Source organism: Flavobacterium facile (genome assembly GCF_036321945.1).
Classification (GTDB): domain Bacteria; phylum Bacteroidota; class Bacteroidia; order Flavobacteriales; family Flavobacteriaceae; genus Flavobacterium; species Flavobacterium facile.
On sequence record NZ_JAZAYT010000031.1, the window covers coordinates 57,672 to 115,342 of the forward strand.

At 32.3% G+C, this 57,671-nt stretch carries 40 protein-coding genes (1 of these 40 only partly in view); 20 read left to right on the forward strand and 20 right to left on the reverse strand.

What is annotated here, in order from left to right; genetic code table 11:
• From UEQ13_RS06890 to UEQ13_RS06910, 5 genes are all read left to right on the forward strand, one after another.
• A protein-coding gene (locus UEQ13_RS06890) for an ABC-F family ATP-binding cassette domain-containing protein (protein WP_329805603.1) crosses the window boundary here: on the forward strand, positions 1–981 show its 3' portion. It extends 882 nt beyond the left edge of the window; only the last 981 of its 1,863 coding nucleotides appear in the window; its start codon lies beyond the left edge, outside the window; the stop codon is at positions 979–981.
• A gap of 48 nt (positions 982–1,029) precedes the next feature.
• Positions 1,030–1,710 carry a hypothetical protein gene (locus UEQ13_RS06895; RefSeq protein ID WP_329805604.1) on the forward strand — a complete coding sequence of 227 codons (681 nt, stop codon included), beginning with the start codon at positions 1,030–1,032 and terminating at the stop codon, positions 1,708–1,710.
• 30 nt (positions 1,711–1,740) lie between these two features.
• Positions 1,741–2,562 carry an O-methyltransferase gene (locus UEQ13_RS06900; RefSeq protein ID WP_329805605.1) on the forward strand — a complete coding sequence of 274 codons (822 nt, stop codon included), beginning with the start codon at positions 1,741–1,743 and terminating at the stop codon, positions 2,560–2,562.
• Between the two features lie 75 nt (positions 2,563–2,637).
• Positions 2,638–3,342, forward strand: a complete 705-nt coding sequence (locus UEQ13_RS06905; RefSeq protein WP_329805606.1) for an ABC transporter ATP-binding protein — start codon at positions 2,638–2,640, stop codon at positions 3,340–3,342.
• A 223-nt stretch (positions 3,343–3,565) separates the two neighbouring features.
• On the forward strand, positions 3,566–4,336 hold the full coding sequence (locus tag UEQ13_RS06910; protein WP_329805607.1) for an alpha/beta fold hydrolase: 771 nt from the start codon (positions 3,566–3,568) through the stop codon (positions 4,334–4,336).
• On the opposite strand, the gene dapF is transcribed toward UEQ13_RS06910, so the two are convergent.
• A complete protein-coding gene (dapF, locus tag UEQ13_RS06915; protein ID WP_329805608.1) occupies positions 4,333–5,112 on the reverse strand; it encodes a diaminopimelate epimerase in 780 nt (259 codons plus the stop codon). The two genes, UEQ13_RS06910 and dapF, sit on opposite strands and share 4 nt — an antisense overlap.
• A 204-nt stretch (positions 5,113–5,316) precedes the next feature.
• Here dapF and UEQ13_RS06920 point away from each other — a divergent pair, with 204 nt between their 5' ends.
• Complete coding sequence (locus UEQ13_RS06920) at positions 5,317–6,705, forward strand: S1C family serine protease (protein WP_329805792.1); 1,389 nt, start codon at positions 5,317–5,319, stop codon at positions 6,703–6,705.
• A 61-nt stretch (positions 6,706–6,766) separates the two neighbouring features.
• On the opposite strand, the gene UEQ13_RS06925 is transcribed toward UEQ13_RS06920, so the two are convergent.
• Complete coding sequence (locus UEQ13_RS06925) at positions 6,767–7,141, reverse strand: acyloxyacyl hydrolase (protein WP_329805609.1); 375 nt, start codon at positions 7,139–7,141, stop codon at positions 6,767–6,769.
• A gap of 571 nt (positions 7,142–7,712) precedes the next feature.
• On the opposite strand from UEQ13_RS06925, the gene UEQ13_RS06930 reads away from it, so the two are divergent.
• From UEQ13_RS06930 to UEQ13_RS06940, 3 genes are all read left to right on the forward strand, one after another.
• Complete coding sequence (locus tag UEQ13_RS06930; protein ID WP_329805610.1) at positions 7,713–12,674, forward strand: reprolysin-like metallopeptidase; 4,962 nt, start codon at positions 7,713–7,715, stop codon at positions 12,672–12,674.
• Between the two features lie 23 nt (positions 12,675–12,697).
• Positions 12,698–18,391, forward strand: a complete 5,694-nt coding sequence (locus UEQ13_RS06935) for a choice-of-anchor D domain-containing protein (protein ID WP_329805611.1) — start codon at positions 12,698–12,700, stop codon at positions 18,389–18,391.
• 183 nt (positions 18,392–18,574) lie between these two features.
• Entirely contained in the window at positions 18,575–20,023 is a 1,449-nt protein-coding gene (locus UEQ13_RS06940; RefSeq protein ID WP_329805612.1) for a glyceraldehyde-3-phosphate dehydrogenase, read from the forward strand.
• Between the two features lie 65 nt (positions 20,024–20,088).
• Here UEQ13_RS06940 and UEQ13_RS06945 read toward each other — a convergent pair whose 3' ends face one another.
• The 5 genes from UEQ13_RS06945 to UEQ13_RS06965 all read right to left on the reverse strand — a co-directional run bounded on the left by UEQ13_RS06945 (position 20,089) and on the right by UEQ13_RS06965 (position 26,284).
• Positions 20,089–21,537: an APC family permease gene (locus UEQ13_RS06945; RefSeq protein ID WP_329805613.1), complete on the reverse strand. Its 1,449-nt coding sequence runs from the start codon at positions 21,535–21,537 to the stop codon at positions 20,089–20,091.
• A gap of 119 nt (positions 21,538–21,656) precedes the next feature.
• Entirely contained in the window at positions 21,657–22,721 is a 1,065-nt protein-coding gene (locus UEQ13_RS06950; RefSeq protein WP_329805614.1) for a LysM peptidoglycan-binding domain-containing protein, read from the reverse strand.
• Positions 22,722–22,816: 95 nt separating this feature from the next.
• On the reverse strand, positions 22,817–23,857 hold the full coding sequence (gene mltG, locus UEQ13_RS06955; RefSeq protein WP_329805615.1) for an endolytic transglycosylase MltG: 1,041 nt from the start codon (positions 23,855–23,857) through the stop codon (positions 22,817–22,819).
• Positions 23,858–24,010: 153 nt separating this feature from the next.
• Complete coding sequence (locus tag UEQ13_RS06960; protein WP_329805793.1) at positions 24,011–24,535, reverse strand: GNAT family N-acetyltransferase; 525 nt, start codon at positions 24,533–24,535, stop codon at positions 24,011–24,013.
• A 174-nt stretch (positions 24,536–24,709) separates the two neighbouring features.
• Positions 24,710–26,284 (reverse strand): NAD(P)/FAD-dependent oxidoreductase, encoded by a 1,575-nt coding sequence (locus tag UEQ13_RS06965; RefSeq protein WP_329805616.1) that lies wholly within the window; start codon positions 26,282–26,284, stop codon positions 24,710–24,712.
• 85 nt (positions 26,285–26,369) lie between these two features.
• On the opposite strand from UEQ13_RS06965, the gene UEQ13_RS06970 reads away from it, so the two are divergent.
• Positions 26,370–26,606, forward strand: coding sequence for a hypothetical protein (locus UEQ13_RS06970; protein WP_329805617.1), 237 nt, complete (start codon positions 26,370–26,372; stop codon positions 26,604–26,606).
• Here UEQ13_RS06970 and UEQ13_RS06975 read toward each other — a convergent pair.
• Complete coding sequence (locus UEQ13_RS06975) at positions 26,598–28,445, reverse strand: tetratricopeptide repeat protein (RefSeq protein WP_329805618.1); 1,848 nt, start codon at positions 28,443–28,445, stop codon at positions 26,598–26,600. The two genes, UEQ13_RS06970 and UEQ13_RS06975, sit on opposite strands and share 9 nt — an antisense overlap.
• 457 nt (positions 28,446–28,902) lie before the next feature.
• On the opposite strand from UEQ13_RS06975, the gene UEQ13_RS06980 reads away from it, so the two are divergent.
• Genes UEQ13_RS06980 through UEQ13_RS06990 form a run of 3 tightly spaced genes read left to right on the forward strand, consistent with a single transcriptional unit; the run spans position 28,903 to position 32,881 of the window.
• Complete coding sequence (locus UEQ13_RS06980) at positions 28,903–30,009, forward strand: tail fiber domain-containing protein (RefSeq protein ID WP_329805619.1); 1,107 nt, start codon at positions 28,903–28,905, stop codon at positions 30,007–30,009.
• A 2-nt stretch (positions 30,010–30,011) separates the two neighbouring features.
• Positions 30,012–31,205, forward strand: coding sequence for a tail fiber domain-containing protein (locus UEQ13_RS06985; RefSeq protein WP_329805620.1), 1,194 nt, complete (start codon positions 30,012–30,014; stop codon positions 31,203–31,205).
• A 50-nt stretch (positions 31,206–31,255) separates the two neighbouring features.
• The gene (locus tag UEQ13_RS06990) at positions 31,256–32,881 is read left to right on the forward strand and encodes a tail fiber domain-containing protein (protein WP_329805621.1); all 1,626 of its coding nucleotides are present in this window, start codon (positions 31,256–31,258) and stop codon (positions 32,879–32,881) included.
• Between the two features lie 1,197 nt (positions 32,882–34,078).
• Here UEQ13_RS06990 and UEQ13_RS06995 read toward each other — a convergent pair.
• On the reverse strand, positions 34,079–34,372 hold the full coding sequence (locus UEQ13_RS06995; protein WP_329805622.1) for a hypothetical protein: 294 nt from the start codon (positions 34,370–34,372) through the stop codon (positions 34,079–34,081).
• 28 nt (positions 34,373–34,400) lie between these two features.
• Complete coding sequence (gene recQ / locus UEQ13_RS07000) at positions 34,401–36,596, reverse strand: DNA helicase RecQ (protein WP_329805623.1); 2,196 nt, start codon at positions 36,594–36,596, stop codon at positions 34,401–34,403.
• A 119-nt stretch (positions 36,597–36,715) separates the two neighbouring features.
• Here recQ and UEQ13_RS07005 point away from each other — a divergent pair, with 119 nt between their 5' ends.
• The 4 genes from UEQ13_RS07005 to lptB all read left to right on the forward strand — a co-directional run bounded on the left by UEQ13_RS07005 (position 36,716) and on the right by lptB (position 39,729).
• On the forward strand, positions 36,716–37,681 hold the full coding sequence (locus tag UEQ13_RS07005) for a KpsF/GutQ family sugar-phosphate isomerase (protein WP_329805624.1): 966 nt from the start codon (positions 36,716–36,718) through the stop codon (positions 37,679–37,681).
• A complete protein-coding gene (tatC, locus tag UEQ13_RS07010; protein ID WP_329805625.1) occupies positions 37,681–38,511 on the forward strand; it encodes a twin-arginine translocase subunit TatC in 831 nt (276 codons plus the stop codon). Before UEQ13_RS07005 ends, tatC begins: the two co-directional genes overlap by 1 nt.
• Entirely contained in the window at positions 38,511–38,864 is a 354-nt protein-coding gene (locus UEQ13_RS07015; RefSeq protein ID WP_329805626.1) for a carboxymuconolactone decarboxylase family protein, read from the forward strand. Before tatC ends, UEQ13_RS07015 begins: the two co-directional genes overlap by 1 nt.
• A gap of 94 nt (positions 38,865–38,958) precedes the next feature.
• A complete protein-coding gene (gene lptB / locus UEQ13_RS07020) occupies positions 38,959–39,729 on the forward strand; it encodes an LPS export ABC transporter ATP-binding protein (RefSeq protein WP_329805627.1) in 771 nt (256 codons plus the stop codon).
• 203 nt (positions 39,730–39,932) lie between these two features.
• Here lptB and UEQ13_RS07025 read toward each other — a convergent pair whose 3' ends face one another.
• Both UEQ13_RS07025 and UEQ13_RS07030 read right to left on the reverse strand, forming a co-directional pair.
• Entirely contained in the window at positions 39,933–40,775 is an 843-nt protein-coding gene (locus tag UEQ13_RS07025; protein WP_329805628.1) for a GH25 family lysozyme, read from the reverse strand.
• 114 nt (positions 40,776–40,889) lie between these two features.
• The gene (locus UEQ13_RS07030) at positions 40,890–41,633 is read right to left on the reverse strand and encodes a CDP-alcohol phosphatidyltransferase family protein (RefSeq protein ID WP_329805629.1); all 744 of its coding nucleotides are present in this window, start codon (positions 41,631–41,633) and stop codon (positions 40,890–40,892) included.
• 117 nt (positions 41,634–41,750) lie between these two features.
• On the opposite strand from UEQ13_RS07030, the gene UEQ13_RS07035 reads away from it, so the two are divergent.
• Together UEQ13_RS07035 and UEQ13_RS07040 are read left to right on the forward strand one after the other, a co-directional pair.
• Complete coding sequence (locus UEQ13_RS07035) at positions 41,751–42,824, forward strand: putative type IX sorting system protein PorV2 (protein ID WP_329805630.1); 1,074 nt, start codon at positions 41,751–41,753, stop codon at positions 42,822–42,824.
• Between the two features lie 87 nt (positions 42,825–42,911).
• A complete protein-coding gene (locus UEQ13_RS07040) occupies positions 42,912–44,009 on the forward strand; it encodes a lipoprotein N-acyltransferase Lnb domain-containing protein (protein WP_329805631.1) in 1,098 nt (365 codons plus the stop codon).
• Between the two features lie 49 nt (positions 44,010–44,058).
• On the opposite strand, the gene UEQ13_RS07045 is transcribed toward UEQ13_RS07040, so the two are convergent.
• From UEQ13_RS07045 to UEQ13_RS07080, 8 genes are all read right to left on the reverse strand, one after another.
• Positions 44,059–46,323, reverse strand: a complete 2,265-nt coding sequence (locus tag UEQ13_RS07045) for an aconitate hydratase (protein WP_329805632.1) — start codon at positions 46,321–46,323, stop codon at positions 44,059–44,061.
• 126 nt (positions 46,324–46,449) lie between these two features.
• Positions 46,450–49,221, reverse strand: a complete 2,772-nt coding sequence (locus UEQ13_RS07050) for a bifunctional aconitate hydratase 2/2-methylisocitrate dehydratase (RefSeq protein ID WP_329805794.1) — start codon at positions 49,219–49,221, stop codon at positions 46,450–46,452.
• Between the two features lie 452 nt (positions 49,222–49,673).
• Complete coding sequence (locus UEQ13_RS07055; protein WP_329805633.1) at positions 49,674–50,357, reverse strand: carboxylesterase family protein; 684 nt, start codon at positions 50,355–50,357, stop codon at positions 49,674–49,676.
• 62 nt (positions 50,358–50,419) lie between these two features.
• A complete protein-coding gene (locus UEQ13_RS07060) occupies positions 50,420–51,628 on the reverse strand; it encodes a PKD domain-containing protein (protein WP_329805634.1) in 1,209 nt (402 codons plus the stop codon).
• A gap of 251 nt (positions 51,629–51,879) precedes the next feature.
• Positions 51,880–52,833, reverse strand: coding sequence for an AAA family ATPase (locus tag UEQ13_RS07065; protein WP_166127540.1), 954 nt, complete (start codon positions 52,831–52,833; stop codon positions 51,880–51,882).
• 42 nt (positions 52,834–52,875) lie between these two features.
• A complete protein-coding gene (locus tag UEQ13_RS07070; RefSeq protein ID WP_329805635.1) occupies positions 52,876–54,258 on the reverse strand; it encodes a peptidylprolyl isomerase in 1,383 nt (460 codons plus the stop codon).
• Complete coding sequence (locus tag UEQ13_RS07075) at positions 54,218–55,066, reverse strand: hypothetical protein (RefSeq protein WP_329805636.1); 849 nt, start codon at positions 55,064–55,066, stop codon at positions 54,218–54,220. Before UEQ13_RS07075 ends, UEQ13_RS07070 begins: the two co-directional genes overlap by 41 nt.
• A 7-nt stretch (positions 55,067–55,073) precedes the next feature.
• On the reverse strand, positions 55,074–57,041 hold the full coding sequence (locus UEQ13_RS07080; protein WP_329805637.1) for a peptidylprolyl isomerase: 1,968 nt from the start codon (positions 57,039–57,041) through the stop codon (positions 55,074–55,076).
• Positions 57,042–57,258: 217 nt separating this feature from the next.
• Between UEQ13_RS07080 and UEQ13_RS07085 the strand changes: the two genes are divergently transcribed.
• The gene (locus tag UEQ13_RS07085; protein ID WP_329805638.1) at positions 57,259–57,462 is read left to right on the forward strand and encodes a hypothetical protein; all 204 of its coding nucleotides are present in this window, start codon (positions 57,259–57,261) and stop codon (positions 57,460–57,462) included.
• The last annotated feature ends 209 nt before the right edge of the window (positions 57,463–57,671 follow it).

The following is a 57,671-nucleotide window of genomic DNA, read 5'->3' on the forward strand; positions in this document are numbered from 1 at the left end:
AAGGAAAATGTGGTGGAGCTTGAGATTAACATGGAACGAATGGGAAGCAAAATTATCGAAATGGTAAAATTAAACAAAAATTTCCCTGACAGAACCATTTTAAAAGACTTTACTTATGCGTTTCAACGAGGTGAACGTATCGGAATTATTGGTAAAAATGGAACAGGAAAATCGACTTTCCTAAACATATTAACCAAAACTATGGAACCAGATTCTGGGAAAGTAATTATTGGTGATACAATTAAAATTGGGTATTACACGCAAAGTGGAATTAATCCAAAACCGGGTCAGAAAGTTATTGATATTATTAAAGAATACGGAGAATATATTCCACTTACGAAAGGAAAAATCATTTCCGCTTCGCAATTGTTAGAACGTTTCTTATTTGATGCGAAAAAACAATACGATTTCGTGGAAAAACTAAGTGGTGGTGAATTAAAACGTTTGTATTTATGTACGGTTTTAATTCAGAATCCGAATTTCTTAATTCTGGATGAGCCAACTAACGATTTAGATATCGTTACGCTAAATGTATTAGAAAGTTTCTTATTAGATTTCCCTGGTTGTTTACTTGTTGTGAGTCACGACAGATATTTCATGGATAAAATTGTAGATCACTTATTTGTATTTAGAGGTCAGGGTGAAATAGAAGATTTCCCAGGAAATTATTCTGATTTTAGAAGTTATGAAGATTCTACAGAACCGAAAGTTTTAAACAGTGTTAGTACAGATAAAGGAAGTTGGAAACAAAACAATGCAACGAAAGCAGGTTTAAACTTCAACGAACAAAAGGAATTTAATAAAATTGAAAAAGAAATTAAAGATTTAGAATACAATAAAAAACAAATCGAACAAGAATTTGCCGATGGAAAAGTGGCAGATGATAAAATTGAAGCGAAAGCGAATGAATTACAAAAAATCATTCAAACTTTAGAAGAAAAAGAAGAGCGTTGGTTTGAGTTGTCAAGCAAAATTGAGTAAATTTGAAACACAGATTAGTAAAAATACAATCAATCTAAATTTTGATTAATGAAAAAATATCTGTTATTGTTTTTTGTTACTTTACCAATATTTGTTTTTGCTACAGAGCAAATGCCAGATTATTTAATTATTGGTAAAGACACAATTTCATTAATTTCCAATCCATTAAAAAAATATTTTGAAAGTAATCCTCTTCGAGATAAGGAAACTCAAATAGTTTCTACAAATTTATGGAGAGGCTATGTTGCTTATTTTAAGTTTGAAGATAATAAATTAGTTGTCGAAAATATCTATGAAGAGCAAGAAATCATAAACTCTGATAAAACTCATTTTGTTTCAATATATAAAGAAATTTTTGGCGAGAAAATTAATTTTGAATGTAATTTTTATTCTGGCATACTTGTAGGTTATAGTGGGGAAATTACTGAAAGAATGAAACCTGGTTTTTGGGATATCTATGAAAAATACAAGTTATTTGAAATAACAAATGGCAGAATAAATAACAATTTAGAATTTAACGACAAAGAATTTATTAAGTATAAAACCAAGTACTTTAAACAATTTAAAAAAACTGAAGCTTATAAATTACAATTCGATAAGAATTATGCCTCTTTTATGACATTTGAAGATTCTCATTTTTCTAAAAAGAAAAATTTAACAACTAAAGAAATAGAAAAACTAGTTAAGAAAAGTGTTGAAGATTATATTTTCTATTTTCTGTTTCATTAGTTTTTTTTTTCAGAAACTACACCAAGCATAATGCTACAACAAATTAAGTCATACATAAAATTCCTATATCACTCCAAAAACGAACACGGCGTGCATTCGCCATTTGTGTTTGATTTGGTTACGAAATGTTTTTACGATAAAACGAAATTTCCTGAATATGACGTTTTAAAACAGTACAGAAATTCGCTTTTAGAAAACAAAAACACGATTGAAGTAACCGATTTTGGTGCAGGTTCACGCGTTTTTAAATCGAATACTAGACAAATAGCTAAAATCGCTCAAACTGCTGGAATTTCTCCAAAAAGAGCCGAATTATTATTTAGAATTGTCAATTATTTTCAACCAGAAACTATTTTAGAAATTGGCACTTCATTAGGATTAGCAACTTCAGCCCTATCGTTAGGAAATACATCTTCGAAATTAATTACTTTAGAAGGTTGTCCAAAAACTCAAAATCAATGTCAATTGCAATTGCAAAAATTCAATATCAAAAATGTTGAATGTATAAATACTGAATTTTCTAGCTATTTTAAAAACTTCCAGCTTCAGTCTTCCAACTTCCAGCTTATCTACTTCGATGGGAACCATTCTCAAAAGGCGACCTTAGACTATTTCGAACTATTATTACCAACTATCACAAATGATTCCGTTTGGATTTTTGACGATATTCATTGGTCAGCAGAAATGGAAAACGCTTGGGAAATCATAAAAAAGCATCCAAAAGTAAAAGTGACGATTGATACTTTTCAATGGGGAATTGTGTTTTTTAGAGCCGAACAAGAAAAAGAACATTTTGTGATTAACCCATTTAAAAATTGGAGTTCACATTTATTTGAAAGAATAAGAATTTAATTGTAACAAAATCTTCTATTTGGCTACTTATTAGTCGTAGTAATTACTGTAAACTAAAAACTGCGACTGAAAACTATGAAAACTCCAATAATTGACATTAAAGGCATTACACGTGATTTCCAATTAGGAAACGAAACGGTAAACGTATTAAAAGGAATCGATTTACTAATAAACAAAGGTGAATATGTGGCGCTAATGGGGCCATCTGGTTCTGGGAAGTCGACTTTAATGAATATTTTAGGTTGTTTAGATACACCAACTTCTGGAAGTTATATTCTAAATGGAAAGCAAGTTAGCGAAATGCATGATGACGAATTAGCTGAAATCAGAAACAAAGAAATCGGTTTCGTTTTTCAAACCTTTAACTTGATGCCTCGTACTACAGCTTTAGACAATGTGGCTTTACCAATGGTTTACGCAGGTTTTTCTAAAGATGAAAGAAACAAACGCGCAACAGAAGTACTAACACAAGTTGGTTTAGCCGACAGAATGGACCACAAACCGAATCAACTTTCTGGTGGACAACGTCAACGTGTAGCGGTTGGTAGAGCTTTAGTGAACAAGCCTTCTATCATTTTAGCCGATGAGCCAACTGGAAACTTAGATAGTAAAACTTCCGTGGAAATTATGAAACTTTTCGGCGAAATTCACGCCAACGGAAACACCGTAATTTTAGTTACTCACGAAGAAGACATTGCCGCACACGCACACAGAATCATACGTTTACGTGACGGAATTATTGAAAACGATTTCCAAAATAAAGAGATTGTTTCGTATTAGTTTTTAGAAGCAAACACCTACATTTCAGGTCAACAAATGTCCCGCTTTACGCTATATTCCCGAAAAAAAATCGGGAGATACCGCTTCAATCGGGGCTAGAATAGACTTTTAATATTTTAATACACGAGTACATCTTATGAAAATAAAAATTTCCAAAAAAATGTTTGTCTTCATACTATTTTGTGCCTACTTAGTTTTTTGTCAGTCGTGTATGAAAATGCGTATGTCGCCAAAAAAAACAATTGAATATTTCTCGAAATCAAATACTGCTTTTAAAGATAGTAATTATAAAATTTCTGAAACCCACCAAATCCATTATATTGAAACGGGAGACCCTACAAAACCTACACTTTTCTTTTTACATGGTTCACCAGGAAGTTGGGATGCTTATAAAACCTATTTATCGGATATCGATTTACAAAAAAAATTCCGCTTAATTGCCATTGACCGACCAGGTTTTGGCTATAGTAATTTTGGCGAAGCAGAAGATTTAAATGCACAAGCCAATTTAATTTTACCTTTTATTCAATCGAAAAACAACAACCAACTGATTACCTTAATTGGCCATTCTATGGGTGGACCAGTGGCAGTGAAACTCGCAACAAAAAAACCTGAGTTATTCAAAAATCTAGTCATTTTAGCAGGTGCGATCGATCCAAAAGCAGAAAACCCTGAAAATTGGCGACCAGTTTTAATGTCGAAACCCATCAAGTATTTAATTCCAGGTGCTTTCCGACCATCTAATGAAGAACTTTGGTGGTTAAAAGAAGATTTAGTTGCGATGAAATCTGAATTACGTAAAATCACTTCCAACGTAGTTATTATTCACGGAACCGAAGATTCGTTAGTACCTTATTCTAATGTAGCTTTTATGGAAAAAGAGTTTATAAATGCAGAAAAAGTTGAAACCATTTCTATAGAAAAAGCAGATCATTTTATTCCATGGTCGCATTATGAAATTATTAAAAAGAGTTTGATGAATTTGGAGGATTAAACCTCTAAACTTCCACCAAAAACCATCTCAGCTGGACCCGTTAAAAATACGTTTTTATAGATATTGTTTTCCACATCAAAACTAATGGTAAGTTTTCCACCTAACACATTAATATTGATTCGTTTGGCATCTGTTTTACATGTCGAATGCATCGCAATTGCAACTCCAGTTGCGCCTGTTCCGCAAGACAAAGTTTCATCTTCTACTCCACGTTCATAGGTACGAACTGAAAAAGTGTCAGCATCAATTTGTTCAACAAAATTAATATTACAACCACTCGCATCGTACAAATCAGAATATCTTAATTCCGAACCATTATTTTTGACATCAAAATACTGTAAATCTTTCACCAATTGTACATGATGTGGTGAACCTGTATAAACAAATTCATGCGTGTCAAAATGTTTCACATCTGTAACATCAATCATTTGTAAGGCAATTAAATTATTTTCAAATTTCGCATAATGATAGCCGTCTGACGCTTCAAAATGTGCTTCATTTTCAATGACACCTAATTGTTTCGCGAAAGCAACCAAACAACGTCCACCATTGCCACACATCGTACTTGTGCTACCATCAGAATTATAATACACCATAGTAAAATCATACTTTTCGTGATTTTCTAACAAGATTAAACCATCGCCACCAATGCCAAAACGTCGGTCGCATAGAAATTCAATTAGTTTGGTATTATTTTTGGGAAATGAATTATCACGATTATCAATCATAACAAAATCGTTTCCGGTTCCTTGGTATTTGTAAAAATTTATTTGCATAGTACAAAGATATTTATTTTTTTGCATAAAAAATTATTGCTGTATTTTTTATCTTGAATTTTGAAATTCTATAAATTCATACAAGAAAATAAATTAAACCAAATGCTAAAAAGGTGTTAAACAGTGTTAATCGTGCGTTAAACAGAATTTTAAATTTAAAAAACCTATATATATTTACATTATAAAATTAAAAAAATGAACAAGATGAAAAATTTAGGAAGTCTATTTATTGTATCATTAATGAGTGGTGCCGTTACTTTGGGTGCCTATAAATTCATTGAAAACCAAAAAAGTGATTCGGATTCATTTATAACTACTTCGCCAAATTATGCGAAATCAGTGAGTTATAATGGCGCAGAAAGTGTTGATTTCACAACAGGTGCCGACAAAGCTATTCACAGCGTAGTACACGTTAAAAATGTTTCTGTCCGAACCGTTTATGATCCGTTTGCCAGTTTTTTCTACGGACAAAGTGGTTCGCAACAACAAGAGCAAATTGGAACAGGTTCTGGAGTTATTGTTTCGGAAGATGGCTATATCGTTACTAACAATCACGTAATTCAGGATGCGACAGAATTAGAAGTTACCTTAAATAACAATAAAGCCTACAAAGCCAAATTAATTGGAACCGACAGTAAAATGGATATCGCTTTACTAAAAATTGATGCCGATGAAAAATTGCCGTTTATTGTTTTTGGAAATTCTGATGAAATTAAAGTTGGTGAATGGGTTTTAGCCGTTGGTAATCCGTATCAATTGAATTCTACCGTTACAGCGGGAATTATTTCGGCGAAAGCTAGAAATTTAGACAAAGCTAGTATTCAATCGTTTATACAAACTGATGCAGCGGTAAACCCTGGAAATAGCGGTGGTGCGTTAGTAAATACGAATGGAGAATTAATTGGAATTAACACGATGATATCCTCACCAACAGGAAGTTATGCAGGTTATTCTTTCGCAGTTCCTTCAAATATTACTAAAAAAATCATTGAAGATTTAATGAAATTCGGAAACGTACAACGCGGTATTTTAGGTGTTGAAGGTGGCGAATTAAATGCCGAAGCCGCTAAAAAATATGGCATCAAGCAAACAGAAGGATTTTATGTGAATAAAGTCAACAAGAATTCTGGTGCTGAAAAAGTTGGAATTGAAAAAGGAGACGTAATTGTAAAATTAGATGATACTAAAATTGCTTCATCAGCAGAAATGGCAACGGTAATCAATACGAAAAGACCAAATGATATTGTAAAAGTTTCACTTATTAGAGATGGGAAAAACATAGCATTAAATGTTCCGTTAACAAAAAAAGAATTAATTGCGTACGAATTTAATGGCATTGAATTTGAAGATTTAGATGCCAATGACAAGAAACGATTCAATTTGAAAAATGGTATAAAAATCAAAGAAGTTACTAATGCTGATTATGCAGAATATGCAGAAGATTTAAAGGGTTCTATTGTAACTCAAGTAGATAATATGCGAGCAACAGATATGGAAAGTGTTTCGGCGTATTTAGCTAAAAAAGAAGCAACAGAAAAAACGCGTTATCAAATTATCGCTAAAAACGGACAAATGTATCGTATCTTTTTATAGATTTTACAAAAAAGAAAACTAAGAAATTCGCAAAGCAGCTTATGTTTTGCGAATTTTTTTATTAATTGAATTCGTAATACGAACCAATTTCAAATCCTGAGGAGTTTAATCCGAAATTTGGCATTTGTAAATTCGCATTTGAGGCGTGTCTGAACATAAATTTCGCATCAAAAGAAACATTTTTTACTTTGTAATTGTATCCAACAGAAAGAATATCACTAAATGAGAATCCTTTTTTCAATCGTTCTGTATCTGTGTCGATATACATTGGTCCAGAATTTAAAGTGGCATATACTGAAGAATTTAAATTTAAATATCTTCGGTAAACCAGTCCAACATTTAAAACATATTCATTAATTGATTTTGGCTTCATGAATTTAGCTCTAAGTTCGTCTCCATTAACAACAGTATGACTAATAAACCAATAATTTATCATTTGATGTTTCGAACGATAATAACTTGGTTCCACTAAAATTTCCCAACTGTGTTTTCTTTTTCTCGACCAATTAAAATGATTGGAAAACTTAACTATTTTATTTTCATAAAGATAATCTGACTCTTGTTTTATAAATGTATTTTGTGATGCAAAACCTACAACAACTCCAGAACGTAACCAACGAAATTTCGGAATGGAATCTTGAGAATAAGCTACAGCAGTATAATAAAATAAAAATGATGAAATTTTTTATTCTCATTTATCCAAACTTTTAAAGATATTTTTTGCTTTTTGTAAAATTTCAGACAAAAGTATATTAAAAAAAACAATAATAGAATTTTTAAACAATTGAAAACCAATTTAGATTGAATTTCTCGACTAAATCTTAAACAAAATAAAGTTATCATCATCATAAAATTAATAAAACAACATAAAAAATAAAATATATTATTTTTATATTAAATCATGTTATTTTAAGAAAAAACACACGAGTAATCTAAATAAAATACTATACTTTTGCCTCGTATTCCTCATGAAATACTGACAAATACAGCCCCCTAAACCTAAAACCATGAAAAACAATTACTTGCTTAAGCTGTCTCTGCTTTTGCTAATATCAAATTTATCAAATGCACAAACAAATTGGAAAAAAGTAAATTACCACGATGTAAAAACAAAAATTGGTAATGGAACAAAAGAACAACTTCCTACTTCTTACAACTTATACAATTTTAACTTCTCTGATTTAAAAAACCGCTTAAAAATTGCTCCTGAGGAAAATTTTGATAATGCAGACAATTCAAATGTTTCTGTTTCTTTCCCATTAGAAGATGGACATTTTGAAGAGTTCAAAATAAGAAAAGTTTATTACATGCACAAAGAGTTAAGTGCACTTTATCCTGAAATTCAATCTTACGTTGGTATTAGTAAACAAAATCCATTACACAAAATATACATCAGTTTATCAAAAGATAATTTTTATGGTGTAATTAATGGTGAAAAAACTATTTATTTAGATCCTTATAAAAGAGGTGAATCTGATTATATACTTGTTTACAACAGAAAAAACTTTAATAAAGCTACAGATGATGACTTTAATTGTAGTTATGTGAATGAGGAAAAAGATGAAAATGTAGTACAATTTGGAACACAGCAACTTCAAAAAAATAGTATTGATGGTAAATATAGAACCTATGAAATTGCCATCGCTTGTACGTCAGACTATTCGGCTTATCATGGTAATACGGTAGCAGGTGTTTTAGCTGCAATGAACACTACAATTACAAGGGTAAATAGTGTATACGAAAGAGATATGGGATTAAGATTTCAAATCGTTCCAAATAACAATCGATTAATTTATATTAACGGATTTAATACGGATGCTTCACCAGACGCTGACCCATATGACAATTATAGTGGTTCACAAATGTTATCCGCAAATACAGGAAATATTTCTGGATTAATTACAGATTCTGCTTATGATATTGGTCATGTTTTTAGTACTGGTGGTGGTGGAATTGCAGGAACTGGACCTTGTGGGACTAACAAAGGTTCTGGAGTAACAGGAATTGTAACACCAGAGTTTGACCCTTTTGATATAGATTATGTAGCGCACGAAATTGGCCATCAGTTTAGTGCTGGTCATACGTATTATAATCCTTGTTTTGGTTCTAAAGTAACTGACGATTATGAACCAGGAAGTGCTTCTACCATTTTAGGTTATGCTGGTATTTGTGCGCCAAATGTTCAGGCGAATAGTGATGGATATTTTCACGCCAGAAGTATTGCACAAATGACAACCGCTGTAAATTCGCATACTTGCGAAACGGAAACAAGTTATACAAATGTAGAACCAACTGCAAATGCAGGTGCAGATTATACAATTCCAAAAAGCACACCTTTTATATTAAATGGGAACTTATCTTCTGACCCAACCGTTGGAGATATTTTAACTTATTGCTGGGAACAATATGACATTACTGACGGCGGAGTTCAACCACCAGTATCAACAAATACAGCAGGACCAGTTTTCCGTTCTTTTTTTCCAAATACAAATTCAGCGAGAGTATTTCCAAATTTAGACGCAATTATTGCTAATCAAACTCCAATATGGGAAGTTTTACCTTCGGTTGGAAGAACTTTAAATTTTAGATTAACAGTTAGAGATAATAATACTCAAGTTGGCCAAACCAATAGCGATAACGTTATAATTACAGTTAATACTACAGGACCATTTGTAGTTAATTCTCCAAATTTAGGTTCAGAAGTTTGGTATGCTGGAGAAACCAAAACGGTTACTTGGGCTGTAAATTCAACCAATACCTTATCTGCTAATGTAAATATCAAATTATCTCTTGACGGAGGTTATACGTATCCAATTACATTACTTTCAAATACAGCAAATGATGGAACTCAAACTATAACGGTTCCAAATAACATAACTAAAAAAGCTAGAGTTAAAATTGAAGCGGCAACCAACATCTTTTTTGATATTTCAAATCAGAATTTTGAAATAAAACCCGGAACATTTGAATTTATTACAGCTGGTACAAATATCCCTATTTGTAAACCAAATGTTGGTTCTTTTACTTTCAATTATGCAAAAGCACCAAATTTTGCGGAAGCTGTTACCTTCTCTATGGATAATTTACCAGTTGGATTAACGGCAAGTTTTTCACCAGCATCACTTTCGGTAAACGGACAAGTTACCGTTACTCTTTCTGGAGCCGCATCTGTATCTGCTGGAAATTATCCTGTTACTTTAAAAGGAAATTCTACAAATGCTACAGGAACAAGTCCAGTTTCATTAAATGTTTATGAAGACTTTATTGGACAACTTACTTTAAATTCTCCAACAAATGGAGCAACTAATCTTGCTACATCTGTTTTATTGAAATGGAACACTTTAACTAGTGCAGAAGATTATATCGTAGAAATTTCAGAATCTCCACTTTTTTCTTCAATAGCTGAAACAATTACAACTTCAAAATTAGAATATCAAACTACTTCTTTGGTTGAAGGCAAAATTTACTTTTGGAGAGTTCGACCAAAAAATACTTGTATATATGGCTCTTACTCGGAAATTTATTCGTTTCAAATTTCTAGAGACTTTTGTAATACTTATACAAATGAATATTTTGAAGGTGGTGATAACATTTGGAATATCAACTCAAATAATGCGGTAAGTGCTAGAATTGATGTTACCGATAATTTAATTATCAATAAAGTTAGCTTTTATATGAGAGCTACGCATCCGCTACTTACGGATATAAAAATGCAATTTAGAGCTCCAACTGGCGTTTTCGCAGAAATATATAATAGAGATTGTTCTGGTGCCAATTTTAATGTAACTTTTGATGATGCAGGAATGCCTTTAACATGCGGAAATGTTGATCCTGGAGTTGTTGCTGGTTTAGAAGGAATTCAACAACCGGGCCAGGCGTTTTCAAGATTTATTGGTTCAAATGCTCAAGGAACTTGGGTTTTATTAGCAACAGACCGAGTTTCAAACTCTTCAGGTGGTACTTTCCATGAATTTAGTATCACCATTTGTGGAAAATTACAAGTAGTAAATAATATTGCTTTGGTTAATAATGCATTAACAATTAATCAAGGAGCAACTCAAAACATAACTTCTGCATTATTAAGCGCTACACAATCTGGTGCAACAACAGCACAATTACAATATATAGTAACTAAATTACCAACAAACGGTTATTTATTATTGAACGGTCAACGTTTGTATGTTGGAGATTCGTTTACACAAGCAAATATTAATAGTGCGCAACTTTCTTACAAACACAATGCACTAAGCACTGTTACTGATAATTTTATTGCAACAATTAAAGGAAACAATTTAGCCTTACTTGGTGGACAAACTTTTACAATAAATGTAACACCACAAACTTGTGCGACTTCTACAACTTGGAATGGAACAGCCTGGAGTAATGGAAGTCCAGATAAAAACAAGAATGTTATTTTTAATGGCAACTTTACTACTTCAGTAAATTTAGAAGCGTGTTCGATTCAAGTAAACGGAACTGCTGTTTTAACTATTGCTTCAGGAACTAATGTAACAGTAAACAAAACCGTTTCAATTAACACAACAGCGAATATTATTGTTCAAAATAATGCGAATTTAATTCAAGTTGAACATTTAAATAATACAGGAAATGCAACAGTAAATAGAAATAGTAGTCCGATAGTTCGATTAGATTATACCCTTTGGTCATCGCCAGTTTCAAATCAAAATTTATTAGCTTTTTCACCACAAACGGTTACAAATAGATTTTATGTTTACAATCCATTAACCGGGACAAATGGTTCTTATGATCCGATAATTCCAAGTTCAAATAATTTCATACCTACAAAAGGATATTTAGTAAGAGCTCCAAATAACTGGTCGAGTACCGTATATTCTCCATATACTGGGAACTTTACAGGAACTTTTAATAATTCGTATTTCAAACCTGTTATCAAAAAAGGAATTTCTGGTTATAATGCCATTGGAAATCCTTATCCTTCTACTATTAGTGCTAATGATTTTATCTTAAAAAACACATTTAATAGAGGAACCGAAAATCAAACCATTGATGGAACCTTATACTTTTGGACACATACACAACAAGCGGTAGCTGGAACATATCCATTAAACAATTACGCAACTTACACTTTATTAGGAGGAACAGCTTCTGCAGCTGGTGGAGCATCACCAAACGGAACAATTCAAGTAGGACAAGGATTTATTGTAAATGCAGTTGTTCCAAGTTATATTTCTTTTTCTAACGAAATGCGATTGATAAACAATGGAAATCAATTTTTCAAAGCATTTAGTCCTTGTGAAGTTTCATTTAATTCAGAAGAAAAACACAGAATTTGGTTAAATCTTAAAAACGAGACTGGCCAATTTAGTCAAGCTTTAATAGGCTATATGAACGAAGCAACCAATAATTACGACTTCGGAATTGACGGACTTTCGTTTGGAAACCAAGGAAGTAATTTGTATTCTGTAGTTGATTCAAATAAATATGCAGTTCAAGGTAAAATGCTTCCTTTTACAGATGAAGATGTTATTCCATTAGGATTATCAATTGTTGAACCAAGTACTTATAAAATTGAAATGAATAACATTGACGGATTATTTGCTGGAAATCAAAACATCTATTTAAAAGATAAAGTATTAAATGTTATTCACGATTTAAAAAACGGAGCATATTCTTTTGACTCTAACATTGAAATTATTGATAATCGATTTGAAATTGTCTTCAAAGATGTAACGCTATCAAATAGTTTAGAAGAAATTTCAAATTTCACCATCTATCAATCGGAAAATCTTGTACATATAAAATCATTTAATGATGAAATTCAACAAATTGAAGTTTATGATTTATTAGGAAGACGAGTATTTTACAAAAAAAATATAAATGAAACTGAAGATAGTTTTTCATTACTTAACATCAATAATCAAGTTTTAGCTGTAAAAATTACAACAAAAAACAAAGGCATTATAACAACAAAAATAATTACTAATTAATCTTACCCCTTATTCTTATCCTTATGGTAGCATCCCCCCTACTAAAAACAAAAAAAACAAAAGCATTACTTACTTTTATGTTAGTATTCTTTTTAAATTTCACAAATGCACAAACTACTTTTTTCAATGCAAATTTTGAAAATGGAACAGGTGTTAATGCATGGACACTCACATCTACTGGAGCTAATGACAGTAGTTGGTTGAGAGGTACTGATAATGCTCAGCATAATAGAGCTCCATTTTTGCTTGATCCTGGAACTGGTAATATAACAAGTTGTATGTATACAAAAAGACATGGAGGTGGATCTCAATATCAAAACAGAACAAATATTCTGGCCACTTCACCGATAATAGATTTCTCAAGTTATGAAAATATTACGTTATCCATTGATACAAGAACTGATATTTCAGACAACACGAACGACGGTATGAAAGTTCAATATCAATTGAACGGCGGAGGTTGGCAAAACCTAGGTAATGGATCGGGTTGGTATACTGAAAACATTAGTAGTTTGGGATCTAATGGATGGTCTGGCGGAGATAACAACTCACTGTGGCAAACCAGAAATATTAATATTTCAAGTGAAGATAACAACTTTAACGGTAACGACAATGTTCAATTTAGAGTTATTTTTATTTCAAATAATAATGTTCGTGGTATTGGTGGAGCTTTTGACAACTTTAAACTAATTGGTTTTGCAAGTCCAGAAATTTCAGTTTCTGGAAATGGAACAAATATTATTGATGGAGATGCAACTCCTACATTAGCAGATTTTACAGATTTTGGAGTGACTTCTATCGGGACTCCAAAAACTAGAACGTTTACAATACAAAATAATGGATTATCGCCATTAACTATTGGAACTTTTTCTATTACTGGAGCTGATGCTGGAGAATTTACTTTAGTAACTCCTCCAGCCGCATCAATAGCAAGCGGAGCATCAACTACTTTTACAGTAAGTTTTTCACCGGGAGCATTAGGTGTAAGAAATGCAACTATCTCTTTTGTAAATAACGATACTAATGAAAACCCATTTGATTTTGCTATACGCGGTACTGGTGGGGAACCAGAAATTAACATTACAGGTTTTGGAAATAACATCTTAGATGGTGATTCCTCTGCTGCTGGCTCAAACAGAACTTTGTTTCCTAACTCAATACCAGGAGGAAATTCCACTAATACTTTTACTATTCAAAATACTGGAACAACACCATTAAATTTAACTGGTGCTCCTTTTGTTCAGTTGTCTGGTAGTGCAACTTTTACCGTTACTGGCTTCCCAACTTCTCCAATACCAGCAGGTGCATCAGTTACATTTACAATAACATTTAGTCCTTCAGCAGTTGGAAATTATTTAGCAATTGTAACTATTAATAATAATGATACAGACGAAAGCATTTATGATTTTGCAATTCAAGGAAACTGTATTATATCAGGAAGAGAAATAGATATTCAAGGAAATGACACATCAATTCCAGATGCAGATATAACACCTTCAATTATTGATTTGACTGATTTTGGTACAACTTATGTTGGATTGCCAATCTCAATTCCTTTTCAAGTATATTCTTTAGGAAGCAATACTTTAAACGTAACTTCTGTAGCGATTACTGGAGGAACTGGCTTTACAACAACAAATTTAAATCAAAATATAAATTCAGGGTCAGTTGCCTCATTTGTAGCAACTTTTACACCAACTGCTACAGGAACATTTAGTGCAACAGTTACTGTAAATAATGATAGCAATGTTACAGCAGGCAAAAATGTTTATACTTTCTTAGTAAGAGCTCAAGTAGCTGTAATGCCTACCATATCTAATGCTCCAGGAGGAGTTACAACTAATTTAAGACTTTGGCTAAAAGCAGACAAAAACATTGGTAACTATACAGATGGAGCATCTTTAACAACTTGGCAAGATAACGTATTTGGTAATACAAGAAATGCTAATACAAAAACGTCTAAAAGCCCGGTTTTTTATAATAATGCTACAAATAATGTGAATTTTAACCCTGTAATAAATTTCAATGGTGGAAGCGCAATGTATGGAGGCCAAGGTTTCAACAATCACGATATGTTTATCGTTGTTAAACCAAAGGTTGCTATTAATAGATCAACAAGTGCACAAGATGTTTTTTGTGGTGATGATGTGAATACAAATCAAGGTAGCCAAGATGTTACTGGATTTTCAATGGGAAATTCATCTGCTAGATATTCAAACGAAATTGTTGCATACAACCAAGCCGCAAATACAGAATATGGTGAAGCAGAAATTAATGGCACTAAATCCTATGTTGGTCCTCAAATTTTTAATCCAAGAAAAAGAGATAATACAGCAAACAGTTTAATGCATATCTTTAATAATGGTTTACAACTTACTGCTTCAAATGTTGCTACTGGAACTTACAAAAACATACTAAATTCGAGATATTGGTTAGGTAGAAGTGAGTTTTTTGATTCAAGTTATGGTGGAGACATTTTAGAAGTTATTACTTATGACGCAAGAAACACAGATGGAAATAGAAGAAAAATTGAATCTTATTTAGCTATTAAATACGGAATTACATTAGGAAATAATGGAACAAGTTTAGATTATGTAGACTCAAATGGAACTACAATTTATAACGCTTCAGCTGGATTTAATTATGATATCGCTGGAATTGGAAGAGACGATGTGGCTCAACTAAATCAAAAACAATCAAAAACTGTAAATAAAGAAGAAGATATTACATTAGGATTGAATAATATTTTTGCCACAAATAATCAAAACTCAAATTCGTTTGGAAGTGACATAAGATTCTTGATGTGGGGAAATAACAATGCAAGCTTAGCTGCTGCTGCTCCATTAATAGTTAATATAAGTTCTGGAATTACTCCTGCTTTAACCACAAATGTTGATTTTACATCTGTTCAAAGAACATGGCGAGTAATTGAAACTGGTGGAGATGTTGGTACTGTAAAAATATCACTACCTGCAACAATGTTAACAGCAACATTATCGCCTCCAGGAGATTTTTATATGTTTATTTCTGATACTCCTGTATTTACACCAACTGCAGAATACCGTGTAATGACAGCTAATGGTTCTAACTTAGAGACTTCTTTTGATTTCAACGGAACAAAATACATCACTTTTGGATTTGCTCCAGAAAGAACTTTTGTTCGTGCAATCGATTTTAACGGAACTAGTGATTATGTAAATTCAGGAAATAATGTAAATTTAAATGGAAGTTTTTCAGCATCAGGTTGGATAAAAAGAGATGCAACAAACGGAACAATTTTAAGTAAGAAAAACGCAACTACAGGTTATGAATTTTTTATAAATGCGAGTGGAAATGCACAAATGACATGGACGAATGGAGCGGCAACTCAATCTATAACATCTACAATTGTTATTCCTGCTTCAAGGTGGCATAATTTAGCAGTTACTTATGATGGAACTACTGCAAGAATGTATATTGATGGAGTTTTAAATAATTCAGCAAATGTATTAGCACCACAAAACAATGCTTTTGAATTTTTAGTTGCGGCATCAAATTCTGCATCAATTACTAAACATTTTAATGGATCAATTGATGAAGTTAGAATATGGAATACAACATTATCTGTAAATCAATTGCGATTTTTAATGAATCAAGAAATGGATAAACATACAGATGGTTCTACTAAAGGTGCAATTATTCCACAAAACATAACACTAAATGAGGTTGTTAGTTTACCTTGGAGTAATTTAATGTTGTATTATCCAATGTCAACTTACACTTACACGAATGTTAAAGATAAGTCGAACAATAATATAACTGGTGCTTTGAAAAATGTAACAACAATTGACAGACAAACAGCACCGTTACCATATGAATCAAGAACAACCGGAAACTGGACTACAGCTACAACTTGGACCAATAACACATCAAACTACATTCCAAACTCAAACTCAGTTATTGATGGAACAACTCCAATTGATTGGAATATTGTTAGAATAAACAATGATGTGATTTCAACTGGAAATAAAACTATGTTAGGATTACTTGTGGATACTACACGTAATTTATTTGTTCAAAACGATACTAAAATGCAAATTTCTCATTATTTGTTATTAAATGGTAAAATTGATTTAGTGGGTCGTTCTCAATTAATCCAAACATTAAATTGTGATTTAGATGTTGTAAGTACTGGAACTTTAGAAAGAGACCAGCAAGGAACTGGAAACTTATACAATTATAATTATTGGTCATCTCCAGTTAGTACAGAAGCGAGCGTTGTTTCAAATAACACAGGATACACTCTAAATAATGCTATGAAAAATGGTACAACAGCTACAACGCCAGCAAACATTAATTGGGTAGGCGGATTTGATGGAAGTACTTCTCCTTTTAGTATCGCAAGAAGATGGTTGCACAAATTCACTAATCTTTCTCCTGCTTATGCTAACTGGCAACAAATTACGGAAAACTCAATATTAGCAACAGGTCAAGGGTATTCAATGAAAGGAAGCGGTGTAGTAGCACCTCCTGCAATCAGTACACAAAATTATGTTTTTGTAGGAAAGCCTAATAATGGGTTAATTTCATCAACTGGATTAAATATTGGTGCAGGAGCAATAAATTTAATTGGTAATCCATATGCTTCTGCTTTAGATGCTACAGCGTTTATTAATGATAATTTATCAAGAATTGATGGTACTTTATATTTTTGGGAACATTATGCTACGAATAACACCCACTATTTAGCAGCTTACCAAGGTGGTTATGCTACAAGAACCGCTTTAGGAGGAGTTACTCCGGTTGCACCAGCTTTAATAAGTGGAGCGGGTTCAAGTTCTAGAATACCTGGCAGATTTATTCCAGTTGGACAAGCTTTCTTTGTGAAAGGAAATGCAACAGGTGGTACAATTACTTTTAATAATAATCAAAGGTTATTTATTAAAGAGGAAAATGCAGATTCTAATATTATGTTTAGAAATGCAACTAGTTCTAATTCTCAAAACTCAGCTCAGGAAACGAATCAAGAAGATAATTTTGAAATTAGTCCATATAAATTAATTAGATTAAGTTTCACTGCTATTGAAGGTAATATGCAAAGACAATTATTATTAGGTTTTACACCAAACAATGAAGCAACTTCTGGATTAGATAATGGATACGATGGTGCAGCTATAGATTTGCAAACTAATGATGCTTATTTCCCATTATTGAATAAAAATTTAGTTATTCAGGCTGAAGGTACTTTTAATGATAATGGCATATTTCCTATTAACATTAAATCTTCTAGCAATGGAAATGGTAAATTTGTAATTGATGAATTAGTTAATTTTGATCAAAATCAAGAAATTTATTTACATGACAATCAAACTGAAATTTATCATAGCTTAAAAAATGGTGAGATAATATTACCAATCTCTACAGGTGAAATTACCAATCGATTTACTATTCGATTCAAAAACAACACCCTAAATAATGATTCATTCGACTTAAACACTAATACTTTTTATCATTTCAATAACGAATTAGTAATTTTACAACAACTTCTTGATGAAGATATTAATGAAATAAGAGTTTATAATGTTTTAGGTCAAAATATCAAAACTTGGACTTCTAACGATTTTGATTCAAGTTCAAGCAGAGTAACTTTACCAACAAAATCTTTTGCAAAAGGAGTTTACATCGTTAATGTAACAACTAAAAAAGGTAAATATTCTAAAAAAATTATTGTAGAATAATGAATTAATTGGAAAAATAAACATTTTTTTTACTAATGAGCTCGATATTGTATCGGGCTCATTTAGTTTTATTGAATAAAAATATGGCGATTCGAAAGTATCATAAAAAAGTGTGAAAAAGCTTTACGAAAACGATTGAAATATATACTTTTGCATGAAATTAGTAACACAATCTATATTTTCATGAACAACAACACTATTTACGAAAAAGAATTAGCTTTTCAAGCAGACAGAAGAAAAGCATGTGTAGAATTCGTTAGAATTATAAGCGATTTATGGTTCGACAAATCTATTGAATTAGTATTATTTAGAAATCAATTGATAGATAGAAATGTTTCTGACATTATCAACTTACACGAATATGCTGGTGCTTTTGTAGAAAAACCAATTAATATTTTTGATTCGGTTGAAATTGCTAGAGCGATTGAAAATTTAGATTTACCACCTTCTCGTATTGATATTGGAAAATTAACGTACGAATTTCACTTAGAAGACGATAAATATAACGACGCAACTGCTTTTGTTATTGACAAATTGAAAAATGCAAAAGATACTTCTGAGATTGTTCCTAAAGATGTAGTACTTTACGGTTTTGGACGTATTGGTCGTTTATTAGCTCGTGAAATGATGAGCAAAATTGGAAAAGGACAACAATTACGTTTACGTGCGATTGTAACTCGTGATAAAAACGATGCGGTTTTATTAGAAAAACGTGCTTCTTTATTACGTTACGATTCAGTTCACGGTGATTTTGAAGGTTCAGTTACTGCAGATCCAGAAAACAACGCTTTAATTATTAACGGAACAACGGTTCATATTATTACAGCAAATTCTCCAGAAGAAATTGACTATACAGCTTACGGAATCAATAATGCTTTAGTTATTGATAACACAGGTGCTTTCACAACGGAAGAAGCTTTAGCAAGACATTTAACTTCTAAAGGTGCCGATAAAGTTTTATTAACAGCTCCAGGAAAAGGTGTTCCAAATATCGTTTATGGTGTAAATCATGATGATTACAATCCAGACGAAGTAAATATTTTCTCAGCAGCCTCTTGTACAACTAACGCTATTACGCCAATTTTAGCTGTTGTTGAAGAAACTTTAGGAGTTGTAAAAGGACATTTAGAAACGATCCACGCATATACAAACGACCAAAACTTGGTGGATAATATGCATAAAAAATACCGTCGTGGTAGAGCAGCAGGTTTAAACATGGTAATTACTGAAACGGGTGCTGGTAGCGCCGTTGCAAAAGCTTTACCAAGTTTAGCAGGTAAATTAACTTCAAACGCGATTCGTGTTCCTGTTCCAAATGGTTCATTAGTAGTTTTAAACTTAGAAGTTGGTAGAGAAACATCTGTTAAAGAATTAAACGAAATCATGAAAAAATATGCTTTAGAAGGAAACTTAGTAGAGCAAATTAAATATTCAATGAACAACGAATTAGTTTCTTCAGATATTGTTGGAACTGCACAACCTTCAATTTATGATAGTAATGCTACAATCGTTTCTGGAGATGGTAAAAATATCGTTTTATACATTTGGTATGATAACGAATATGGTTACAGTCACCAAGTAATTCGTTTAGCGAAATATATTGCTAAAGTAAGACGTTATATGTACTACTAGAATTTAGCAGCATAAAACAAAAAACCGTTCCGATAATAATCAGAACGGTTTTTTAATTTATATAATTAAGCTATTTTTTCCGTTTTCTTCTGAGTCAAATAATAAACTGGAATACCTAATAACACAATTCCTAAACCAAAACCTGTATTTCTTGTATCGTAAATTAATAATATAATACTGATTATTGAAATCAAGACTATATACAAAATAGGTACAAATGGGTAACCAAAGGCTTTATACGGTCTTGGCGTATCAGGTTCTTTTTTACGAAGAATAAAAATTCCGTAAATAGTTAGCACGTAAAACAATAAATTAGCAAAAGTAGCATAGGTTAATAAATCACCATATTTACCAGACAAACACAATACTGAAGCCCAAATACATTGCATCCAAAGTGCTTTTTCAGGCACTTGATTTTTATTTAATTCACCAGCACTTTTAAAAAACAAACCGTCTTTACTCATCGCATAAAACAATCTTCCGCCTGCTAATATTAATCCTGAATTACATCCAAAAGTGGAAATCATAATTAATCCCGCCATGATAAAAACACCTGCATTTCCAAAAATCACTGAAGCGGCACTTGCCCCTAACCTATCTTCGTTCGCATATTTAATTCCTTGTCCTAAAAAATCTGTAGCCAGTGGGTTTCCATCTAAAGGTAATAAAGAGAAATAAGCCAAATTGGCCAATAAATAGATTATCGTAACAATTAAAGTCCCTAAGAATAAACTTTTCGGAATGTTTTTTTGTGGTTCTTTAATTTCTCCCGCGATAAAAGTAATATTGTTCCATGCATCAGAAGAAAATAATGAATTAATCATCGTAAAACCAAGCATTCCTATAATAGCAAAACCTGTTAAAACTTCTGTTGTTATTTTTCCATCTACAATTGTGGTTTTAGAAGCCGCCCACATATCGGTAAAATTACTAGCTAAAGTATCCGATTGCAATCCAACATATAAACCAAAAACAATTAAAGCAAACAAGGCAAATAACTTAGCTGCTGTGAAGACAAACTGCAGGTTTTTTCCGCTTTTTACACCTTGATTATTGATTACAGTTAAAATTACAATACTCAAAATAGCCAACACTTGTTGGTATTGAATTTTATAGGAACCAATTTCCATTAAACTTTCACTTAAAACCGGGAAAAATATGGCGGTATATTTTGCAAAAGCTACAGCTACTGCAGCAATTACACCTGTTTGAACTACTGTAAAAACAGTCCAACCGTATAAAAAAGACATCATTTTTCCGTAAGCACGCTGAATATAAACATATTGTCCACCCGCTTTTGGCATCATTCCAGCTAATTCGCCATAACTTAAGGCTGCTGCAAGAGTTAGAAAACCGGTTAAAATCCAAGCTAGTAAAATCCAGCCCGCTCCACCAATATCTCTTGCCATTATTGAGGTTACAATAAATATTCCGGAACCTATCATCGAACCAGCGACTAAACTGGTTGCATTTAACAATCCTAATTCTTTTTTAAACTCTGTTTTGTTGTCCATAGTAAAATTATAGTTTTGCTAAAGATAAAAAAAGAAAACGATTCTCGATACATTTTTTGTTTCGATTCACTTCACAAAAAACACTCGAATTGACGAGTTAAAAAATTAAATTCGAGCAGTTATTCAGGAATAACTCTGTTGATTTGTACGAAACGTTTGTCGTAATATTCTTCTGTAACTGAAGAAATTATGACTCCTGAACTTGTTGAAGAATGCACAAATTTGATATCATTTTCAGAAACTTCGGTGATTAAACCCACGTGATTTATTCTTGACGAACCACCTGTTGCAAAAAAGATTAAATCACCTTTTTGAGCAGAAATTTTATCAATTTTAACACCAACTGAAGCTTGTTCATTTGAAGATCTTGGCAACGTGAAATCGATAGCTTTAAAAGAAGAAAACATCAAACCAGAACAATCAAAACCATCTGAATTCGTACCACCACTTCTATATTTTGTTCCGATATTATGAGAAGCTATTGCAATTACCGATTCTATTTTAGATAAACCTTCCGTTGAAATTGGTTGCGATACATTCGGCAAAACAACTTCCTCAGCTACAACTTCTTTCTCAATTTTTTCTGAAGTTCTAATCACCAAACGAGTTCCAATTGCTAAATCATTTTTAATTTGCGGATTTAATTCTTCTAATTCGGCAATGCTAATTTTAAATTTTTTAGAAAGTCCGTATTTGGTTTCCTTTGGTAAAACTGTATGAAAAACTTCTGGAAGTGCATCTATTTTTTCAACTTTTTCAATTTTGTCCTTTTTTTGTTTTGGTTTTTCAACAACAATTTTTTCTGGAATGGAATAATTTTTAGATTTCGAAACTTGTAAAACCTGACCAACTTTTAAACCTTCCGATTCAACACTTGGATTCAATTGCTTCAATTTTTCGATACTAATGTTATATTTTTTAGATAATCCGAATAGCGTTTCTTTTGCAACCACTTCATGCTCTAGTATTTCTAAGTCTTTCTTCTCAGAAATTTGTAAAATAGTATTGACATCTAAACCTTTTTTTGCAGTTGGATTAAGTTGCTCCAAATGCGAAACAGTAACATTATATTTTTTCGAAATACTATAAAGTGATTCCCCTTTACGTACAGTATGTTGTAGGTTTTCTTGTGAAAAACCCAAGCTTATAAAAAGAGAAAAAATGGCAGTTGTAAAAAATTTCATTGTATAGTAACGTGAAAAATAGAGGAATCGTATAAAAAAATCAGGTGTAAGTAATCTTTTTAACACTTACACCTGATTTAAAATATTTTATGAAGTTATCTTTTGTAATTCTGTTTCGCTACCCAATCAGCATATTTAGCTGCCACTTTTAAATGCGCATTATAATCAGTAGCAAACTCGTGGTAACCAAATTTCTCTACACTAGCGCAGAAATATAAATAGTCATGTTTTTCAGGACTTAAAACCGCATCAATTGCAGAAACATCTGGCATAAAGATTGGTCCTGGAGGTAAACCTGTATTTCTATAAGTGTTGTATGGAGAACTTGTCATTAAATCGTTGTGCATCACACGTTTAACAACTAAATCCCAATTGTTTGATTTTTGTTTTAAAGCATAAATCACTGTTGGATCTGCTTGTAATGGCATATTCTTGTTTAATCTATTTAAATACACACCTGCTACTTTTGGTCTTTCGTCTGCTTTAGCGGTTTCTTTATGTACGATTGAAGCTAAAGTATAGACTTGAGCTGGAGTTAAATTTAACGCTTTGGCTTTGGCTAATCTACCATCATTCCAAAATCTTTTGTATTCTTTTGTTAGTTTTTCAGATAATTCTTCTGGAGTAATGTTCCAATAAAATTCGTAGCTATTTGGAATGAAAAACGACATTACATTGTCTATATTCAAACCATTTTCTTGTAAAAAAGTATCGTTTGTGAATATGTCTTTCAATTTTGTTGTATCAGGTTCAATTTGTGAAGCCAATCTTACGAACAAATCTTGCACTTTTTCTTGATTGTTAAACGCTAATTTCACAGGAACATTTAAACGCAAAGCACGAACAATGCTAAAACTGCTCATTCCTTTTTTCAATAAAAATTTACCCGATTTTACATTCGTATCGTATTCTCTTTTTGAAGCTACCCAATCAATTTTATCTTGATTTTCAACATATGGTGCTAATATTTTCTTAACATCTTCATATTTAGAATCGGTTGGTACGTAAACGAACACTTCCTCTTCTTCAAATTTTGTATTTCCTGTAAAGGCTTTATTGATTACATATCCACCACAAAGAATAATGAATAAAGCTCCAATGCTGATAATTCTTAAGAATAATTTTTTTGCTCCCAAAATTTTTATTTTTTTATATTAAATTATAATTTTAAACACATAGACACATAGTTTTTTTCGTTAGTCACTTCGTTTAAAATAGTTAACATAGCTATGTTTTATCTTAAATGAAATAAATTTAACTCTAAATTAAATTCTATGTGTCTATGTGTTTTAAGTTTTTATTAGTTGAAAAAGTACTTCATCTACAAAAGTACCATTTATTTTATTCCAGTCTTTTTTTACTCCGATTTTTTGAAAACCAAAATTACTAAAAAGCTGTAAACTAGCTTCATTATTTGTGGTAATATTTGCAAATAATTGATGTAAATTCAAATGGGTGAAAGCGAAATTTGTAATTAACTGCAAAGTTTCTTTTCCAATTCCTTGATTTCTAAAGTTTTCGGAAATAATTATTCCAATTCCAGCACGACTATTTTTCGCGTCAAAATCGAACAAATCTATTAATCCGATTTTTTCATTGGATTCGGACAAAACAATAGCCAAACGTAATTGTTTCGCTTCAAAAATATCTTGCTGTGCATTTTCTAGATATTGCTTCAAAACCCATTTACTATAAGGCGTTTGCGTATTACTCACTTCCCAAATCGATTCGTTGTTTTCTATTTCGTATAGAAAATCTAAATCTTCGGGTTCGAGTGCTCGCAAATGGATATTTTGTCCTTTTAATGTCATAATTTATTTTTTACCGCAAAGACACTAAGGTTTTCGCAAGGTTCGCAAAGATTATTTTTTCAAACACATAGTCACATAGGTTTTTGATAGTTACTTTGTATGTTAAAGATCAGATAGAATCTATGTGTAAAAAATAGAATTTTCTAAAATATTCTAAAAGAAAAATAAAATATGTGCCTATGTGTTTACATTTAAATTTAACGTCTCAGCAATTTTCAACGCACATTTTTCACCATCGATAGCTGCAGAAATAATTCCACCTGCATAACCAGCGCCTTCTCCGCAAGGATATAAACCTTTAATTTGAACGTGTTCTAAAGTAAAATTATCTCTTGGAATACGAACTGGAGAGGATGTTCTACTTTCTGGTGCGTGTAAAATCGCATCATTCGTTAAATAACCTTGCATCGATTTTCCGAAAGCAGAAAAACCTTCACGTAATGTTTGTGTTAAAAATGAAGGAAAAACTTCTCCCAATTCAATCGATGTAGTTCCTGGAACATATGATGTTTTTGGAATATCTTTTGAAACTTTAGTTTGTGTAAAATCTATCATTCTTTGTGCTGGAACTTTTTGTGTTTTCCCAGCCAATTGCCAAGCTTTTTGTTCGATTGCTTTTTGAAATTCCATTCCTGCTAAAGGTCCGAATTTTTCAAAAAGTTTGAAATCTTCCAAACGCAATTCCACTACTATTCCAGAATTGGCAGTAGCTTGATCTCGTTTACTCGGACTCCAACCATTGGTAACTACTTCTCCATCAGCTGTGGCACAAGGCGCAATTACGCCACCTGGACACATACAAAACGAATACATTCCGCGTCCATTGACTTGTTTTACGATAGAATATGGAGATGGTGGTAAAAATTCGCCACGGAAATCACAAGAATACTGAATTTTATCAATCAATTCTTGTGGATGTTCTGCACGAACACCTAATGCGAAAGGTTTCGCTTCGATGAAAATTTCTTTTTTATGTAATAATTCGAAAATATCACGAGCGGAATGTCCGGTTGCTAAAATGATTTTTTTTGAATGGATTGTTTCTCCATTTTGAGTGACAATTCCGTCTACTTCATTGTTCTTAACTAGAATATCCGTAACACGTGTTTCGAACAAAACTTGTCCGCCACATTCGATAATTTTATCGCGAATATCTTGAATAATTTGTGGCAATTTATTGGTTCCGATATGCGGATGTGCTTCTACAAGAATTTCTTCCGTAGCTCCGAAAGCCACTAATAATTGTAAAATTCGATCTACATCGCCACGTTTTTTGGAACGTGTATATAATTTTCCGTCAGAATACGTTCCAGCGCCGCCTTCTCCAAAACAATAATTGGAATCGGCGTTTACAATTCCGTCAACATTTATGGCTTTTAAATCTCTACGACGACCACGAACGTCTTTTCCTCTTTCTAAAACTATCGGTTTCAAACCTAATTCGATTAATTGTAAAGCGGCAAATAATCCGGCAGGACCAGCACCAATAACTATAACCTCTTGCTTATTGGTTACATTTGGATAATGGGGCAATTCAATTTTAGATTCGGTAAACACCTCATCTTTAAAATAAATATTTAATTTTAAATTGAATTTTATGGCTTTTTGTCGGGCATCAATAGAGCGTTTTACCACCACAATTTTTTGCAAATCAGTTACAGAAGTGTGTACTAATTTAGAAACGTGTTGGTATAACATTTCTTCGTTATTCGCCATTTCTGGAGAAACTTGAATGAGTAGTTCGCGTGGCATTAATTTTTTATCTTAAAATGTAATGCAAAAGTACAAATTTTATAATGGATTTGAAAAGAGCTGAAATCATTTGTAACTTTGCCCGATGAGACAAATAAAACTAATTTGGGATTTTCGTGGACCAGCTTCAGCAAAAACGGCGGAACATCATGAAATTCATTTGAAAGAATTTTTAGAAAAAGAGAATTATCCTTTAAAAATTACGGGTTTTGAAATTTTAAACGACATGTACGCCATTGCTTATTTAGTTGTGAAAGAAGCCGATATGATTACTTTTAGAGATGCTTTGCGTCCGCATAGAGGTGAAGTTTACTCAGCTTAAATTTTTCAAAAAATCCTGAAGTGATTGTTCTTTCGGAATGTCCATTTTTTTTCTCAAAATAGAACGATAATTATCAATGCTTGCAGGTGCAATATTTAGCTGTTGCGCAATTTGTTTGGAGGACAATTGAAGCATAACCAAACTGGCCAAGCGCGTTTCTTTTTCAGTTAAACCCGGAAAAACAGAGGTTAATTTTTGGTAGAAAGAATCAGTTGTTTGTTGAATTTCAGAATATAGCTTTACCTTTTCGGCATTTTGATTAATGTTATCATTAATGAACAGAACCAATTCAGTAATCTTATTTTGAGTTTTAGAATCTTTTAATTGTAACTCTTTAATCTTATTTTTTATATCCTCTAATATTTCGTTTTTTTCAGAAATATGAATAGCAAAATCCGTAATCTCTTTATTCTTAAACTCGATTTCTCTTTCCTTTTTTAGATTAATAACTTCCAATATTTTTTTCTCGGAAAGCGCCACCGATTCTTTCAAATGAAACATTTTCTTTTTTTTATTAAAATAAAATATCATAAGAAGAATGATTAATGCGGAAATTAGAAAAACGGCAATTATAATTGTTTTTTGATTTTTCTCCTTTCCTCTCAGAATTTCATAATCCTTAGTTTGAATTGCCAATTCGTTCTTAAGGTTATCATACTTAAATTCTACTCTCTGAGAATTAATATTTTCCTGCAAATTGGCATTATTAATCTCATCTTTAAACTGAACTCTTTTTAATTGGAATTCATATGCTTTTTGAAAATTATTTTCTTTTTTGTAGGCCAATTCTAAAATCCCATAAAAATCAATTATAGCCGAAGTCGGTATGTTTTTATTTGATGCTATGTGCTTTTCAATTAAATACTCGGATTTAGTTATTTCATTTGTTGCAATAAATCGTTTGGATTTCAAAACTATCAAATCGTCTTCAAAACCACTAATTTTTTTTATTAATTTTTCAACTATTTTAATATAATGATCGGCTGTTTTTAAATCATTAATCTCAATAAAACAATTCGCCAAATACAAATTAGATTTCATTTCACCGGCTGCAATACCGGCAGATTTCGACTCATCTAGTATTTCCTCAAAAAGAACAATCGATTTCTTATATTTTTTTAAATCATAATAAGCAATTGCAATATTAGTTTCACAACTTATCACCCCTACTTTATCATTTAACGATTGATATATCTTAAGCGCTTTATTGTAATATTCAATTGATTCTACAAAATCCGACTGAGAATTGGAAATTATTGAAAAAAGAAGAAAAGTATCCGCCAAGGTGTTTCTTGAAAGGGATTTATTCTTTAGGTTGCCATTTAAAATCAAAAGGGCTTTATCATAATTATTCAATTGGATATAATAATAGGCAATATCATTATTAACTAAATCTCTACTGTCCTTATCAATTAAATGAACAGTTTTGCCATAATAGTCTTTGGCTTTTAATAAATTCTCATAGGCTTCTGAAAAGTTTCCCTTATGAAGCGCAATCTTCCCCAAAACTCTATAACAATTGGCTTGATACTCAAAAGCCCCATTTATTGTTTTCAATTTCAGCAAAGCTACATTTAAAAACTGTGTGGATTTTTTAAAGTCACTTTTATAATAGTACGTTAATCCGATTAACCAATAAGCTCTGGCCTCTCCTTTATCATACTTCACCAACGAAGCTTTGCTCAATGATGAATTTAAGATGACCAAGGAACCATCAATATTAGATTTCAGCACATTTTCGGCCTGATCTTGCATTTTGTCAATCTCAATAGTCGACCCTTGAGAAAAGGCAAAAAAGGGGCAACTAAAATAAAGGAAGAATAAATAAGCGATTTTCATTTGGTGTGAATTTGAATGCAATGTTAGATAAAATTGAGAACAAAACCCAATATGATGAGAAAATATGGAGATAAAAAAAATCTAAAATGCTGACTTGTAGATAGATTTGCATTAACAAAAATTAAAATTGGTAAAAAGAAATTAATACCTCTTTGTAAATTAATTGTCACAAGTATTACACCGAAGCATTTTTACTTTCAATACACATTTCCAATAAACAATAAAATCCCGAGAAAGATTGATTTGTTTTTTTTAGCAACGAATTTTCGCAAGACATACTACCAAATACCACCATAAAAATCATAACCAAAACTAATTTAAAATGAAGCACTTTAAAAAAATTTTAATTTTATTTGTTCTACTCACTTCCCATCTGTGTTCATTTTCTCAGGTAGGTATTGGAACAACAACTCCAAGTGCAAGTTCGGCGCTGGATATCACATCTACTACCGGAGGTATGCTAATCCCTAGAATGACGCAAGCGCAACGAAATTTGATTGGATCTCCTGCAAATGGTTTACTGATTTATCAAACAGACGCAACTCCTGGATTTTATTATTTTAACGGCGCTATATGGACCACCTTTACCTCTGGCACCGGATGGAGCATAAACGGAGATGCAGGTACGACACCTGCAACCAATTTTTTAGGAACTACAGATGCACAGGATTTTGTAATTGCCACTAACAATACCGAAAGAATTCGGGTGAAAACTACGGGTAATGTCGGAATAAATCAAACTAACCCCACAGCAAAACTTCACGTTACAGGAACGGCTCCTGTAATGAGAATTCAAGATGGAACAGAAGGAATGAGTAAACTTCTAACCTCCAATGCAACCGGGGTGGTGTCTTGGCAACCAAGCGCTTCTGCATTGGCGGATGACGATTGGCGTTTCAATAGCGGTAGCACGTATGCAGACCCTGTATATCATACTGGAAAAGTGGTTATGGGAAGAACAGGAACAACCACACACCTTCTAGACGTTGATAATGGTGCTAACACAGGTACTACAATTGGAATAGGTGACGTAGAGAAAATTGTGGACGGAAATAACGAAATTAGATTTAGCCATCAACTGATATCAGATGACGAGGGAAACATATCAAGCTTAGGTACGGCAACCAAAAGATGGAACACGGTTTACGCCACTAATCCAACAATTCAAACTTCTGATGGAACAAAAAAAACCGCCATTAAAACCTTGCCCTATGGTCTTGCTGAACTAATGAAATTGCGCCCTGTTTCTTATTATTGGAAGGAAGAACGTCTTAATTCCACCATTATCCCTCAAGAAAAAAAACAACTTAAACTAGGCTTAATCGCTCAAGAAGTACAGCAGGTAATTCCTGAAGTGGTTTATACTTATGGCTGGAAATCTAAAAACGAAAAAGAAAAAGGCACTTTTATTAAATATGACTTTGAGCGTATTGGAATGAATTATGAGGAATTAATTCCTTTACTGGTAAAAGCCAAACAAGAACAAGATATTGAACTGGCAAAAATTAGCGCTAAAACCAACGAATTATCGAATCAATTACAACAACTTCTGACTTCAAAATAATTATGAAAAAAGCAATACTCATCATATTATTATCGGTATCATTTGCAAGTAGAGCGCAAGTAGGTATTGGAACCGTAAGTCCTGCTGCAAGTTCACTCCTAGACATCACTTCTACAACTGGAGGGTTACTAATCCCTAGAATGACACAAGCACAACGAACAGCTATAGGATCTCCTGTAAACGGTTTACTGGTTTATCAAACAGATGCTACGATTGGTTTTTGGTACTACAACGGTACAATCTGGACCACCTTTTCATCTGGATCTTCATGGAATTTAAACGGTAATTCCGGAACTATGGTAGCAACCAATAAACTGGGAACCACAAATGCACAATCATTCGTTACAAAAGCAAACAATATAGAGGCTTTCAGGATACTTTCCGGTGGAAATGTCGGAATAGGAACAGCTAGCCCATCGGAAAAATTACACCTTACCGGTTTGAGAATTGAGGATGGAAACCAAGCTGTAGGAAAAGTAATGTTATCTGACGCATTAGGAAATGCAACTTGGACAAGTCCTCTTTTTTCTCCAGGAGATGACGATTGGCGTTTTGGCAGTGGTTACATTTACAGAGCAGGAGAAACACTAATTGGGGATAACTTGCCTATAGCAGGTTTTTTGCTTGCAATTTACAATGGCACAATCAGTGGTACTCAAATTGGAGTAGGATCAACGGAATATTATGTTGATGGTGTAAGTGAATTCTTTTGGTCACATTCGGTAATACCTATGACTAACGGAAACATAAACCTAGGATCTTCTACAGGGAGATGGACTGCTGTTTACGCAACAAACGGTGCAATAAACACCTCTGACATGCGAGATAAAGAAGCTATTAAACCTTTAAAACATGGCTTAAAAGAATTGTTGCTGTTAAAACCTGTTTCCTATAAATGGAAAGAAGAAAAATATGGAAATACCGTTTTACAGGATTCCGAAAAAAGAACCAAAATTGGTTTTATAGCTCAAGAATTAAAAGAAGTTCTTACAGAGGTAGTGCAAGACGAGGAATGGGTAGCAATAAACGAAAAAGGGATAACTACGTATGAGAAAAAAGCAACTGCTTCAATGGGAGTTTCTTATAGTGAAATTATTCCTGTAGTGATAAAAGCCACACAGGAACATCAGGTGGTAATCAACAAAATTAAAAAACAGCAGGAAAAGATATCCTTAATGCTAAAAAAAATAAAGTAACCATGAAAAAACTTATATATACATTAAGCGTGTTTTTGAGTTCGTTCCTAATGAATGCACAGGTGGGTATTGGGACCACTTCTCCTAGCACAAGTGCCGCATTAGACATAACCACAACAACAAAAGGAGTATTAATACCACGAATGACGTTGCTTGAAAAAGGTGCTATTGCAACACCGGCTACCGGATTATTGGTTTATCAAACGGACGGCACACCTGGTTTTTATTATTTTGACGGTACCGCTTGGCAACCCTTTGGAGTAAGTAATGGCTGGTCGCTAACCGGCTCTGCGGGAACAAATTCCGCTTCTAACAAAGTGGGAACCACAGACGCACAAGATTTAAAATTGGTGACCAATAATGTAGAGGCAGTTCGCATAGCTTCAAACGGTAATATAGGTTTTGGAACCACTACCCCATCTACAAAATTACACGTTGCTAAACCCGTTGTGGCTCCAAGTTTCAATGATGGTTTTGAAGACAATACCCTTCCACCATTTACTTCGACGTCGGCACCTACGGGTAAATTATGGTTTGTACAACCAACCACGAAAAATTCAGGGGGATTTGCAGCCCAAAGTGGTGCTGTCGGAACTGGCGGTGGTGAATCTACAACTTTAGAATATCTCACAGCTTCAATTCCTACAGGTGATGCCGTTCTTTCTTTTGCCATAAGTACGGCATGTCAGATAGGTGATGAAGTTTCTTTTGCTATTGACGGGACTGAACAATTCATGTGGAAAAACGCAACAAATACACCTTGGACAACACTAACTTACCCTTTAGCCGGAGGCTCGTCTCATACTTTGACATGGACATTTTCGAGATATGGAGCGGTAACACCCAAAGTTTATTTAGATGACGTAATTATTACACCTAATTCACCGCTTCCCGTGTTAAGAATAGTGACTGGAACTCCCGGGGCGGGCAAAGTATTAACATCAGATGCTACAGGTTTGGCTTCTTGGCAAACACTAGCTGCATATACTGATGCAGACTGGATATTTAATAGCGGATCAACAGTTGCTGATCCTATTTATCAAACTGGAAACATAAAAATAGGAACCGTTACAGCCTCTACCGATAATTTACATGTGTATAACGGATTCGCTACTGGAACTCAAGTTCAATTTGGATCGGTTGAAATCATTAAAGATGGCGTGGCGGAACTTCGATTTAACGAAGAATTCTCTCCAATAACAGATAACGGCGCAAACTTAGGATCGGGCACAATGCGCTGGAAAGATGTTTATTCCCAAAATGGAGTCATTCAAACATCGGATATCAGAGACAAAGAAAAAATAGAACCCTTGAAATACGGTTTGAACGAAATCTTGAAGCTAAAGCCTGTTTCATTCAAATGGAAAGAAGAAAAAAAGGACAATTTTATCATACCGGCAAAAGATAGAGAAACTAAACTAGGCTTTATTGCACAAGAAATCAAACCTGTACTGCCTGAAGTAATCGAAGACACCGAATGGAAAGAATATGAAGAAAATCCAGGCGTTTTAGTTCAAAAAGAAATGGAACGATTGGGGGTTAGTTATGCAGAAATAATCCCCGTGAGCATCAAAGCTATTCAGGAACAACAGGTTCAAATCGAGGAATTGAAGAAAACAAATGAAGAATTAGAAAAAATGATAAAAAAACTTAAAAACAAAAAAAGAAAACATTAGTTCTTTTTTAGACATAGCTTATCATTATTTTTTTTTCGACACATTATCTAATATTAAAATTCATTCAAAAAAGAGAAAAAAATATTTGGGAACTATTTAAACACGAAATTAGAGTGGTTTACATAGCAAAAATTGAAAAGGACGAATTTATTTGTCCATTAAAAAATTAATTTGTTTGAGAAAAAGGGGTGTCTTGTCAAAAAGCCCCCTTTTTTAAACAAAATCATAAAACAGTAAATTGAATTATTATAAGACGGAATGCTCTTTAAAGTTTGAGATTCTCATCAATTGAGTAAAATTTTTACAGTATGAAACATAAACACCAACACAGAAATTCATATAGAGAAATAGATAATATGAAAATTTCAATTTCCTGTAAAAAATATGTTCTCATAAAATTGCAGCATCAATTATTATAGTTTTTAAATTCAAAATATTGTTTATCGTTTTAATTTAAATGCATCCCATTCATTAAAATTGGTTTTCCAGCACAAGAAGTGGTAGAACTTTCCAAGAAGAAACCCCAGGTGTTTTAGTTAAAGAAGAAGGAGAACGATTAACAGTAAATTACTCTGAAATTATTTCTGTTGCTATCAAGCGACACAAGAAAAAAAAGTTAAAATCAAAGAGTTAGAGTTTAGAAGCGAAAAAACAAAAAAATTGCTTAAATAAAGAATGACACAAGCACAACGAGGGACTATTATTGCTCCCGCAAACAGCTTACTAGTTTATCAAACTGATGCAATCGCCGGATTTTACAACTGGGTGGGGGCCTAGAAAACAATTGAAGGAGGCTCAGGATAGAGTTTAAACAGGAACGCTGAAACAACTGCGGGAGCAAATTTTATAGGAACTACCGATGTAAACGACTTGAACATCGCCACAAACAACATAGAAAGAATTCGTGTAGGTGTCACGGGTCTTGTAGGGATAAGGTACAACGGCACCAACGGAAGAATTATATTTAGTGGAAACTTCTCCTGTTTTAATTACTGAATAAAAACCAATGACTCCTAAATAGGCCACGTTAGTTAAACCTAAAGGAATTTAAAACTATTCAAAACCGTAAAAATTTAATTTATTTGAGAAAGATGGTTGTCTTGTAAAAAAGCACCCTTTTTTAAATAAATTCATAAAAAAGAAAATTCTCATAAAACTGAAGCACCAAATATTATAACAAAATAGTAATTCTATTAATTACACTTCCCTTGATTGAAGCTTTTTAATGATGGAATTCAAATCTGGGTAAACAGCAAAACGTTTGGTATAATCTAAAAAGAATTCACCTATTTGAGTCGCTACTGTTTCTTCTGAATAACAGTCTTCCTCCGAAAATTCTTCTTTATAAAAAGTAAAACCCCTAGCTATATAATTTTTTCTCGCATTTTCATGATCCAACAAACAGGTCTGAAGCCATACTCTGTTAATATTAAACTTCCAGGCTTCTTGAATAGCACAAGACAATAAGTCTCCGCCTAACTTCTTGTCCAAGTGGGAAGGATTAGTTGTATAGTGGAATCTAGTTTGCGACTTCGCTAATAAATTTAATTCGCATCAATCGAAGTTCTTCGGTATCGTAATCACCATCAAATTCTTTTAAGGCTTTTTCTATACTATCCGATTCTGATTCCATGAAATATTCGTGAATTTCTTCTTGTTGGTCTTCGTCTAAGATATCGTCAATCCAATATTTTATGTTCAATTTCGTTCCAGAAAAAACGATTTGTTCCATTTCTTTCAACAAATCATCAAACTTTAATCCTTTTGCAGAAGCTATATCGTCTAAAGCTAATTTTCTATCAATATTTTGAATGATATATAATTTATTGGCTGAATTCGCACCAGTCGATTTCACCACTAAATCATCTGGACGAATAATGTCATTATCTTCTACATATCTTGAAATTAATTCGATAAATGGTTTACCGAATTTCTTCGCTTTTCCTTCTCCAACTCCGTGAACATTACTTAATTCATCAATTGAAATTGGATATTTCAAAGCCATATCTTCCAAAGAGGGATCTTGGAAAACTACAAATGGTGGCACATTATGTTTCTTCGCTTCTTTTTTTCGTAAATCTTTCAACATCGTCATTAAAGCTTCATCAGCTGTACCTGTTGCTTTTGCTGCTGCGATGATGTTTTCATCTTCTTCTTCGCTAAACTCGTGATCTTCCGCCACCATAAATGAATAGGGCTTTTTAATAAAATCATTTCCAGCTTGAGTTACTTTTAACACACCGTAACTTTCAATGTCTTTTGAGATGAACCCAGCTACTAGAACCTGACGAATTAATGCCATCCAATATTTTTCATCATGGGCTTTTCCACTTCCGAAAGTTTTAAGCGTATCTATTTTTTGAGCTTTAATTATAGCATTAATTTTACCCACTAAAGCTAGTATAACTTCTTTTGGTTTGAATAATTGTTTCGTATCGTTAATGACTTCTAACAAAGTAACAATTTGATCTTGCGCTTCTGTTTTCTTTTTCGGATTTCTAACATTATCATCCATATCCGCACCATCGCCGTTTACCTCATCGAATTCTTCTCCGAAATAATGTAGTAAATATTTTCTTCTCGACATTGATGTTTCGGCGTAAGCCACCACTTCTTGTAGTAAAGCATAGCCAATTTCTTGTTCAGCAATTGGTTTACCCGACATGAATTTTTCTAACTTTTCGATGTCTTTGTATGAATAATACGCCAAGCAAATTCCTTCCCCATCATCTCTTCCGGCTCTACCAGTTTCTTGGTAATAACTCTCTAAAGATTTTGGAATATCATGATGAATTACGAAACGCACATCTGGTTTGTCAATTCCCATACCGAAAGCGATAGTTGCTACCACCACATCTACATCTTCCATCAAAAACATATCTTGATGTTTCGCTCGTGTTTTCGCATCTAAACCGGCATGATAAGGAACGGCAGAAATTCCGTTTACTTGTAAAACTTGTGCAATTTCTTCAACTTTTTTTCGACTTAAGCAATAAATAACACCTGATTTGCCTTTGTGTTGCTTAATAAATCGTATTAAATCGCCTTGAACGTTTTTCGTTTTTGGGCGTATTTCGTAATATAAATTAGGTCTATTAAAAGAAGCTTTAAATGTATTGGCATTTGGCATATCCAAGTTTTTCAAGATATCTTCTTGCACTTTTGGAGTTGCCGTAGCTGTTAATCCAATAATAGGCACATCTCCTAATTGTTTGATAATGCTTCTTAAGTTTCTGTATTCTGGTCGAAAATCGTGACCCCATTCCGAAATACAATGCGCTTCGTCAATGGCAACAAATGAAATCTTGACCGATTTTAGAAACTGAATATAATCTTCTTTTGTTAGAGATTCTGGAGCAACGTAAAGCATTTTAGTTTTACCTGATAAAATATCTGCTTTTACCTGATTGACTTCTGTTTTATTAAGTGAAGAATTTAAAACATGCGCCACACCAACGTCTGAACCCATACTTCTAATAGCGTCAACTTGATTTTTCATTAAGGCAATTAGAGGAGAAACAACAATTGCAGTTCCTTCCAAAACTAAAGCAGGTAATTGGTAACATAAAGATTTACCACCACCAGTTGGCATAATAACAAAAGTATTATTACCAGATATAATACTAGTAACTACTTTTTCTTGTAAGCCTTTAAACTGAGAAAAACCAAAGTATTTTTTTAATTCTTTGTATAAATCTATATTTTGTTCTGTCATAAATGTGGGGTTGAACTTAAAACAAATAATTTTAGACAAATATTATTTGAATTTTGTCTAAATTTGCAAACATAAAGATACAATTATTCTTTAAAAACAAAAATATAATTCATTTAATTTTGAATACAACACAAACCATCTTAGAAAACGCGAAACAATCTATACTTTCACAAAGCGAAAGTATCCAAAAACTTACAAATTATCTTACTGATGATTTTGCTAAAACCGTGCAACTTATCTTCGAATCAAAAGGAAGATTAGTGGTAACTGGAATTGGAAAAAGCGCCATAATCGCACAAAAAATTGTCGCAACTTTAAATTCAACTGGAACTCCATCGATATTTTTACATGCGGCTGAAGCCATTCACGGCGATTTAGGTATGATTCAAACTGGCGATTTAGTACTTTGCATTTCTAAAAGTGGAAACAGTCCGGAAATTAAAGTTTTAGCGCCGATTATTAAAAACTTTGGCACGACATTAATTGGAATGACTGCTAATCCAACCTCATTTTTAGCCACTTCTTCTGATTTAGTTTTGCATGCACATATTGATGAAGAAAGTTGTCCACTTGGTTTAGCTCCAACAAACAGCACGACTGCGCAATTGGTTTTAGGCGATGCGATTGCCGTTTGTTTGATGAAATTGAGAAATTTTCAAGCAGAAGATTTTGCTAAATATCATCCTGGTGGTGCTTTAGGTAAGAAATTATTATTGCGTGTAAAAGACATGTTAGACAATACGCACGCGCCACAAGTTGCTCCAAACGCTTCGATCAAGAAAGTGATTATGGAAATTTCTGAAAAACGTTTAGGTGTTACAGCCGTGATTGAAAATGATGTGGTTATTGGAATTATTACCGATGGTGATATAAGAAGAATGTTAACCGATAGAGAAACTTTTTCTGATTTAACTGCGAAAGATATTATGACCAAAAATCCAAAATCAATTGCTTCAACGGTTTTAGTTGCTGAGGCTTTAGATGTTTTGGAAGATTATAAAATTACACAATTAATGGTGATTGATAATGGAACTTACAAAGGTGTGTTGCATTTACACGATATTTTAAAAGAAGGAATTGTATAATGGCAAAAAAGAATAAAAAAAACATTAACGAAATGACTTTTTTAGATCATCTTGAAGAATTAAGATGGTTATTAGTAAGAAGTTCAGCAGCTATATTAATTGGAGGAGCGATTGCTTATCTCTTTAATGATTATATTTTCAACACCATTATTTTCGGACCAATGAAAGGTGATTTTATTACCTATCAGTTTTTCTGTGATTTGGCCAATAAATACGATTTAGACAAAAGTTTTTGTGATGCGACTTTAAATTTCAGTATTCAAAACACAGAAATTGAAGGTCAAATTTCTTTAATGGTTTGGACGTGTATTACCGCAGGATTCATCATTTGTTTTCCTTACATTTTATTACAATTTTGGAATTTCATTAGTCCAGCTTTGTATAAAAAAGAAAAGAGAAATGCCGTGAAATTCATCGTAATTTCTTCTTTATTATTCTTTATGGGAGTCGCTTTTGGATATTTCGTATTGACACCTTTATCGTTAAACTTCTTATCTACATTCTCTGTTTCAGATGTGATTAAAAACGATATTAATGTGAATTCCTACATTGGAACAGTAAAAACAACAACATTAGCAACTGGATTAGTTTTCGAATTACCAATTATCATCTATTTCTTATCTTCTTTAGGATTAGTAACTCCTGCCTTTTTAAGAGAATATAGAAAATGGGCCTATGTAATTATCCTGATTATTGCTGCGATTGTAACACCACCAGATGTAATTAGTCAAGTTATCGTAACGATTCCGCTAGTGGTTTTATTTGAAATTAGTATTTTCATCAGTGCTTTCATAAATAAAAAAAATAACAAATCTACAACTACAATATAATGAGTGATTTAATTACAGAATTCAACGACTATCGTGCTAAAATGAATGAAAAATTATTAGCCGATGACAACAAAGTAATCAAAAGAATTTTCAATTTAGACACTAACGCTTATAGCGAAGGTGCGCTAGATGTAAAAACAAAAGAGTTATTAGGTTTAGTAGCTTCAGCAGTTTTACGTTGCGATGATTGTATCAAATACCATTTAGAAACAGCTTACAAAAACGGAGTGAATCGTACAGAAATGATGGAATCGATGAGTATTGCGACTTTAGTTGGTGGTACGATTGTGATTCCACATTTAAGAAGGGCGTATGAATTTTGGGAAGCGTTGGAAGAAGCAGGAACTAAATAATTGTTAATTAGTGTAAACGTTTATTTGAATATTCGTTTATTTGTAAAACAAAATCAAGTATCTTTAATGAGGTACTGAAATAAATTCAGCAGCAATGAAATTAAGAGCCGAAAATTTAGTTAAAACGTACAAGAAAAGAAGTGTTGTAAAAGGGATTTCAGTTGAAGTAAATCAAGGAGAAATTGTGGGTTTATTAGGTCCGAATGGCGCTGGAAAAACGACTTCTTTTTACATGATTGTAGGTTTGGTTAAACCCAATAGCGGAAATATTTATTTAGACGATATGAATATTACCGATTTTCCGATGTACAAACGTGCACAAAACGGAATTGGTTATTTGGCACAAGAAGCTTCGGTTTTTAGAAAATTGAGTATTGAAGACAATATTTTATCGGTTTTACAATTAACAACACTTACCAAAAAAGAACAAGAAGCAAAAATGGAAAGCTTAATTGAAGAGTTTTCTTTAGGTCATATTCGTACCAATCGTGGTGATTTATTATCTGGTGGTGAACGAAGAAGAACTGAAATTGCGCGTTGTTTAGCAACCGATCCAAAATTCATTTTATTAGACGAGCCTTTTGCTGGAGTTGACCCAGTTGCGGTTGAAGATATTCAAAGAATTGTAGCTCAATTAAAAAACAAAAACATCGGAATTTTAATTACCGACCATAACGTACAAGAAACTTTAGCAATTACCGACAAAACCTACTTAATGTTTGAAGGTGGAATTTTAAAAGCCGGAAAACCAGAAGAATTGGTGGAAGATGAAATGGTTAGAAGAGTATATTTAGGTCAGAATTTCGAATTAAGAAAAACTAAAATCGATTTCAATGCTCCGAAAGAAATTGAATTAGATATATAGTTTTTTTTAACCACATAGGTTTATTTATTTTGCTTTGAATTTTAGGTGCTACGCTTGAAATAACTCATATAGCTATGTTTATTATTTTGAATGAAATGACTTTACGCATAACGTTTATTATTTAATTCTATGTGGTTAAATTTTTCAAAACAAGTATAAAAATCAGTGTAAATCGATTCAAATCCGCGTCATCCGCGTACCTATTACTTTATACAGACTTTCTTTAAATCATCAACGTTTCCGTTGAAAACATTGACATCAACTAATTCATCGATGCCATGAAGTTGGGCTTTTTCCGTAAATTGCCACATTAAATAGTCATCTTCAATTTTTTCTTTCCATGGATTGTAATTCGCTATCCAAAATTGATAACTAGGAAAATCTTCTTGTAAAAAATCTTCGTAATATTTTTCACCTGTGTAAATAATCGGTTTTACTCTGTAATGTTTTTCTACGATGGTTAACCAATTTTGTAAACCTTCTTTTAGTTTGTCCATTGATTGTCCTTTTGGCATTTTTTCGATATCTAAAATTGGAGGCAAATGACCTTTTCGTAATTTGACATTTTTAATAAAATTATTCGCTTGATCTGTAGAATTTTCATCTGGACGATAATAATGATACGCTCCTTGAATGTACATGGATTCCGTTAAGTTTCTCCAATTTTTCTTGAATTTTAAATCGACTTTATTACTTCCGGCTGTGGCGCGAACAATGACGAATTTCAATTCAAATTGCTCTTCAACCGCTTCTACATTATCCCAATCAATGGTGCCTTGATACTGAGAAACATCAATTCCGAAAATTTTCCCTTTGTGATTTACAACAATATCGTTAATACGTTTATCCTCTAATTTTCTTTGATTGGCCGTTAATTCGTTCTTATTTATTTTAAATCCTAAATAATATAAAATCCCATCTTTTTTCTGATAGACAAAAATAATCGTGAACAATAACAAAAAAAGTCCAAGAATCCATTTCACAGATTTCGGACTAATTATAGTTTGTTTTTTACTTTTAGAAGGATATTTTCTTCTGGTTGCCATTTATATTTTAAATCGATTTGCTTCGCAGGCTAATTTTATTTTTTCTCACGCAGATTTAATGGATTTCGCAGATTATAAAATCCATTCAAATCGGCAAAATCTGTGTGCCAATTTCTAAACTTTCTTAAAAACAGCATTATTTACAACCGATAAAAGCACATATAATAAAATGATAATTGGAATCGCAATGAATTCTAACAAAGCAATTAAAATTACAGAAAGAATTAAAAACACTAATTGCATTTTATACTTTTCCCAGCTGAAACTCTTCACTTTTAAAGAAAATAAAGGAATTTCTGCATTTAATAAATATGAGCTTAAAACTGAAATTCCAACTAAAACATACGGATTACTTAAAGTTTCTATCACAAAATCAACATCAGTATATTGAAACTGAATCATTGGAATACTCATAATTAACAACGCATTAGCTGGAGTTGGTAAACCAATAAATGAATCCGTTTGACGTGTATCTACATTAAATTTCGCTAACCTGTAACAAGATGCTAAAGTGATTAAAAAACCTAAATATGGTACAATACCCATATAATACGTATCTTCCGTTAAGTTATATTGTGCTTGATTTTCCTGAATATCGCCTAACATTTTATACATCACCAAACCTGGTACAACACCACTGGTTACCATATCTGCCAAAGAATCTAATTGTAAACCAATTGGACTTTGAACTTTCCAAATTCTGGCAAAGAAACCATCCCAAAAATCGAAGAAAACCCCTAAACAAACTAAAGAAAAAGCTTCTCTATAACTTCCGTTGAATGCGTGAATTAAAGCGCATAAACCCGCAAATAAATTTAATAAGGTAATAACGTTAGGAATGTGTTTTTTTATGCTCATCTTCTTAAAAATTTCTTAAATGTGATAAATTCTATAGCAAATGTAAACAATAAAATGAAAGAATTTGAGTTTATTAAGTAAGAAATTATGATATTTGTTGTGAGAATTAAATTTGCTTTGAAGAAGATACTATTTTTATTTGTCATATTGGCTTCACAGTCAATTTCGGCACAAACTATTCGTAAATATTCCAACGAATTTTTAAACATTGGGGTTGATGCTGCTGCGTTAGGAATGAGTAATGCCGTAACCGCACAAACTGCTGATGTGAATTCGGGATATTGGAATCCAGCCGGAATTTTACAACTGGAAGACAAACAAATTGCCTTAATGCACGCGAATTATTTTGCCAATATTGCGCAATATGATTACGCTGCTTTTGCCATGCCTATTGACGACAGAAGTGCTTGGGGACTTTCCCTAATCCGTTTTGGAGTGGATGATATTTTGAATACAACGCAATTAATTGACAGTGAAGGAAATATTGATTACAATAGAATTTCTCTTTTTTCTACTGCCGATTATGGTGTAACTTTCTCTTACGCCAGAAAATTACCAATTCAAGGCTTCAATTATGGTGTAAATGCGAAAGTAATCCGAAGAATTATTGGAAATTTCGCTTCTTCTTGGGGATTTGGATTCGATTTAGGTTTACAATTCGAAGGACAAAACGATTGGAAATTCGGATTGATGTTACGAGATATTACTACAACTTACAACACTTGGAGTATTAACGAAGAAGAATACGAAAAAATTAAAAATGCCGTTCCAGGTGAAAACCAAGAATTACCAGAAACTAGTGAGATTACTTTACCGAAAGCGCAATTAGGACTATCGAAAAAATTCGAATTTCATTACGATTATACGTTAACCACTGCAGCCAATTTGAATATGGAATTCGCGCAAACTAATGATATTATTTCAACAAGTGTGGTAAGTATTAATCCAGCCGTTGGTTTTGAATTTGGCTATATCGATTTAGCTTTTTTACGCGCTGGAGTGGGAAATTTTCAACAAATTACACAAATTGACAACACCAATAAAGTTAGTTTTCAACCGAATATTGGTTTAGGATTCAAATACAAAGGCATTCAAGTCGATTACGCTTTAACCGATTTAGGAAATCAAAGTGCCGCTTTATATTCCAACGTATTTTCTGTAAAAGTGGATTTAGGTATTTTTAGAAGATAATTCCAGAGTATTTAGTGTTCAGTTTTGAGTGTTCAGTAAAATAAAATCAGTATAAACCAGTTAAATCCGCAAAATCTGCGTACCAATATGCTAAAAAAAATACTTTTCTTATTATTTCCAATTCTTAGTTTTTCGCAAAGCGTTACTTTATCTGACAATGCTAAAGTGAGTATTTTAACTTGCGGAACGGCGCCAGTTTCTTACGCGATGTATGGTCACACCGGAATTCGAATTACCGATTTTGTGAACCAAATTGATGTCGTCTATAATTATGGTGCTTTCGATTTTACGACGCCTAATTTTATGATGAAATTTGTTAAAGGCGATTTACAATATTTCGTAACGAGTGATAATTACTACGATTTTGAATACAATTACAAATTAGACGGCAGAAGTATTGTAGAACAAGAATTGAATTTAACACCTCAACAAAAACAACAACTTCTAAACGAACTCAACAACAGTTTAACATCAGATGAACGTTTTTATACGTATAAATTTATTGATAAAAATTGTACGACAATGGTTCTAGATAAAATTAATAAAATTTTAGGAGAAGAAATTCTAAAACAACCAAAATCAGAACAAAGTTATAGAGAAATTTTATATCCGTATATGTCGGATTTTTATATGAAATTAGGCATTCAAATTATTTTTGGCACGAAAGTCGACCAACCTGCTTCTCGCCTATTTTTACCTTTAGAATTCGAAAAAGTGTTAGAAACAGCCACTCAAAACGGACAAAAAATTGCAAAACCCACAAAAGTTTTAACCGAAGAAACGATTACAGTTCCGTTTTCTTATGTAAACTCTATTTATTCATTAATAGCTACGATTGTTGTTTTGATTTTATTAAACAAAAAAGGCATACAAATTACCTATTTTATTTTCGCAGGATTATTAGGATTGTTCTTTAGTTTGGTAGGCTTGTATTCCCTTCACGAAGAAATTTTATGGAATTACAATATCCTATTATTTAACCCATTATTACTTGTTTTCGCATTTTACTATTGGAAAAAAAATACACAAAAAATCATTTTATTTGGACAAATTTGCATTGCTTTCACACTAATTTACTTGGCTTATATTGTAGGTAAAGTTCAATTATTAATTGTGCTTCCTATTGTAGCCTTGCATTTGTTTTGGTTGATTAGGATTGTAATGAAGGAGAAGAAATTAAAATAAAAAAACTCCAAGCAAACACTTGGAGTTTTCTATTTATATTAAAATCGAATTACGCTTTTCCAGCAGCTATTAAATTTAAAGCAGAACCTGCAACAAACCAACCAATTTGGCTTTCGTTGTACGTGTGATTCGCTAAAATGATATCTTTTGTACCGTCTACATGGACAAACTCTAAGGTTAAGGGTTTTCCTGGTGCAAATTCTGTTAAATCTAAGAAATTGATAGTATCATCTTCTTTAATTTTTTCGTAATCTGCTTCGTTCGCAAAGGTTAAACCTAACATTCCTTGTTTTTTCAAGTTCGTTTCATGAATACGAGCAAACGATTTTACTAAAACCGCAACTACACCTAAGAAACGTGGTTCCATAGCTGCGTGTTCACGTGAAGAACCTTCTCCATAATTGTGATCTCCTACAACAACTGAAGGAATTCCAACTGATTTGTAAGCTCTCGCAACCGCAGGAACTTCACCATATTCACCCGTTAATTGATTTTTAACTGAATTGGCTTTTTTATTGAAAGCATTTTCTGCACCTATTAACATATTGTTTGAAATATTATCTAAATGTCCACGGAAACGTAACCATGGTCCGGCCATAGAAATATGATCGGTTGTACATTTTCCGAATGCTTTAATCAACAACTTCGCACCTTCAATATTTTTTCCGTTCCAAGGTGCAAATGGCGCTAACAATTGTAATCTATCTGAATTTGGAGAAACCACAACCTCAACCGAAGAACCATCTTCAGCTGGCGCTTGAAAACCGGCGTCTTCAACATCGAAACCTTTAGTCGGTAATTCTTCTCCTTTTGGTGGGTTTAATTTTACTTCTTCGCCACTATCACTCAAAAGTGTATCTGTCAATGGATTGAAATCTAAACGACCAGAAATTGCGATAGCCGCTACCATTTCTGGAGAAGTTACAAACGCGTGTGTATTTGGATTTCCATCAGCTCTTTTAGAAAAATTACGGTTAAAAGAGTGAATAATCGTGTTTTTTTCTTGTTTGTCTGCTCCTGCTCTATCCCATTGCCCGATACATGGTCCGCAAGCATTAGTAAAGACTTTCGTTCCCATTTTTTCGAAAGTAGCGATAATTCCGTCTCTTTCAATGGTATATCTAATTTGTTCTGAACCTGGATTGATTCCGAATTCCGCTTTTGGTGTGATTCCGTGTGCTACGGCTTGTTCCACAATTGATGCGGCTCGACTCATATCTTCATAAGAAGAATTCGTACAAGAACCAATTAAACCCCATTCTACTTTTATGGGCCAACCGTTTTGAGCGGCTTCCTCTTTCATTTTAGAAACTGGCGTTCCTCTATCTGGTGTGAATGGTCCGTTAATATGAGGTTCTAATTCTGATAAGTTAATTTCAATTAATTGATCGAAATAGTTCTCTGGATTAGCATATACATCTACATCACCTGTTAAATAATCCGCGACTTTATCTGCTGCATTTACCACATTTTGACGACCTGTTGCCGCTAAATATCTTCTCATCGAATCATCGTAACCAAAAGTAGAAGTTGTAGCTCCAATTTCTGCACCCATATTACAAATCGTACCTTTTCCTGTACAAGACATAGAAATAGCACCTTCACCAAAATATTCTACAACAGCTCCAGTTCCACCTTTTACAGTAAGAATATCAGCTACTTTTAAGATTACATCTTTTGGAGACGTCCAACCATTTAATTTACCTGTTAATTTTACGCCGATTAATTTTGGAAATTTCAATTCCCAAGACATTCCCGACATAACATCAACCGCATCTGCACCACCAACACCAATTGCCAACATACCTAAACCACCGGCGTTAACTGTATGAGAATCGGTACCAATCATCATTCCGCCAGGGAAAGCATAATTTTCTAAAACGATTTGGTGAATAATTCCAGAACCTGGTTTCCAAAACCCAATTCCGTATTTATTGGAAACTGACGAAAGGAAATCGAAAACTTCTTTAGATTGTTTATTCGCGAAAGCTAAATCTTCTGTAGCACCAGATTTTGCTTGAATTAAGTGATCGCAATGCACTGTTGTTGGAACTGCGACTGTTTTTTTACCCGCGTGCATAAATTGCAATAAGGCCATTTGCGCGGTTGCATCTTGACACGCTACTCTATCTGGAGCGAAATCCACATAATCTACACCTCTTGTGAAAGTGGTTGTTGGCGTTTTTTCCCAAAGATGAGAATATAAAATTTTCTCCGTTAAGGTAAGTGGACGACCGACTAACTCACGTGCTTTATCTACACGAGAAGCCATATTTGCGTACACTTTTTCAATCATTTTTATATCGAATGCCATAGTATTTATTTTATGTTGTTTGTTTGAATTTAATCATCCCAATTTACAAAAAATAAAGAAGTAATAAAAGAAAAAGCCCGAGTTTATGACTCGGGCTTTTCAATTTATAATTTGCTAACTATTTGATTAGTTCACTAATAGTTTATGAGAAGGTGCGAATTTGGTTAAATTGATACCTTCAACTGCTTTTTTGTATTCTTCAATAGTTGGCGTTCTTCCTAAAATTGTAGATAAAACTACCACTGGCGTAGAAGAAAGTAATGATTCTCCTTTTTTCTCATCCGTATCTTCTACCACACGACCTTGGAACAAACGTGTTGATGTTGCCATAACCGTATCTCCTTTAGAAGCTTTTTCTTGGTTACCCATACAAAGGTTACAACCTGGACGCTCTAAATACAACATGTTTTCGTATTCTGTACGAGCGGCACCTTTTGGAGCGTTATCATTAAATTCGAAACCAGAATATCTTTGTAAAACTTCCCAATCTCCTTCTGCTTTTAATTCATCTACGATATTGTATGTTGGTGGTGCGACAACTAACGGTGCATTAAATTTAACTTCTCCGTTTTGTGCTTCCACATTTTTAAGCATTTGCGCTAAGATTTTCATATCACCTTTATGCACCATACAAGAACCGATAAATCCTAAATCTACTTTTTTATCACCTCCGTAGAAAGAAAGTGGACGAATAGTATCGTGTGTGTATCTTTTAGAAACATCTTTGTTATTTACATCTGGATCAGCAATCATTGGTTCGTTAATCACATCTAAATCAATTTCAACCTCCGCATAATATTTTGCATTGGCATCTGGAGTTAAAGCTGGTTTCTCACCTGATTTAATTTCAGCGATTCTCTTGTTTGCTTTATTGATTAATCCTTGAAGAACCTGTGTTTTGTTGTCCATTCCTTTATCAATCATGATTTGGATTCTTCCTTTCGCAATTTCTAAAGATTCCACTAAAGTATCATCTTCAGAAATACAAATTGAAGCTTTGGCTTTCATTTCGGCAGTCCAATCTGTAAATGTAAAAGCTTGATCGGCTGTAAGCGTTCCTAAATGCACTTCAATAATTCTTCCTTGGAAAACATTTTCTCCACCAAATTTATGTAACATTTGGGCTTGAGTAGCGTGAACCACATCACGGAAATCCATATAACTTGCCATTTCACCTTTGAAAGTCACTTTTACAGATTCTGGAATTGGCATTGAAGCTTCTCCAGTTGCTAAAGCTAAAGCAACAGTACCTGAATCGGCACCGAAAGCTACACCTTTTGACATTCTTGTATGTGAGTCACCACCAATAATGATAGCCCATTCGTCAATTACAATATCGTTAAGAACCTTATGAATTACGTCTGTCATCGCATGATATTGACCTTTTGGATCACGAGCGGTAATTAAACCGAAATCATTCATGAATTTCATTAATTTCGGAATGTTGGCTTGCGCTTTTTTATCCCAAACAGAAGCCGTATGACAACCAGATTGGTAAGCACCGTCAACGATTGGCGAAATAACTGTTGCAGCCATAGATTCTAATTCTTGAGCAGTCATTAATCCAGTTGTATCTTGAGAACCAACGATATTAACTTCTACACGAACATCAGAACCAGCGTGTAATGCTTTTTTAGAAATGGTTCCTACAGAATTTCTGTTAAAGATTTTTTCAACAGCTGTTAAACCTTGTCCTTCAATTGAAACTTCTTTTGAAGGCGCATAAACTAGAGGTGCTTCAATTCCTAAAGTCTTAGCTGCAAAAGTTTGAATTTTTTTACCGAAAACAATCGCGTAAGAACCACCAGCTTTGATGAATTCCATTTTCTGAGGCGTGAAAGCTTTAGAAATGTCAATTAATTCTTGGTCTCCGTTATATAATTTTTTTGATTTTGTATTAATGGTAAGAACCGTTCCTGTTGCTACAGAATACGTTTCTTCTAAAACTGGATCACCACTTTCGTTACGAACAACTTCTCCGTTAGCGTCTGTCTTTTTTACCCAGTTTTTCAAGTCTAAACCAATTCCACCAGTAACATCAACAGTTGTTAGGAAAATTGGAGAAATTCCGTTTGTTCCTGCAACAATTGGCATAAAGTTTACAAATGGCACATATGGACTTGCTTGTTTACCTGTCCAAAGTGCTACGTTATTTACACCTGACATACGAGATGAACCAACTCCCATTGTTCCTCTTTCTGCAATTAACATTACAGATTTGTCTGGATGTTGTGCTTGCAAGGCTTTGATTTCGTCTTGAGCTTGAGGTGTAATCATACATTTACCGTGCAATTCACGATCTGAACGTGAGTGAGCTTGGTTACCTGGAGAAAGTAAATCTGTTGAAATATCTCCTTCACCTGCGATAAAAGTAACGACTTTAATTTCTTCTGCTACTTCTGGAAGTTTTGTAAAAAATTCTGCTTGAGCATAACTTTCTAAAATTTCTCTAGCCACTTCATTATTACTTTCAAATGCCGCTTTTAGACGATCCATATCGGCATCGTAAAGATATACTTGAGTTTTAAGAACTTTGGCAGCAGCTGTAGCAATAGCAATATCATTTCCTAAAGCTAAATCTAATAATACTCCAATTGAAGGACCACCTTTCATATGTGATAATAATTCGAAAGCAAATTCAGGAGTAATTTCATTTACCACTTCTTCACCAAGAATAATTTCTTTTAAGAATTTTGCTTTTTCTGAGGCAGCACTTGTTGTACCAGGTAAAGTGTTATAGATAAAAAACTGTAGAGAATCTTCTCTGTTTTCATTATTTACCTCTTTGATTTGAGTAATAATTTCGCTTAATAATTCAGCTCCATCTATTGGTTTTGGGTGAAGACCTTGTGTTTTTCTTTCTTCAATTTCCTTAATATATTCTTTATAAAGATGCATTTCCATATCGAATTCTATATAATAAATTTGTTAATTTGTTTGTACTTTTTTCTAAAGTGGTACAAATTTAAATAATTCTTTTTGGATTAAAAAATTTATAACAAAAAACGATATTAATAAAATTATTATTTGTAATTATTCTATTTTACTGAATTTAATTCAAAAATAAACGTATTAAATAGCTTTTTTTTAAGAATTCTTAATTTTGATAATTTATACTACGAATTTCGAAAAAAACAATAGGGTATTTTATCAAATCAGCAAATTTCAGACTTTGCCAAGCTCTTAATTTGTTTATCCAAATACCAATTTTTAAAATAAAAATAAGTTGAAATTGCGATTAAGGTTGTTGTGATAATAATTTCCATAACGAAGAATTTACAAATAAGCACTACTTCATGCGTGCTTTTCTGAAATCATTTACGAAAAAAAAACAGGTTTGGATGTAAAAATTATTTCACATATTTAAACATCCAATCGTACATAGCATTTTGGTGAAATAAATTTTCTACATTTCCGTGATTTCCGCCTTTTATAATGGTTAAAGTGGCATCTGCTTTGGGATTGCATTTTTTAATGGCGTCATATACTTTTTTCGATTCTGACATTTTTACAATATAATCTTTATCGCCATGTTGAATCCATATTGGAACTTTAGCTAAATTACAACCATCAGAAACATTTCCACCACCACAAATCGCAACTGCAGCTGTGACTCTATCTGGATATTTCCCTACAAAATGCATCGTTCCATAACCACCTAAACTCATACCACATACATAAACACGTTTTTCATCCGTTTTATACGTTTTTTGCACATAATTTAAGATTTCCAATACTTTATCCGGATTCCAGTTGCCAGAAGCAATTTGTGGCGCAATAACAATCGCATTTATTTTTTTTCCTTTATCCATCGCTCGTAATACACCATAGCGTTTCACCCTGTTTAAATCGGTTCCAGAAAGACTTTTCCCATGTAGAAAAATTAAAACGGGTGTCTTTTCGTCGTTGCTAACAACTTTTGGAATTTGCAACCAAAACGGGTAAGTTGTTTTGCCAATTATAGTATGCAACTTTTCTTCTGGTTGTTGAAAGGCGAATAAAAACAATATAAACAGTGCACTTAATCTTTTCATTTATGATGGTTTTTAACAACTGAAATATTGCTAATGTGATTTCGCAAAGTTAAAAAAGTAATTTATTTTTTAATCACTTTGTAACTGTCATTATTAATTTTAACAATATATACACCTGCAGCATAACCGCTTAAATCAAAAGCTAAATCTTTTTCTGTTTTTACTAATTTTGCAATTTGCTGACCATCAGAACTATACACAACTCCATTAAATGAAAATTCACTCTTAATGTAAAAGACAGAATCTGTTATGGTAGGAAACAGAGTCACATCATTAGGAATAAATGCATCCGAATTTAACACATTTACTACAATATTTTTCGTAAAAACTTCAAAACAACCATTTCTAGTCACTGTTAAGGTTACCGTTTTTGAACCTAATTCGGTGTAAAAATGTTGTGGATTAACATCGGTTGAAGTTGTTCCATCTCCAAAATCCCAGAGTAATGAAGTGAAATTTGTGGATAAATTGGTAAAATTGACGATATTATCCGTTTGTGAAGCACTGAACTCGGCATGGAGATCAAAAGTATTAATCCGCCATAAAGCTTTGTTATTCAAGATTATATTATCGGCAATTCCTTGGAAATAAGTTGCATTGGACACAGAAACTCCACCATTAAATGCTACTCCAGAAACAGGTTCTTGAAAAATAGTACAAAACATGGCACAAGCCACTAGATAAGAACCATTTAAATTAGGATGCACATCTCCGTATGAATTATGAAGAAATAAATCTTGTTGAGCTGTATAGTGGTTTCTTGCACACTCTCCAGCTACCACTAGAGGAATTTGCATGCCATCTGCCAACTTCGTTATAGAATCTTTAATTCTAGTTTGGGTAAAAAAATAGTTATTATAAGAAGTTTCAGAAGCAACCCCATTAGATATTTCGTATAAAAAAATTTTAGAACAAGGACTATATTTTTTTATTGAATCTTTCATTTGATTTCCTCTAACAATAGTTGTATTTACTGACGATGAAGCTCCACCAGATTCAGATGTTCCAGGTTGTAAAACCACAACATCCCATACATTGTTTTCAAAAAGATCGTAAACATTAGAATCAACATGATGATTAACGAAACCTGTTCCACCAGGAGCGTAAAATTCTACATCAACATTTTTTCCTTTTTCGTTAGCGATAGATTCGAATAACACAGGCATATCGTTAAAATAGGTCATGCTATTTCCGATAAATAAAACTTTTTTCTGTATTTGCGCATTTGAAAATAATACAGCAAACAACAATAGTAGGTAGTTGTTTTTCATGATAGGTGATTTAGTAGGTGAAAACAAATATATAAAAAATTTTCACAAATCATAAAACATTAAAAACCATTCAATTATACCAAAAAAAACATAATTTACACCTAAATAAACTACTTTTGTTTATTAATTCAAAAAAAATAATTATCAAAACAATAAAACATAGATAAAAGACTGACAAAAAAGGTTTTACGTACAAAAAAAGGTTTTGATAAAATTCAAAACCTTTTTTTATTTTATATAAGAAATATGACTTAAAATAATTTTCTAATAATATCTTCTTCCGAAATACCTTCTGCATCGGCTTTGTAATTTTTTACGATTCTGTGACGTAAAATTCCGAAGGCAACTGCTTGAACATCTTCAATATCTGGGGAAAATTTCCCATTGATTGCGGCATTAGTTTTCGCTGCTAAAATTAAACTTTGCGAAGCACGTGGACCTGCACCCCAATCTAAATAATTTTTCACAAAATCTGTTGCTAACGGATTATTTGGACGTGTTTTAGAAACTAAAGTTACAGCATATTCAATTACATTATCTGTAACTGGAATTTTTCTAATTAAGTTTTGATATTCAATAATTTCTTCAGCAGAAAATAATGGATTAACAGTCACTTTTATATCAGAAGTTGTAGCTTTTACTACTTGAACTTCCTCTTCAAATGTTGGATAATCTAAATTTATGGCGAACATAAAACGGTCTAATTGCGCTTCAGGTAACGGATAAGTTCCTTCTTGCTCAATTGGGTTTTGAGTTGCTAAAACAAAAAACGGCAAATCTAATTTAAAACTTTGTCCGGCAACAGTAACCGATTTTTCTTGCATCGCTTCTAATAAAGCGGCTTGCGTTTTTGGTGGTGTTCTGTTGATCTCATCTGCTAAAATAATATTAGAGAAAATCGGACCTTTTATAAATTTAAAATTACGCGTTTCATCTAAAATCTCACTACCTAAAATATCAGAAGGCATTAAATCTGGCGTAAATTGAATACGCTTGAAATTTAAACCTAAAGCTTCCGAAATTGTATTTACCATTAAAGTTTTTGCCAAACCTGGCACACCAACTAATAGTGCGTGTCCACCAGAAAAGATACTCAATACAATTTGGTTGACTACTTCATCTTGACCTACAATAACTTTAGCAATTTCTTGTTTTAATTGCTTTTGTTTTTGGACTAATTTTTCAATTGCTGCTACGTCTGACATGATTTTTTAAGATAAAAGGTAAAAGTAAAAAGATAAAAGTAATTATTTTTTTAACCAATTATTACTGAAAGCACAATCTTTATAATCGTTATTTACTTTAACAAAGTTTTTTTCAATATTTTCTTTTCTCCAGATTTCAATTTCATTGAACTGTTTTTCAGAAATTGCTAATTCTTTAATCTTCATATAATCAGTAGCATAATCTGCTTTGTGTTCTTCTGTTTTTTTATTTACTTTAAGAATTTTAAAGAATTTAGCACCTTGTCTTTCTTGATCTAAAAACACTTTTGAGACATCACCTTGTTTCAATTCTTTAACTTGATTATATAAAGATGGATCTAATTTAGAAATTTCGAAAAGAGGTTCAGAAGTACGAGGATTTAATAAAAGTCCACCATTTGTTTTTGTATCTTTATCATCTGAAGAATCTTTTGCCGCTGCTTCGAAAGTAATTTCTCCTTTTTCAATTTTCGATTTAAGATTTTCAATTTTCTCTAAAGCTTCGTTAGTTGCTGCAGTAGTTACTTTTGGACTCATTACAATATGACGTAATTCAATATCTTGTCCAATAATTTTTTCTACAAAAATAATATGGTATCCAAATATAGTTTCAAATGGTTCAGAAATTTCACCTTCATTTAAACGAAATGCTACATCTTTAAATTCTTTTACAAACTGTGTTTTCTTGTTTATTTTATAATAACCACCACTTGAAGTTGAAGCTTCATCTTCAGAATAAATTACGGCTTTACTGTAAAAACTTCCACCATTATTGATAACATCGTTTCTTATTTCGTTTAATTTATCAATTGTTTTTTGTTTGTCTTCTTTACTTACTACAGGTTTTATAACAATTTGCGACAATTCAATTTCTGCACCAATTGTTGGAATTTGATCTGCAGGAATTTTATTAAAAAATTGTTTTACTTCATCTGGAGTAACGGTAACATCATCAACAATTTTACGTTGCATTTGAGAGGTCAATTTATTCATTTTGATGATTTCGAAAAAGTAGCTTTTAAAATCTTCTTCATCTTTTTTCTTGTAGTATTCAAACAATTTCTCTTTTGAACCAAGTTGTTCCACCATTGAATTCATTTGGCTATCCATAAAAGAATTCACTTCTTCATCTGTAACTACAATACTATCTTGAATGGCTTGATGCGCGAATAATTTATCTTCTAATTGCTTTCCTAATAATTCACAACGTGTAATTTTTTCTACATCTACACCTTGAGATTTTAATTCTAAATACATTAAATCAATATCAGAATCTAACACGATATAATTACCTACAACAGCTGCAACACCATCTACTTTTTGTTTCTTTTGCGCAAAAGTTACTACTGAAAATAGTAATAAAGCGAATGCTAAAATGCTTGTTTTATTTGAAAATTTCGAAATCATTGTCTTTAATGGCATCATTTGTTATTTCTGTTTGAATTTTATTTATTAAATCTGTTTTTCTTTTATTTATAATAATCTGTTTGATAGTTGGCGAAATGTATGACAAAGGCACAACATTATTTTTTTGCACCATATCTCTCACTTTTACTAACCAAATGGAAGTCGAATCAGCATATTGATAGGAAATTCCAGCGTCAATATATTTTGTAAAATTGTCTTGATTTACAAAAGGTAATCTTTCATAAACTTGATCAATATCTACCCAAACACTATCATTAAATGCGTAATCTTTAAACTGAATGGCTAAATTTTTTAAGTCTTTTTTATCTTTTGATTTAAAACTTGAAAACTTAGCACTTATACTTGCTAATTTATTATTTCCTTTTACTAAGTTGATGTACCTCAACTTCACTAACGGACTATTTGCTTTAAAATTGTTTTTATTCGTATTGTAATATTTTTCAATTTCTTCCTTTGTGATTACGGTATCAATTTTCGTAAGCACCAATTGTTCCAAATAAGCTTTAGAATATAAATCCATTTTATACTGATTTATTAATCCGTCTAGCTCAACTTGCTTGTTCTTACTTATGTTTTTATTAGCATTATTCATGAGCAATTGTTGGGTTGCCCATCTGTTAATAAAATCTTTAACAATTGAAATACTATCTTTTTTTGGTGTACCAGCAGGAACTAAATTTTCTAAATCTGACCGATACAAATATTCATTATTTACTCGGGCAATGGCATCTGCTTTATTTTTATTATTTTCTTTACCACAAGAAAGCAATAAAAGCAGGCTACATATACAACCGAATAATTTCATTGATTTTCTATTTTAATTGTTGCTTTGCTTTTTCAAAAACATCTTGATTTACTTTTACAGAAAATTCTTTTTTCAAATCGTCTACCCAAGTTGACTCTAAATATTGTTGATAATCATTAACAACTCTACTTTTGCAATCTTCAAATGCTTTTGTTTCAACAGGCTTACTATTCTTCACATTTACAACAAAGCTATAATTTTCATTTTTATAGGTGTTTTTTACTCCTTTAGTTAGTGTTGGTATTTTGTCTAAAATATCATAATTTTTTTCAAACAAACCAGATTTTACCATAATAGCAACTTTATTGTCTTTATTGAATTTAGTTTTAATTTCTTCAATTGACTTTCCTTTTTGAAGCATTTTTTGAGCCGCTTCAATAACTTTCGCATCAGTTGAAGATAAAATATCTACATCGTATCTTTCATTCCAATTGTATTTGGATTTGTTAGCATCATAATATTTTTGCAAGCCAATTGTATCTGTTTTAGATTTTGTCCAAATTTCTTTTTCCATTAAATCGAACAGTAATAAACCATCTCTATATTCGTCCATTACGTTTTTAAATTCTGGAAATTCATTTTCTAAATTGTCGTTATAATAAGAAATTAATTGTTCCCCTTTAAAAGATTCGTATAATTCTGCAACAAGTTTTTTAACTGGTTTAGTTGTTAATTTGTTTTTTTGTTGTGAATGAATATAATTTACAAATGAATTTGTTTCTACTTTTTTAATTTTATCAACAACTAAAACATCACCTTTAATAGAAGCATTATTTTTAGGAAGCTCCCAAGTTTGACTATAAATCGCATCAGTTACAACTTTTTCAATATTTTGATATTGCACTTTATTAGTTTCGATTTTATATTTTGATTTTAGTTTATTTTCTAAAGTATTCGTTATAATAATCGAACGTTCGTCTCTTTTAATTTTAGACTCTAAATCTACTTTTGATTCGTCGAAAGATTTTACTGGGTGTTTTTCAATTAATTTAACAACATGCCAACCAAAACCAGATTCAAATGGTTGTGAAATATCACCTTTTTTGTCTAAAGAAAAAGCTATTCTTTCAAATGCTTCAGAACTTAATTGTCCTGTTCCAAAACGTTGTAATATACCACCTTTAGCTGCACTTGATTTATCTTCAGAAAACTGCGAAGCCAATGCTTCAAAACTTTCACCTTGTTGAATTTTTTTAGAAATATCATCAATAGTTTGTTTCGCTTTCAATTTTGCTTCAACTGTTGATTCTGTCGGATTTAAAATCATAATATGAGCAACTGTAACTTCCCCTTTATTATCTCTAACATCCGTCACCTTAATTAAATGGTAACCAAAACGAGTTCTAACCGGATTTGAAATTTCACCAATTTTTGTTTTATAAGCAGCACATTCAAATGGATACACCATTCTAAATGCTGAAAAGTAACCTAAATTTCCTTTGTTATCTGCTACTGATGGATCTTGAGAGTTTGCTACTGCAACTGTTTCAAAATTTTCACCTTTTTCAATTCTTTTCTTTAAATCCATTGCTTTATTGTAAAAAGCTAATGTATCTGCTCCTTTAATACTTTCATCAAAAGACAATAATATATGTGACGCTTTTACCTCTTTTAAACTTCTATTGTATGCTTCTTCAATTAATTGATTCGTAACTTTTGAATCGTTTAAATAGGTTTTAGATAGTTGATTTCTATAAGAGCTTAACTCATTTTGATATTTAGAATTATTTTGCAATCCTAATTTATAAGCTTTACTTACTTTTAACTTATAACCAATAAACAAATCTAAATATTGATTTAAATCTTTTTGTGAATCATCTTTAACTAAATCTAAATTTTTTAAATAAATTCTCTTAAATTCATCTGTAAAATACTGATTATTATCAATTGTAAAAAGTACATCTTTAGAGTTCTGGGCAAATGAATTAAAGCAAAAAGTAAAAAATAATGCTAAAAAAATGTTTTGTATTTTCATTGTTTTTATTAGGTTTTGTTTGCAACAAGCAAAAATATGAAATGATTACAATTAAACAACTAATTGAAGATATATTAACTAAAATTTTAGAATTTAACAAGGTAATTATTTTAAATTTTAAAAAAATTCATCACTTTTTAAAATAAAACTTTCTTTTTTCGTTTTTTTTTATATTTTTGTGAATAATATTAAGAACCCCTCGTAATCTAAATATAAAATGAAAAATAATTTACTAAAAGAATACTTGACAGTTTTTTTAACTTTCATTAGTTTCTTAGCAACTGCACAACCTGTTGACCCTCCTGCAGATCCTGACCCACTTCCTGCGCCAATTGACAGCCAAATTATGTGGTTAGTAGTACTTGGAATTGTTTTTGCTTATTACATAATAAACAAAAACAAAGTTTCTGTAACGAAATAAAATAGCATAAAATCAAAAAAAAACACCTCTAAACAGTTATAAATTAACTACTTAGAGGTGTTTTTTTTTTGTTTAAAAACTTCCATTCTAAATAAAGATTCTTTTAAATTATTTAAAAAAAAGTTATCTTTATAAATCAAACAATACATTTTGAAATAATAAGTTAGAAAAAATCAATTTAGATAACTAAATGATTAAAGCCTTACTAA

Excerpts from the sequence above, each read along its gene's own strand:
- UEQ13_RS06940 (WP_329805612.1), top strand. The coding sequence starts at position 18,575 with ATGAACAACAACACTATTTACGAAAAAGAATTAGCTTTTCAAGCAGAC.
- tatC (WP_329805625.1), top strand. The coding sequence starts at position 37,681 with ATGGCAAAAAAGAATAAAAAAAACATTAACGAAATGACTTTTTTAGAT.
- UEQ13_RS07070 (WP_329805635.1), bottom strand. The coding sequence starts at position 54,258 with ATGATGCCATTAAAGACAATGATTTCGAAATTTTCAAATAAAACAAGC.
- UEQ13_RS06950 (WP_329805614.1), bottom strand. The coding sequence starts at position 22,721 with ATGAAATTTTTTACAACTGCCATTTTTTCTCTTTTTATAAGCTTGGGT.
- recQ (WP_329805623.1), bottom strand. The coding sequence starts at position 36,596 with ATGACAGAACAAAATATAGATTTATACAAAGAATTAAAAAAATACTTT.
- UEQ13_RS06905 (WP_329805606.1), top strand. The coding sequence starts at position 2,638 with ATGAAAACTCCAATAATTGACATTAAAGGCATTACACGTGATTTCCAA.
- UEQ13_RS07085 (WP_329805638.1), top strand. The coding sequence starts at position 57,259 with ATGAAAAATAATTTACTAAAAGAATACTTGACAGTTTTTTTAACTTTC.
- UEQ13_RS07045 (WP_329805632.1), bottom strand. The coding sequence starts at position 46,323 with ATGGCATTCGATATAAAAATGATTGAAAAAGTGTACGCAAATATGGCT.
- dapF (WP_329805608.1), bottom strand. The coding sequence starts at position 5,112 with ATGCAAATAAATTTTTACAAATACCAAGGAACCGGAAACGATTTTGTT.
- UEQ13_RS06970 (WP_329805617.1), top strand. The coding sequence starts at position 26,370 with ATGAGACAAATAAAACTAATTTGGGATTTTCGTGGACCAGCTTCAGCA.
- lptB (WP_329805627.1), top strand. The coding sequence starts at position 38,959 with ATGAAATTAAGAGCCGAAAATTTAGTTAAAACGTACAAGAAAAGAAGT.
- UEQ13_RS06930 (WP_329805610.1), top strand. The coding sequence starts at position 7,713 with ATGAAAAACAATTACTTGCTTAAGCTGTCTCTGCTTTTGCTAATATCA.
- UEQ13_RS07075 (WP_329805636.1), bottom strand. The coding sequence starts at position 55,066 with ATGAAATTATTCGGTTGTATATGTAGCCTGCTTTTATTGCTTTCTTGT.
- UEQ13_RS07025 (WP_329805628.1), bottom strand. The coding sequence starts at position 40,775 with ATGGCAACCAGAAGAAAATATCCTTCTAAAAGTAAAAAACAAACTATA.
- UEQ13_RS07055 (WP_329805633.1), bottom strand. The coding sequence starts at position 50,357 with ATGAAAAGATTAAGTGCACTGTTTATATTGTTTTTATTCGCCTTTCAA.
- UEQ13_RS06980 (WP_329805619.1), top strand. The coding sequence starts at position 28,903 with ATGCTAATCCCTAGAATGACGCAAGCGCAACGAAATTTGATTGGATCT.
- UEQ13_RS07015 (WP_329805626.1), top strand. The coding sequence starts at position 38,511 with ATGAGTGATTTAATTACAGAATTCAACGACTATCGTGCTAAAATGAAT.
- UEQ13_RS06990 (WP_329805621.1), top strand. The coding sequence starts at position 31,256 with ATGAATGCACAGGTGGGTATTGGGACCACTTCTCCTAGCACAAGTGCC.
- UEQ13_RS06895 (WP_329805604.1), top strand. The coding sequence starts at position 1,030 with ATGAAAAAATATCTGTTATTGTTTTTTGTTACTTTACCAATATTTGTT.
- UEQ13_RS07065 (WP_166127540.1), bottom strand. The coding sequence starts at position 52,833 with ATGTCAGACGTAGCAGCAATTGAAAAATTAGTCCAAAAACAAAAGCAA.
- UEQ13_RS06985 (WP_329805620.1), top strand. The coding sequence starts at position 30,012 with ATGAAAAAAGCAATACTCATCATATTATTATCGGTATCATTTGCAAGT.
- UEQ13_RS06965 (WP_329805616.1), bottom strand. The coding sequence starts at position 26,284 with ATGCCACGCGAACTACTCATTCAAGTTTCTCCAGAAATGGCGAATAAC.
- UEQ13_RS06935 (WP_329805611.1), top strand. The coding sequence starts at position 12,698 with ATGGTAGCATCCCCCCTACTAAAAACAAAAAAAACAAAAGCATTACTT.
- UEQ13_RS07030 (WP_329805629.1), bottom strand. The coding sequence starts at position 41,633 with ATGAGCATAAAAAAACACATTCCTAACGTTATTACCTTATTAAATTTA.
- UEQ13_RS07040 (WP_329805631.1), top strand. The coding sequence starts at position 42,912 with ATGCTAAAAAAAATACTTTTCTTATTATTTCCAATTCTTAGTTTTTCG.
- UEQ13_RS06900 (WP_329805605.1), top strand. The coding sequence starts at position 1,741 with ATGCTACAACAAATTAAGTCATACATAAAATTCCTATATCACTCCAAA.
- UEQ13_RS06925 (WP_329805609.1), bottom strand. The coding sequence starts at position 7,141 with ATGATAAATTATTGGTTTATTAGTCATACTGTTGTTAATGGAGACGAA.
- UEQ13_RS06975 (WP_329805618.1), bottom strand. The coding sequence starts at position 28,445 with ATGAAAATCGCTTATTTATTCTTCCTTTATTTTAGTTGCCCCTTTTTT.
- UEQ13_RS06945 (WP_329805613.1), bottom strand. The coding sequence starts at position 21,537 with ATGGACAACAAAACAGAGTTTAAAAAAGAATTAGGATTGTTAAATGCA.
- UEQ13_RS07080 (WP_329805637.1), bottom strand. The coding sequence starts at position 57,041 with ATGAAAATACAAAACATTTTTTTAGCATTATTTTTTACTTTTTGCTTT.
- UEQ13_RS06920 (WP_329805792.1), top strand. The coding sequence starts at position 5,317 with ATGAAAAATTTAGGAAGTCTATTTATTGTATCATTAATGAGTGGTGCC.
- UEQ13_RS07060 (WP_329805634.1), bottom strand. The coding sequence starts at position 51,628 with ATGAAAAACAACTACCTACTATTGTTGTTTGCTGTATTATTTTCAAAT.
- UEQ13_RS07050 (WP_329805794.1), bottom strand. The coding sequence starts at position 49,221 with ATGCATCTTTATAAAGAATATATTAAGGAAATTGAAGAAAGAAAAACA.
- UEQ13_RS06910 (WP_329805607.1), top strand. The coding sequence starts at position 3,566 with ATGTCGCCAAAAAAAACAATTGAATATTTCTCGAAATCAAATACTGCT.